This window comes from Mucilaginibacter mallensis (assembly GCF_900105165.1).
Taxonomy (GTDB): Bacteria; Bacteroidota; Bacteroidia; order Sphingobacteriales; family Sphingobacteriaceae; genus Mucilaginibacter; species Mucilaginibacter mallensis.
The window spans coordinates 1730145-1787815 of the sequence record NZ_LT629740.1 but is presented as its reverse complement, the minus strand read 5'-3'; the positions used below and the strand labels follow the sequence as shown (position 1 = coordinate 1787815).

Genomic DNA, 57671 nt, shown 5'->3' with positions numbered 1-57671 from the left:
TTTTAGTATAGGATTTTTACCTTTCGGATATTATCCGTTTTATTGGGGTGACTACCAATACTATTACAGCAATGGCTTCTACTATCAATATAATAACGACCAGTACACTGTAGTTGAGCCACCTGTAGGCGCACAAATAAATACACTGCCATCAAACGCGCAATCAATTGTAATTAACGGGCAACAGTATTATGAAACCAATGGCGTTTATTATGTAGCTATTACTAAAGATGATGGCTCATTAGCTTACGAAATTGCCGGTAAAGACGGAGAGCTGAATACAGATGGACAACAAGGTGTTGGCCAGGATAATGGCACTCCTCCACCAGCTAATGGTGATTATGACCAGGGAAGCAGCGCTGCTCCGGCTCCAACAGGCATTAGCAGGGCAAACGTTCAGATAGGTGATCTTGTACCAAAATTACCACCTGATTCAAGAGGTGTTACGGTTAACGGCACACGCATGTTTGTAACCCCTGATGACATTTATTACCAGGAAACCCGTGATAACAACAATCACAAAGCATATAAAGTAGTTGGCCTACCATCTGATGGGCCTCAATAATAATATCAGCTTAATCAGCTAACAAAAAAGGGTAAGATTTTTCAATCCTACCCTTTTTTGTTGAACAATATTCGGTTTACATTTTTGCCATATCAATCATATTGCTTACCGCGCTAACCACCGCATCGTTTGATCCGTCATAGCCGATGTGTTTAAAGCGGATATTGCCGTTACCATCAATAATAAACTTGGTAGGTATCCCTTCAACCTTAAACTGGCCTATAACCTTTGCCTGCTGCCCTGATTGATCCTTTTCATCAACCAGCACATCAAATGTGTATTTATTATCGCCTATAAACTTTTTAACCTTAGGCAGGTAATCATCTCCATTTTCCCAGGCATCAATAAACAGGAATTTTACATTAGGATCGTTCTTATATTTATTTACCGCTATCTGCATGCCCGGCATTGAAGCTTTGCATGGACCACACCAGGTTGCCCAAAAATCAACTATTACAGTTTTCCCCTTCAGGCTGGCCAATGATACAGGGTTGCCATCCAGATCTTTTAATGTAAAGGCAGGTGCGGGTATGTCAATCATTTCTTTAGCCAATGCCTCTTTAGCTTTTTGGTTTGCCACCGCATTTATTTGCGCCATATAGGTATCAAAGCCTTGGTCGCTGCCGTTTTTATGCAGGTAGCATTTTTTCAACGCATCGTTGAGGCCTGTAGTTGCCTTGCCGTCTTTAATAGTTGCTTCAATTATTGCCGTTGCTTTGGTGTAATCACCGTTAGCCATCAACAGCAGTGCATAATGTTCCGTTATATCAGCATCGAGCGTGCTCCTTTCCCAAACAGGCGCTTCTAATTTTAAGGCCCCGGCATAGTCTTTACCTTCTTTATATAATATAAATGCGTAGGTATCGGTATAAGAATCCAGGCTCTCCTTGTTACGTGCCTTAAGTTCATCCGCCGTCAAAAAGTTTTTTGATACAGGATGATTGATCCGCGCAGTTATGGAATCAATCGTTTCCTTCGATAATTCTTCCGCCTCAGGCAAATGCTTACCAGCTACAGCCCAATCATATGCTACAGAATTGAAACTACCATCTAAATCGCTAGTATTAACTATCTCTTTTTTGTATTGACGATATTTTTCAAGGTTTTCAGCTTTCAAATATCCTAATGTTAGAAAAACTGTCATGTACTGCGTTACTGATTTAATGGCATGGCTATCTTTACTATACAATTGATATATGGAATCTCTTTTAGCCAGGTTGGTTGTTGTAAAAAACTCATTTTCCAAAGCATACCTGGCAATATTGCCATTTGGATATTTCAATTTACCTATAGCAGTAAGAGAATCAGCTGCTTTGCTTTTATACTCTGCTCCCAATAAGGTAATTGCCAAAAACATACTACCTTCAGTACCCGAATTTTCTAATGAATCGATGGCCTTATTAACCAGCGCGCGTTTTGCTGGGTCTGATGACCTGGCCATGAAAGCATAATTGGGCATTTTAGGCGATTTACCTTTTGCCTGCAATTCAGTTTCTTTTTGATAATCAGCCGTGGCCTCAGCCATATCCGGGGTAACATCCAGTTGTTTTCCTATCTGATAAACATACGCCTTTGCATTATAAGCCCCCTTAATAGGTTTTTGATCTTTATAGATCACATATACATAACCTTTGCCGTTGTTGTTATCTATAACCGTATCGCGCAGCACTTTTATAACAAATGCCTTTGCTGAGTCATTTACGGTTACTTCGCCCTGCCATAATTTGCCGCTTTGTTTTAAAGCGATCTCATCAACAGGAAAGTTTTTATTATCGATATAATATACCCTGGCTTTAAGCGAATCTTTATCGTTTAAAGAGGTACCCTCGGCATTATAGTTAATGGTTAGTTTTTTACCGGCTTCGGGATACTGGGTTAATAAGGTAAGTGGTGTTTTATCCTGCGCATTACCGGCATGAGCAAGTAGTAAGGCGGGTAAAAGCGCTAACAACTTTATGGTTTTCATATATTTAAGGTTAGAACCTAAATATATAAGTTATACCTGAGTATATTTTGGAATAACAAAATATTTACACGCAGATTAAAAGGCATAAAAAAAGGGACAGCCCTCTTGTAGCAATCCCCTCTTTATAATTAACTGAACTTTTATTACTTAGTTCTTAACGCTCTTTTTAGCTGGAACTAAAGGTAAAATAATAACAGCTAATAAAATGGCAACTTCTAATACTACTAACATGACTTTAATTTTTTTAATTTTTTAATAAATATGATTTAATATCTCTTTTAGAAAAAATATTACTCTTCCAGTTATACCTTGTCTCAGGTTTAGGATGTAAGAACAATCTTTAATTTTCCTGATGTGGTATTGTCTAATTCTATGCCACTGTGAAATATATTTTTTTCGGGCCTGATAGAGAAAAAACAGAATTTATTAAATTTTATAATTCACCTGAAAAAACGGGATTTAATGAAAAAATATCGCCGATTTTGGATTTGGAGGCTGAAAAAACGACTCAAAAAAAAATATTTTGCCATTTTGGGATCAAAAAGAAATTTTCAGACGCCAAAAGTTGAATTTGAATCGATTTTATCGATTTTAGAAATGAATTAAGATTTTGTTTTTTTGCTAGGGCACATGACCTTTAAAATATCGGAGCATTTTGCAAAACATGATCTGTAAAATACAGGCTACTGCGTTATTTGAAATAAATATTATCCGAAAAGAAATATTTGTCAATTTGGCAGCAAACATGACACCAACCTAACTACTGACAAAATGACCAGAAAAAAGACTGCCAAAACCTGCCAAAATCCCGTCAAACTTCTTAAACAGAATATTATTAGGCAACGACACTCAAAATCACCCTATGCCAAATTGCGATTTCAGCATTAAAGGGGCTTAAATATTGCAATTGTTGTATAAATAAGCGAACATTAAGAATTTGGCCTCTTAGACTATTAATTAACCGGCATTGGTAAGGTAAAACAAGTTTCATCATTGGTTGATGTTACTGAAAGTTTGCCTTTGTGTTCAACAGCTATTTGAGAAGTAATGTATAACCCCAGACCAAGCCCTGCTGCCCTCGTTTAACCTCTCTACGCGAATAGGGCTGGAACAGGCGTGCCATTGCAGATGCCGGAATTACCAGTTAATAGCTATAAAGGCATAACAAACCAAAATGTAGAACCTTTGCCCACTTCACTATCAATATTTATCCGGCTATGGTGCTGCCTGATGATATCTGACGATATATACAAACCTAACCCCAAACCGGCATACCGCTGTGAATTTTCATCAACCCTGTAAAAGCGGTCGAATATTAATGGCACATTATCAGCAGGGATACCTATACCAAAATCGGTAATTGCTATTTTTATACCCTCAGCTACTTTTTCCACATGTATAATTACCTTATCGCTTCCTGGTGAATATTTAATGGCATTAGCAACCAGGTTTATAATAACCTGCTCCAGTCTGTTTTTATCAGCATGCAACCTTATACCTTTTTCGCCCTTAATAATTATCCGGTGTTCCTGTGCGCTACTCTGCAATTCATCGGCACATTCCGCAATCAATTCATCCAATAAAAAATCAGCCTTTCTAAGCACCAATTTTCCTGATTGTATTTTAGTAACATCAAGCAGATCTTTTATTAATTCGGTAAGCTTATCAACCTGCTTAATGGCTTTTTGAATAAATGAATCAACTGTTTTTATGTCACCTCCCCTAAGAGCGGCACGTTCAATTATTTGCAATGCCCCTTTAAGGCTTGTTATGGGTGTTTTTAATTCATGGCTGGCTATACTGATAAATTCGTCCTTTTTTCGTAATAATTCAACTGTAGCCTCATCAGTTAATTTTTGAATGGTGACATCCAATAATGTACCAATGAAACGTATGGCCACACCTTGCTCATTAAAATAAGCCCTGCCTTTTGCTTTCAGCCATTTAGTTTTGTTATCAATAGGCCGTGTTTTATATTCTATATCAAAATCGCCTGAGCTATTATTAAGCAATGTTTCCTTTATCCGTTCTTCCAGGTGAGCACGATCATCCGGATGAGTCATTTCAATAAAAGAAGAAAGATTTATTTGGGCCGTTGCAGGCAATCCAAATATTTCCCTGCAACGTTTATCGCCGATAAATTCTTTTGTTTGCGGGTTATAATCCCAGGTTCCCAAACCAGCGGAATCAACTGCGGCTTTTAATCTATCTTTACTTTCAGCTAATAAACGCCCCGCCTCGGCCAGGCCCTGCTCTACCTTACGTTTATCGGTTATGTCTTCTATTGCGAGTAATATCAACTGCTCGCCATTTATATTATCAATTTGCCGGTCGTTAAGGCACATGATCTTTTTACCGATATGCGGAAACACGTGAGTAACTTCAAAATCTTCTGATCTTTGCTTTTCCGGCAGAACTTTTTCTAACAGCTCCCGTAACCTAGGAATATCCCATTGATGGTTTCCCAAATCATATATATATAATCCTTCGGTTTCCTTTTCTGTAGTTTTAAATTTATTATAAAACCCGCCGGTAGCCCGCTTTATGCGGAGGTCTTTATCAAGTATCAGCAATGGATCACGAATAGTATTAACAATACCTTCGGTATATAAACGGGCATTATTGATCTGATCATTCCTGCTTAATAATTCCTTATTAACGATCATGATCTCCTCGTTGGTGCTTTGCAGCTCCTCTTTGGATGTTTCCAATTCTTCGTTAAGGCTTTGTAATTCTTCACTGCCCGATAACAGTTCCTCATTAGCGCTTTGCAGCTCCTCATTGGCCGTTTCCTGCTCTTCAGTAATAGCACGCATGTCTGCCCTCGCCTGCATCAACTCTTTTTCTAATTGATCAATACGTAGCTCGTTTTCATTATACACCACATTTTCAGGAGGGTATATGTAATCGACCGGCATTTGCTGAATACCTGTTGACGAGGCATTTTGAAAAACTATAAGATAGTAAGGCTCCGGTGTATCCCTTAGCGGAGCCGCTTGTATATTTACATAGTGCTGCAAACCGTTCAGCTTAAAAAATACTGCAAATTTGCGGGCAGCCTGGTTTGTTTTTTTTGCCAGATGCAAAATATTGCGCAGCTCAAACGCCAGCCCTTCGCGGGCCATTTTTATCACATTGTATGATGGCCGGCCCGTTGGGGGCACAAGCCATGTTTCTGTTGAGCCCCTGAACTGAACGATATCAAATTTTTCATTTACCAATACGCCGGGCGGCATAAAATTGGCCAGCATTGCCTCATCGGCAATTTTAAAAACATCCTTATTGGTACTTTCTTTTTGTACGCCTTTATCAATCTCCCTGAAAGATAGCTCTCTCCCGGTGGAGGCTACACTCATGAAACGGCCGACAGGACCTTTTCTACGGTATATTTTTTCAACGCTGTTATAACTGGCAAACAAGTCTGTACTGTGGCCAACGGTTTCAGACTTACCAAGCATCAGGTAACCTTCTTCATTAAGTGAATAATGGAAAGTAGTTAGCGCCCTTTTTTGTAACACAGGTTCAAGATATATCATCACATTCCGGCAACTCACCAAATCTATCTTTGAGAACGGTGGATCTTTAAGCAGGTTATGCTGGGCAAATACACACATATCGCGTACGGCTTTACTCACCTGGTAATTACCATCAACCTTAACAAAAAACTGCTGTAGCCGCGATGAAGAAACATCAATCAGCTCTGTAGGCCGGTAAATTCCTGTACGTGCCTTAGCAATAGCTATTTCTGAAATATCAGTAGCGAAGATCTGGATCTTCATAGCAGTGGCTTTATCGCCAAGTTCCTCCTGCAAACATATTGCTATGGAATAAGCTTCCTCGCCAGTGGCACAACCGGCCACCCAGATCCTCAGCGGTTCATTAATACTCTTTTTATTAACCAATGCCGGCAACAACGTGCTACATAGGATTTCGAAGCTTTGCGTATCACGAAAAAAGTTGGTAACTGAGATCAGCATATCGTTATACAAAGCGTCCTGTTCAGCCTTGTTCTCCCGTAAAAATGCGAGGTAATCATTGGGCCTTTCCGCTTTACTAAGCGCCATGCGGCGGATAATACGGCGTTTTAAGGTACTTTGCTTATAGTAGGTAAAATCAACACCGCGACGAACGCGTAAAACGGTAAGTATCTGTTTAAAGATCTCCTCATCCTGTTGTGGAACTGTATCATCTATTTGCTGCTTTGAATAATCCTCATGAAAAGGGTAATTTATAGCGATCAGGCGTTCAGCAATTTTATTGGGTGGCAAAACAAAATCAACCACACCTGCATTAATAGCACTTTTGGGCATACTATCAAACGCAGCCGAACCTTCATCCTGGGCAAAGGTGAGTCCTCCGTATGATTTAATTACCTGCAAGCCGGCTGTACCGTCATTTAACGCGCCGGATAATACCACGCCTACTGCATAACTTTGGTGTACCACGCCCAACGATGAAAAGAAAAGGTCAATGGTATTACTTTTTTTATTGATCTTATCTAAAGGCGCCAGTTTAAGTACGCCGTCGGTAGCGGTAACTACTTTATTTTGAGGGATGATATATAAATTATCGGGGTCAAGATGAATATTATCTGTGATCTGATGAACCGGAAACGGGGCCACCCGTTGAAGCAACTCTGGCAAAATACTGGTGTGCTCAGGACTTAAATGCTGAACAAAAACGTAAGCCATACCCGATTTTGCAGGGAGCGCCTGTAAAAATGACTTTACTGCATCTAATCCTCCTGCAGAGGCACCAATGCCAACAACAGGAAATTGCAGATTGGGTGGGTCTGCTTGTTTTATTTTAGCCATTATTAACGGGTAGTGAAATAGACGTGAAGTTTCTTGATGTCTATTGGATATAAGCATTATGTAGCAAAAAGGTTTTAATTCACGCTTTATACTAATCCTAATCAATAATAAGCAAATAGTTTTATTAGTTGCGGGTTTATAAAAATTAAAAAAGGACAAACTCCATATGTTTTTTTATCAAAAAATGAACTGTTGCTTATATAACGAAGCATAATGTATATTTATGCTAATTTTACCGGTGTAGTTCGTTATTAGCCTGGCAACTATTGTTTGTGCACTTTATCATAATTTATGAAAACATCTATCAAAAAAGTCCTGTTAAAAACGCTTAAAATAAGCGGCATTGTACTGGGCAGTATTATACTGCTTATGTTTTTGCTGCCATACCTTTTCCCGCAAACGGTAACCAGCAAAATAAAAGGGTGGATAAATGGTAACATAAACGGCAATATCTCCTTTTCGGGCACCAGCCTGTCGTTCTTTAAAAAGTTCCCGGCGTTAACACTTACTTTGTATGATGTTAACCTGGAAGGGAGCGCTCCATTTCAGAAGGATACATTAATAGCAGCCAAGGAATTATCACTGGGGATTGATCTTTCATCACTATTTAGAAGTAAGATCAACATTGATAAAATATTCCTGAACAAAGCCTTTATTAATATACAGGTTGATAGCGCAGGCAGGGCAAACTACAGTATTTATAAACCATCACAACCAAGTACCGCTTCATCAGATACCAGCGGCGCATCATTAGGCATCGACCAGATATTGATTGAGGATAGTCATCTTATATATAATGACCTGTCTATCCCCACAAAGATCAATGCCCGCAATTTCAATTATTCAGGCAGCGGGGATTTGAGTAAGGATGTTTTCACGCTGTATTCACATACGGATATTGGGTCGATAGATTTTTATTATGGCAATGAGCCTTATGTGTTATCGAAAAAAGTAAATGCCGACCTGGTGACTAATATCAACACCAAATCCCTGGCTTTTGAATTTCAAAAAAATGATTTGAAGATAAACCAGTTGCCGGTGCAGTTTAAAGGGCGCTTCGCGTTCATAAAAGATGGTTATGATATGGATTTCAAGATCGATTCGCATGAAACGAACCTGAATGATATTTTCACTGCTATGCCATCAGCTTATCTTAAAATGCTGGATAAAACCGATGTAAATGGCATTGGTGATATAAAGATAGCGTTAACCGGTAAATACATCGCCAAAGACAATATCAAGCCCGATTTCAGCATGAATTTAATGGTGAGGAACGGTTATGTATCCAACAAAAAAACACCATCCCCAGTGCGTAATTTGTATTTGAACATGGAAACCAAACTGCCGCATTTAAATATGGATAGCCTGTATGTTAATGTAGATTCTATCTATTTTAATATTGATAAAGATTACTTCAGCTCGGTAATACGGGTTAAAGGCGTAAAAAGCCCATATGTGTATGCCAAGGTAAATACAGAGATAGACCTCGGCAAATGGAACCGTGCCTTTGGCATAAAAGCTTTTGATGTAAGGGGCCGCTACACTATGCACTTACTAAGCGAAGGGCGTTATACAACAGGTATTGTTGTACGCAAAGGCCTCAGAAAGAAAGTAATTGATACGGTGATCACCAGTGTGCCTAAATTCAGTATGCAATCGTCATTTAAGGATGGTTATTTTAAATATGCATCGCTGCCGGAGGCTATAAATAACATCAGCTTTAACATGAAGGCCGATTGCCCCGATCATAACTATAAGCACCTGAGCATGAGCGTAGACAACCTGTACGCTACAGCCCTAACTAATTATATAAAAGGATATTTTAAATTAGGTAATGCCGGTACCTTCCCGATGGATGCTAAAATAGAGACCAAGTTCCATTTTGCAGACCTGAAAAAGTTTTATCCGGCCACCGACAGTTTAATTGATATTAAAGGCGACCTGGATGCCAATATGCAGATAAAAGGGAACTACATCGCTGCCCAAAAGAAATTCCCGGTTATGGTGGCCAACATCAGCATGAAGAATGGCTCTATAAAAACCAAATACTACCCTCACCCTATCAGCAATATACAGGTTAACACTACTATTATTAACCGTACAGGTACATTAAACGGGATGAAAGTCTTTATTAAGCCGATATCATTTGAGTTTGAGGGTGAGCCATTCTTCCTCAAGGCCAGTCTGAATAATTTTGCAGATGTGGATTATAATATTAACTCGCAGGGCACTATAAATATTGGCAGAATTTACAAAGTATTTGCTATAAAAGGCTATAATGTAAATGGCGCGGTTACCGCTAATGTCTCGCTCAAAGGCAAACAAAGCGACGCGGTGACAGGGCATTATGATAAATTGAGTAATTCAGGGACGCTTAAGGTTAAGGATATATCGCTTACAACGGAAATGTTCCCCAAGCCATTTTATATAACCAAGGGCGTTTTCAGCTTTAACCAGGATAAAATGAACTTTGATGCCTTTACAGCTAAATATGGCAACTCAACGCTTGTACTAAACGGTGCGTTATCAAATGTGATAAACTATGCTATTAAGCCGGGATCAGTATTAAAAGGCGACTTTAACCTGAGTAGTGACCTGATCACGGTTGATGATTTTATGGTTTTCGCGGGCACGCCTGATGCGCCTAAACCTAAGAGTGCGCCGTCGGGCGTAATAATGGTTCCCAAAAACCTGGACCTGAATTTTACCGCGTCTGTAAAGAAGATAAAATACCAAACCCTTACGCTTACTGATGCCAAAGGGCAAATGAGCATCAACAATGGCAATATCGACTTGAAAAGTACCGGGTTTACCATAATCGGCACGCCGGTAACTATGGACGCGACCTATACCAATACCAGTCCGCGGATGGCATTTTTTAATTACCACATAAACGCTAAGGACTTTGATATTAAGAAGGCTTATGACCACATCAAACTTTTCCACGATATGGTTACAACTGCGGCCTACGCGCAGGGCCTTGTTTCACTGGATTATCAAATAAGCGGCAAGCTGAACAACAATATGCAGCCGGTATACCCATCATTAAAAGGCGGTGGTACCTTATCGGCCAAGAAGATACAGCTACATGGCTATAAGCTGTTCGGCGCTATGGGCAAGGCTGCAAGTAAAGACAGTGTAAATAACAATGCCGATGTATCGCAGGTAAATATTAAAAGCACCATTGCCAATAACGTGATCACTATTGAACGCACCAAACTGCGCATGGCGGGCTTCAGGGCAAGGTTTGAGGGACAGGTGAACTTTGATAAGCAAATGGATATCAAATTCAGGCTGGGGCTACCGCCGCTCGGCATAATAGGGATCCCGATGAACATTACCGGAACACAGGATAAACCTATAGTAAAATTGGGCAACGGTAAGAAGGAAGGTACGGTTACTTCTACTACAGATGATTCGGGGGAATAGTAAGAGAATCAAGATATAAGAATCAGGAGTCAAGAAAAAAGATATTTCCCGTTAACATCGTAATATGAAGCTAAAGCTGTTTTATTCTATTTTATATTTTGTGTTAGCAACAAGCGTTGCAAATGCCCAGACAAACCCGGTTGATAAGGTAGTCGATTCCTGTATTAGAAAAAGAAATTTTAATGGCGCTGTTTTAATAGCCCGAAATGGTAAAATAGATTATATAAAATACACCGGTATAGCCAATCGGCATTATAATATCCCATTCTCGGATAAAATCAGATTTCAGATATTTTCCGTAACCAAAACGTTTACGGCTGTACTTATTATGCAACTGTATGAAGAAGGCAGGATCAACCTTGATTCAACCATCTCTGCTTATTATCCGGGATACAAAGGCGAAGCAGCGCACAAAGTTACGATCAGGAACTTGCTAACTTACAGCAGTGGCCGTTATTTAAAAGAAATGGACCTTAAGTTTATTCACGAAGCTTACGACCAAAATTTGTGGCCGGTTGATACCTTCATTACCCGGTATTGCTCTGAGAAATTAATAGACACACCGGGCACCAAATTCAATTATAGCAATGGCGATTATATCATATTGGGCAGAATAATTGAAAAAATTTATAAAGAGCCATTTGATGTGGTCTTGCGTAAAAAAATACTTACGCCTCTTAAAATGCTTAATACCAATTACTGGCACCATCAGGATATTGTGGCGAACCTGGATGAAGGGTATAACAATAAAGACGGCAGCGTAGACTCTTTGATCATGCCGACTTATCATTATATCGATAATCACTTTTCTGCAGGGGCGATGTACTCTACAGCGCAGGACCTTTTGATATTTGATCAGGCTATTTTTAATCATACCCTGCTTAAAAAATCGACCGTGGATGTTATGCTTACCTCCTACCCTAAACTTGGGGATGTGGCATTTGGTTTTTGGGTGTACCCCAAAAAGATAGGCGCCACAAATACCATTTTTGCAGAAAGACAAGGCGGGGGCTACGGTAACGAATCAAACTGGGTACACCTGATGGATAAAGGGGTAACGCTCATATTATTATCAAACACTGAAACTGCTGAGTTAAACAAGATGAGATTTGATGTATTGGGTGCTTATTTAAATGGTACCAAATAATACTATAAGCACACGGGGCACGCGTGCGCCAGCTTAGGGGTTTTAGAAACCGTCAGCCGAATTTAGCACAAATGTTCAATTAACCCCGTCAGCCCCCCATTGCGGCAATACCTAATATGTTTTGGCGATTGCATCGCCAGTCGCGTTACAAACGCTAACCCAGTTTAAGCACTCGTCATAGACGAGCGCAATTCAGTTGTTCCTATTTTTTCATCAATTTGTATCTTAAGTGCGTTGTTAACTCTGATGGTATTACCTCTACAATCTGAAGATCATATTTGTCTTTGTCAATGCCGTCAAACAATCGGATACCACTTCCTAAAAAAACAGGGGCAATGTGAATGAAAAATTCGTCTACAAGCCCTGCATTGAGAAATTGTTGAATAGTATCCGCACCACCTTGTATCCTTATATCCTTTCCTTTGGCTGATTGTCTTGCTTTTTCTAATGCGCTTTGTATTCCGTCATTGATGAAATAAAAAGTTGTTGTCCCTTTTTGAACCCAGGGTTCCCGTTTTTCGTGTGTCAGAACATAAACATCTGTTTTGTATAAATCTTCTTCCCAATGAACTTCGCCTTCTTCAAACATTCGCTTTCCCATAATGTAAGAACCTGTTCTTGCAAACACATCATCAATTAACTTACTATCTGCACCGTATTCTTCACCGCCTTCCATATTGATGTGTTTCCAAAAAGCTTTTTGTTTAAACATCCACATGTGGATTTTTGGTGAAACGCCGCCCATAGGGTTATCCGGACTCCTGTTATCGCCTGCGAAAAAGCCATCAAGTGATATTCCGCTATCAAAGATAATTTTGCTCATAATTTTTATTTATTGTTTCTCAAAGTTAATTTTTGTTAGTTGGTTTGATTGTTAACACCCATACAATTACATATAAATCAATTATTTATCCCTCTTTAAGAATATCTGCCGGATTGTTCCATAACGTCCAAACTTCTTCAATTGGGTCATTTGTTTCCGCCGTAACGGCGATAGTTAAATTAGGCATAATGCAATATATTTGATAAAACAAACATAAACACCGGGTACCAAAATTATCATGGTCAAAAAAGACAATATTTGGGGTGATTGAGGACAAAGTAAGGTTATACGGTCACCAAATTTAATATATAGTTGAGAAAAAGCCATACCCTAATTATGGATAGACATCGTCCATTTTCGACTGATCTCTTTTACGATCAGGTACATCTGTTTTAACAAGACTTGATCGGAGTTAAAAGCACCTTTAAATTTGGTGATTATACGCAACTGCAAATTCCTGACTCTCCTAAAAACCTATTCTTCCGAATCATCAATCACCAGCATGCTCCAGCCCTTGCTACCGGCGTTGCTGAGTTGCTTTTTCTTGTCGTCCATGATTTTTTTAATACGGGTGCTGTAGGCCCAGCAGGTGCTTTGCCTTATGGCTACTATCTCTGATAATTTATGTGATGAGATCTTCCCTTTGGTGGAATACATCAAAAATATCATGTAAAATGCCTTATTGATAGGTATACGGGTGTTCTGTAATATGGTATAAGCAATTACAGATTCCTCGTAACCACATTTGGAGCAGCGGCGACTGTATGGCAAATGCCCGTTACCATAGTGTGTGTTGCCGCATTTACGGCAGGTATAGCCCTTCTCCCACTTAAGGTCGGACAGGAATTTGAAGCAGGTTTCTCGGTCGGGGTAGATCTTGCTGAACTCCTCAAAATCCACCGCTGCCGACATCACACGATCATGCGTAACCTTTTCGATATTGGTGTGCAGGGTAATGTTATCATTCTCCAGCAAAACGTTTATGCGTGAAATTTCTTCGGCCTGCTCCTTGAGCAGTATATTAACAGATTTTAGTTCCTCATTCTGCTCCTCAATAACCTGCGATTTTTCAACCAGCTCATGTGTACGCGCGCGCACCTGTTCTTCCAGGTGTTTGTTCAGGTTATCCTTCAGCTCTTCATTCTGCTTCATCTGCCTGATGATGCGGCGCTGCGCGTAATCCTTTTTCTTTTTCAGGATCCGCACTTTTTCAGCTATCGCGAACGAGATGAAAAGCATCTCCATTATAAAACAAAAACTAAGGCTATAATGTGTTAACGGACCAAAACCCAGCCACGCCCTTGATTCAAGGATCTTGATAATAAAACCCAGGAACAGGAAGCTATAACCCACCACAAAAAAACGGGCAGGCCAGTAACCCTTATTCAGCACATAATAACCCGTGTAACATGCCAGCAACAGCGGTATAAATTCTATTATCCGGTAATTGAACCAGGCGTTATTTACCGTTAAACACAAAATAAAGAATATGGTACGCAGGGCTATAACCACCCATATTAAGCGGTTAAGCGTTGGCGCCTTTGCCTTTACATATAATAAACTTTTGGTAAATAACATCCCAAAAACGCTGGCGAAAAACAAGGCCACACCATAGGCATATTGGTTCCATACGGGTGAGTTTGGCCATAAATACTGGTAGGCAATACCATCGGTACACATTTCATACATCCCTATGCTGAGGTTATATAAAATGTAATACAAGTACTGTATTTGCCTGATGGCAAAAAACATCATCAGGTTATACAGGCCAAATACCAGCAACATGCCATAAAAAACCCCGAAAAAGAAATACTCATCAAGCGCGTAATGGATAAACCAGTTAACCGACTTTAATACTACGATAACATTTGATGGCTGATGCGACCGTATACGGATATAATAAGTATGCACGCCATACAGTTCGTTATCAATGTTTACGCTAAAGTTTTTATGCTGATACAAGCGGTTAGTAAACGGGTGACTGCTGCCAAATCTGGATATGGTAAACCCATTATTCACGTTAGGCGAATAAACCGTTATATCATCAATAGTTTGATCATAAAACTCTAGCAGCCAGTTATTTTGCGTTGCCTTATTGTGATTTATGGTTATCCGGCACCAATAAGTGGTATGCGCATCATGTGTTGTTGGGTATAAACCACTGATAAGAAATTTGGATGCAATTGCAGGGCTGCGGATCTGATCAAAAGTTAATTTGCCGCTGGCATCCTCAAAGTGTAAGATCTCATCGTAGGCAAATGGGTGATGTGTGCTGGTGTCATTAAGTGTAACTGCCTTTTGCGCAAAAGCCCGCATGGCTGTGCCGCACAAAACTATAACACCAACAAATAGTAGTTTCAGTAACCGTTTTATCATACTTAAAAATCACACTATGCCCCTACCCAGATACAAACATTCGCCCGGAAAAATAATTGGTTTATTGCAGTAGCGCAATTATAACTATTAACACTAATATACGTATAGTTATACGTAAATATTACTTATTTGTTACCAAACCCAAAGCCTGTATATAACTATTATTGGGGGTACAATTTTCAAACTTGCAATTCTCCAGCATTTCATATAAAGCCTGTTTAACCTGCGCGCGGTTTGTTGGGGCAGCTTTACGAATATCCTCAAAGCTGATACGCTGTTTCTCGGTATAGTTTATAATGGTATCGTAAGCCATTGGTCTTTTAAAGGTGATAATACCGCTTACATTATCCATCTTTTTGTACGGCCAGTAGGTCCAGCCAATATTATTGGCTTCAAGCAGTTTACGGAAGTCGCCTACCCATGGATCCTTATTTTCACCGGTTTCGCCGCAATAGATCGGCACATTGTATTTATCCCTGAAATCGATATATTCCTGTATTACATCCTGTGTAGTTGGCGTCCAGTATTTGTGGAAAGTATAAACCAGCTTCGAATCAAACGGAGGGCCGAACATATGCATGTTACTGTCCCACTGCGCGCCACCGAGAATGATCAGGTGATTTTTATCTACTGTGCGTACCGCCTTGGTTAACTCTTTGTAAAAAGGTTCCAGGTATGGGTTTAATTCTTCTTTTTTGAAATAGTGCGCGATGGGCTCATTCAGCAGATCATAGCCTAATATTGCGGTTTCATTTTTATAGTGATCGGCTATCCTTGTCCATATTTGGATGGTTTCCTGCCTGCTGCCTTCGTTTTGGAACAAGAATGGGTATCCGTAGCCATCATCAATATTATCGCCTGTCTGGCCTCCCGGCGCGCTGTGCATGTCTAAAATAACATATATGCCTTCGGCTTTACACCAGCCTATCAGTTTATCGAGCAGTTCAAAGCCACGGTTAGGATTATTTTCACCCAGGTAATCCTCATTGGTAAAAAGGCGGTAACTAAAAGGTACGCGCAGGGTATTCATACCGCTGGTTTTCATAAAATGAATATCAGCCTGTGTGATGTACGCGTCCAGATATTTTTTCCAGAATATTTTAGTTTCATCAGGGCCTATCAACTCCATAAAAGCCTGGTTAATGAGCTTTGGTGAGTTGATCTTGGTAAATTTAAACATATAGCCTTCGGGTATAAGCCAGTTACCTACATTGGTGCCCTTCATTAAAAATGGTTGACCATCGGCCCCGATGATCTCTTTACCTTTTACAGAGATGAATTTTGCTGATTGCGCATTTGATATAACCGGAAATACAGCCAGAACGGTCATTAGTATAAACAAACACTTTTTCATGGTCATGTGATATTTAAGGGGATTTAATCTTAAACTTTGTAATTAATTTGCCTGTAACTTATTATATTTTTTCAGATAATTTATAACTACCTGCGTTGCATCACTATAAATACCTATATGGTGTGTACGCACTGTATAAGGTACTGTTCTGCCCTTATCGCCAGCTTGTACAGCAATTACATTTGATGGCCGGGCCGGCATATGGCAATCAATGCAATTGCTTTTTATGATACCGCCGATAGCTGTAGCCATTTTACAAAAATTATGATTCTCGGTTTTATGGCAGTTCATACATTTTTGCGAATACATGGCCAGCTGATCTCTTTCGTTATTATGCACATTGTGGCAGGTTGCGCAATCCATATTACTTTTAATAAAGCATTTACTGCTGGCCAATAACTGGTTCTGGTTACCATGCACATCAAGTTTGGTTGAATCAACCGGGGGCATGTAGTATGACAGCTCTTTAAATCTGGCAAGGTTATCACCGGGCTTAAATGCAAATATGGGCCCTATTATACGGCTCTTGTTACCAGAGTGGCAAACGGCGCACATATCCAGTTTTTGAGCACGTGTTAACGATACATAGGTGGCTATATACTTAGCCTTTTTTTCTTCGGGATAAGCTAAATGATAGTTAACGTGGTTGGCGGCGGGCCCATGGCAACGTTCGCAATCAATACCTAAAACCAGCGAATTTTTATCATAAGCAATAGTGCGGTTAAGGCTTTGATCCTGATCTGGCAATGCTTTAATGTAAGAGCTATGGCACTCAAAACAACGTGTGCCTATCATGCGGGTATAATCAACATTGGTAGTATCAAAACCGGGACTATCTGTCCAACTGTTTAAAGCTTTAAAATACGATATAGGTAACTGGAACATTTCACTGCCATGCCAGTATAAATAGCTTTCGGCCTTTACACTGCCAAAGGTAATATCAAAACGCTCAGATCTTATTTGTTTACCTTTAAAATAGGCAACCTGATACATGCCATCGCTGCGTTTTTCCATAACAACTTTCAGGTCCTTATTAAAAACATACTCGTTGCTGCCGTGATCAAAACTGCCATGTACCGTGCTGTCGGATGACAGACTGGTAGCCGAAAAATGCGCGGTATGCAGATAGTTATCATACACATCCTTATGACATTGTATACAGGTTTTTGAACCAGCGAAAATTTCTCCCCGCGGATCAGGCTTTGTGGTATTTGAAGTAAGACATTGCGAAAAAATAACAACAAGCGGAACAAAAAAAACTAATACTAAAAATAAATTCCTCTTACTTTTCATCAGTATCATTAATAAGCATCAGCAACATATTATCATGAGCAGGCTTTGCGACCTGCTCACGTGTATGTTATTGAACAATAAGCGTTGTAATTGAATGCGGTAAACTGGTTGTATTAGCTGCCATTCCTTTTATCCAAAGGTTATACGGCAGCGTTTCTTCCGTCAAATTTAATACAATTACAACAAGCTTTTTATCTTTATTAACAAAAGCTGTAGTTAATAATTGATCTCTGTTTGATGAACTGATAATACGCTTAGCACCAGGGCGTACAAACTTTGAGAAATGGCCTATGTAATAGTACGAATTCATGTAAGTAAGCTTGCCTGTTTGTACGTTGGCATGTATTGGCGCATAGCAAAAATTACCTACGTGGTTAGGGCCGCCCTGCTCATCAAGCAAAATGTTCCAGTCTGTCCAGCCCACAATGCCGTTGTTAAAGTCATTAACCATTGATTTTCCGTATACCTCGCCCCATCTCCAGTCATCTATCCTGCTCAGGTCGAAGCGTTCACTGCAGCCTTCGGTAAACATCAGATTTTTTGTAGGGAAAGCTTCATTAACCAGTTTCACGTTATCAAACACATCGCGCACATACCAGTGAAAACCAGTACCCCAAACGTATTTTGCTGCTTCCGGATCTTCATATATAGTACTTGCACGTTGATATATCAAATCGCGGTTATGATCCCATATGATCAGTTTTTTATCAGCCATCCCATTGTTATGTAGGGTTGGGCCTAAATAATTTTTTATAAAATCGCGCTCATCTTCGGCAGTATAAATACATGACTCCCATTTTTGGTTAGCCATTGGTTCATTTTGTATCGAAAGGCCCCATACAGGTATCCCTTCCTTTTCATAAGCTTTTATAAACTTAATGTAGAAGTTGGCCCATGCCTGATCAAATTCAGGTTTTAATTTACCGCCATGCATCATGTCGTTATTTGTTTTCATCCATGCCGGTGGGCTCCATGGTGATGCAAACAGGGTTAATTTACCACCTGCTGCGGCAATAGCCGATTTGATAAACGGAATACGGTATTTTTTATCATGACCGATATCGAATGTTTTTAAAGAAGCATCATTATCAGCCACATAGCTGTAGGTATCGCTTGAAAAATCGCAGCTTTGGATATTGGTGCGTGCCAGCGTATAGCCAATACCTGTTTCGGTATTGTAATAGGCATTCAGTATTTCTTTTTGCTTATCGGCAGGCAATTTGTAGAATGTCTCGGCTGAAGCATCAGTTAAAGCACCACCTACACCTAAAACAGTCTGGAATGTTTTCGCAGGATCCACAAAAATACAGGCCTCCGTTTCAACAGGCTGCGGGTGCGATTTAAAAGCTAAGGTTGCCGTACGTGTTATACGGTAATCTGTATTTTCGGCAGTAGTATATACCGCTACCGATTTACCTGTAGCAGCATATGTCTTAACTGTTTTATGAACTGTGCTTTGCGCTTTTAACAAAAAGGGGCACGCACTTAATAGTATTAGTGATAAAGTTTTTTTCATTTCCAATTTATACTGGTTTTGATTGCAATCCTGTGTTTTAGTGTTTGTGCCGATTATAAAGTTCCTGTTCCTGTTAGCCTGATATCTCTTGATGAACTGCCAACAATAAAATCAAATACTCCCGGATCCATTTCCCATTGATTTTTAACATCGTTGAAATATTTAAAAGCATCCTCGTTTAAGGTAAGCGTAACTGTTTTTTCTTCGCCTGCCTGTAGGTACACTTTGTCAAAACCCTTTAATTCCTTTTCAGGCCTTGGCAGATTCAGTTTCTCCTGTTTAACATATAGCTGTGCTACTTCTGCCCCGGCTACTGCTCCTGTATTTTTTATTTTGAAAGTAACTGTAGCCGTTTTATCACCTGTTTGTACATGCAGATCGCTGTACTTAAATGTGGTGTACGATAAGCCATAACCAAAGGCAAACTGCGGCTCAACTTTGTAAGTATCAAAATAGCGGTAGCCTACATAAATATCATCAAAGTAGTTAACGGTAACGCCATCGCCAGGATACTGGCCTAATTTAATTGCAGGCGCATCTTCCAGTTTTTTAGGGAAGCTAACCGGTAATTTACCTGATGGGTTCACCTGGCCAAAAATGATCTTAGCCAATGCGTTGCCACCTTCCATACCCGGGTACCATGCCTGTATAACGCCTTTAGCATCACCAACCCATTGGGTTACATCCATCGGGCCGCCGCCCATCAGCACAACTACTGTACGAGGGTTTGCCGCTAAAACAGCTTTTATCAATTCATTTTGACCAAAAGGCATTTGCATGTCTGTTTTATCAAAACCTTCGGTATCATAAGCATTGTCCGACCATACATTATAATCGTAACCATGTGTCCACCCGCCTACTATTACAGCAACATCAGCCTTTGAAGCAGCTTGCACCGCTTGCTTTATCATATCCGCATCGGCACCTGCGCCCCTTGCAATGTTATAGCCTTTGGTATAAGTGATCTTAACTTTTTTACCTGCGATATTCTGTAAGCCCTGTAATGGAGTTACTTCAAAAAATGCCTTGATCTGCGAGCTTCCACCGCCCATTGCTTGTTTCCGGTCGGCATTATAACCTATTACAGCAATTGATTTAATATCTGATTTTAGCGGTAAAATCTTGTCTTCGTTTTTTAGCAATACGATACCCTCTTCAGCAACTTTTTGCGCGGTTGCCTGGTGAGCGGCAGTATTGTATTCGCCTTTCATGCGTTTGCCGCCGCCAAGCATATTGGTTTTGTACATTACGTATAGCAAGCGCCTAACTTTGTCATCAACAAGGCTTACCGGCATTTTACCTGTTTTAACCAGTGTAACAACAGTATCGCCCAAAAAGAATTTACCATAGTTTGGATGCGGGCCCATGTCCAGATCAGTACCCATTTCAAGGTCGGTACCATTCCACATAGCTTGTGCAGTGCTGTGTACAGCACCCCAGTCGCTGATCACCGCACCTTTAAAACCCCATTCTTTTTTCAGGATCTGGTTTATCAGATAGTTATTTTGTGTAGCCCACTGGCCCCTGAATTTATTGTATGAGCCCATTAAGGTATAAACGCCACCCTCTTGTATAGCAGCTTTAAAACCGGGCAGATAAATCTCCCGCAAGGCACGCTCGCTCATTTGCACATCAATTGAGCCGCGGTTGGTTTCCTGGTTATTACCGGCGAAGTGTTTTACACAGGCCGATATACCCTGAGCCTGTACGCCTTTTATATAACCAACTACCATTTTTGATACCAGGTAAGGGTCTTCGCTCAGGTATTCAAAGTTGCGGCCGTTCAATGGTGAACGCATGATATTTATACCCGGGCCCAGGATCACATCCTTGCCCCTGAAATTTGCTTCGCTGCCTAAAACTGAACCAAAAGCGAAACCTAATGCTGGATTCCATGTTGAAGCCAGGCATATACCTGTTGGCAAATAGGTTCCGGAATCTAATACGCCTTTTTGAGCGTTCCATCCCCTGCCATGCTCAAGGCGCACGCCATGAGGGCCATCAGAAGTTACCATCTCGGGGATACCTAAACGCGGCACACCGCCTGAAGTAAATGATGAACTGGCGTGTATCATGTTCACCTTTTCTTCAAGGGTCATTAATTTAATAAGACTATCACTTTTGAAAGCTATTTGCGCATCAGTATAAGCAGACTGCGCTTTTGCAGAAAAAATTGAAACAGAACAGATTATGTAGCAAAATAAGGGGAATTTCAGTTTAGTATTCATTTAGGATATAGATTTTAAATTACCACACATATGTTGCTACGGCGCCGTAGTTCAAAGTACTGGTTACTGTTTTTGAGTTGAATTTAATGTTGAATGTTTGTGAACCGTTAGTATTGTTTAACACGATAAGCACCTTGGTGCCATCGGTATTTTTAAAAGCTACGTTTGGTAAAGTGGTTGAAGCATCAGATGCTATACGTACTGCACCCGGCCTTACAAATTTTGATGCGTGAGCAACAATGTAATAAGAAACATTACGTGATACCGATGTGTTGTTATTTACTGTTATGGCACCCTGGCAACTGGTACAGCCACCATTGGTATGTGGGCCATAGTTTGGATCGGAAGCCAGGTTCCACTCTATTACGTTGCGGCTCCAGTTACGGATAGCACCAACTATGAGGTTATTTACATGCCATGAAAGATCACCGCTGAATGAGCCTGTGCCAAAGGTGGCTTGCTCGGTAAAGTAAATATTTTTATTAGGAAACGCAGTGTGTACCGGTGTAAGCGCTGAAATATCACCTAAATATAAGTGAAAGGCCGAGCCATCTACATACTTATTTGCAGTTTGATCATTTAAAACGTAAATAGGGTAATCCGGGCGATCACAGTTATGATCGTAGCAGATTATTTTGGTTGTTATACTTGCCGCCTGTAAAGCCGGACCTAAATAGCTGCCGATAAATTTGGCTTCTGCAGTATCCTGCATAACCATAGCCGGATTGTTTGAAGGGTTTAAGGGTTCATTCTGAGGGGTAATGGCATCAATAGTTATTCCCTGGGCAGCCATTGCCTGTATGTATTTCACAAAATAGTTAGCGTAAGTGCTGTAATACTGCGGCAGCAGACTACCACCTGAAAGGCTGTTATTGGTTTTCATCCATGCAGGTGCGCTCCATGGGCATGCAAGGATCTTTATATTAGGATTTATAGCAATTATCTTTTTTAAAGTAGGTATCAGATCGGCTTTTTCCATATCGATACTAAACTGTTGCAGGTTAACATCTGTTGAGCCGCTTGCCACGTCATCATAAGTAAATGGGGAGGCGCTCATGTCTGATGCACCTATGGTTAAGCGTATATAGCTTATGCCGATGCTGGTGCTATCGGTTGAGAAAAGTTCGTTTATTATTGAACTGTTTACTGTTGAGCTTAGGCTGTTTATTACCTGGGCGCTGCCGCCGGTAAGCGCAAAACCAAAACCATCAATAGTTTGATAAGTAGTTGTTGTATCAACATTAATAGTTGTATTTGAATTTGCAACGCTGGTAAATAGCAAACTAATATTTTGCTTATCAAGCAATTGCGTTTTATCCTGAGTGGTTAACCACATTTTAACATCGGTTTTAACCGGTGTTCCCGGGTTTACAGGTGGAGGGGTTACTGTACTACCGCCGCCTGTAACTGTTTTTTTACTACAGCTTTGCAGCGTAAGTGTTAAGCCAACCAGTATTATTGTGGTAACCGGAATTCGTATGATTTTCATGAGTATTATTTTCTTTTTCACTATCTCGTTCACTTAAATTATTTAGCAGGAGCTCCCATGGCGAAAAAATGCACATAGTCAATTTTCATTGAGGTTGGGAAAGCGGTATCATCTACCCCATCAATACCACCCCAGGATCCGCCTACGGCAATATTCATTAAAAGGTGAAATTTTTGATCATATGGCCAGGTGGGTGAACCTTTCCCGTCATTAACATAAGAGAAAACCAATTGATTATCATAATACCCTCTAATGGCATATGGTGTCCAGTCTTCACGATATAAATGGTATGCTGTTGAAGCAGTTGGAATGTTCATGGTACTGGTTTTGGCATTACCAGCGAAATAGGTTTCATTGTGTGCGCTAAAATGCACGTTGTTAGGATCGTACCCAACCATTTCCATAATATCAACCTCGCCGGAGTTTGGCCATGGGCCATATTTATAATCATCAGGCAGCATCCATATAGCGGGCCAGGTGCCTTTTCCTGAAGGAAGCATTGCTTTCACTTCAATACGGCCATAAGTTATTGAGCCTTTTGAAACTATCCTTGTTGATGTATAACTTTCGCCACCCAAATACTGTTTTTTTGCTGTAATGGTTAACACACCATTACCTACACTTACGTTACCTAATGAATCGGTATAGTCTTCAAGCTCGGCATTTCCCCAACCGCCGCCGCCCAGGTCATATTTCCATTTGGTTGTATCGGGGGTACCTGTATTGGTAAATTCATCCGACCATACAGGTGTAGTACCAAATGTCCAGTTACTATCAACCGGTGCCTGGGGTATATAAACATATGGTTTTGCATCGTTACTTTTTCCACCACACGATGCCAGCAAAGCGGCACACATCACTCCCATTAACCATACATTAATATTATATTTCATACGTATTGGTTTCTTATAAAAGCTGCCGGTATTACCCGGCAGCTTTATAAATATTTTACAATAGTTAATTTGCGTAACCTGGGTTCTGAACCAGTTTGGTTGCGCTAAGGTCCGTAAGCGGGATAGGTAAAAGTTCATTTTTACCAGCCTGGAAACCTTTGAATGATAGTACAGTTGGAGCATCACCCCATCTTACAAGGTCAAACCAGCGATGTCCTTCTGTTGCCAGCTCTAAACGGCGCTCATTTTTAATGGTTGTCATACTTACCGGTACTGATGCTAACCCAACCCTTGCACGAACAGCATCAAGCAATGCTTGCGCGCGCGCAGATCCACCACTGCCCATTACCAATGCTTCAGCTTCCATCAGGTAAGTATCAGCCAAACGTATCTCAATATAATCATTAGGATAGTTTAACTCTACCTGGCCCTGAGTTGCCTTGTACTTGGTTAATGGCGCGTATTTTAACAGAAAGTAACCTGTGTTTTGATAGCTTGCCTGGTAAGATGATTTTTCAACAGCTACAAGGCTATCCATATCCAAAACTGTATAACCATATCTCGGGTCACCTTTCAGCGCATCATGTAATAGCTTGGTAACGGGGTTAAAGCCCCATCCGCCTGCATAAGTGGCATCGCCAAAGTTACGTGGGCCTACCATTTGTACATATACATTGCCTTTAAAGGTATTCCAGTTATTCCAGGTGTAAGCCTGTGTAGCTGTACGGGTTATTTCAAATATCGCTTCGCTGTTAAATTTATTATTAGGGCTGAAAATTGAACCGAAATTAGCCACTAAGTGGTAACCATAAACTGGGGTTGTGCCGCCTGGTGTGCCATTAACAATTGCAAATTCAGTTGCTGCCTGAGCCCATTTTTTCTCGTATAAATATACCTTACCTAACAAAGCAATAGCAGCGCCTTGTGTAACACGGCCTTGTTCGCTTGCAACAACAGTTGCAGGCAAGTTAGGGATAGCAGCTGTTAAATCAGCTTCAATTTGCGCATAAACATCAGCTGGTTTGGCTTGTAGCTGATTGTAAATGTCAGCTTGTGCAAGTGGTTTTAATATTAAGGGTACATTTTTAAATAATCTTTCCAGATCAAAGTAATAATGTGCACGTAAGAATTGCGCTTCGGCAGTGTATCTTTTCTTAAGATCATCGCTTAATCCCGGTACACCACCTACTTCAGCCAAAATTGTGTTTGCACGGCTTACGCCCAGGAAGTTAATTGGCCAAAAACCTTGTTGCGGTCCGGCTGCCGAATTCAATTGGTAATTGTTCCATAATTGCCAGTCGTTTGTATCGTTTGGACCACCACCACCTGCATAACAATCATCAGATGCTGAATTTAACGGACCTAGCACATCGGTATACGTTCCATCCAAACCACCTGTTTCAGTAGTTAACGGATCGTAAGCTGCTGCCAAACCGGCGAAGGCCTGGTCAGGTGTTTGGTAATAATTTGACGCCGCGAACTCCCCTTTGGGATTCACCTGCAGGAAGGATTTTTTGCAGGATGCAAATACGCCCATCCCCAGCAAAAAAACCGTTGTATACTTGATATAATTTTTTTTCATAATATAATATTTTTAATGATTCAATAGTTATAAAGTAACATCTACACCAACCCTGAATGTACGGGCAGTTGGATATACACCCTGATCAACCCCTACGGTGTTTTTATCGCCACCTGCAAACTCTGGATCGAAGCCATTATACTTTGTTATAGTGAATAAATTATCGGCAGCAACGTATATACGTAATTTAGTGATATCCAGCTTGCTATTTAACGATTTTGGCAAAGTGTATCCGAATTGCAACGATTTTAAGCGCAGATAAGCACCACTTTGTAAAAAGTAGCTGGACGGACTTGTATGATTACCATTCGGATCGGCATCTGTCAATCTTGGAATGCTGGTATTAGTATTAGTTGGAGTCCAGGCATCTAATGCTGAAATTGGGTAATTAGCAGTGTTTATATCCAAACGACGATATTCCTGGAATACTTTGTTTCCCCAAACACCCTGGCCAAATAAGCTCATGTCAAACTGTTTGTAGTTTGCGCTGAATGAAAAGCCGTATGTCCAGCTTGGTTGCGGGTTACCTAAGTAGGTACGATCTTTGGGACCGATTGTACCCGGGCCACCAAGGTTAGCATATTTTAAATCACCTGGTTTTGCATTAGGCTGGAAAACATTGCCCTGAGAATCTTTATAATTGTTAACATCAGCTTGTGATTGGAATATACCTACCACTTTGTATCCGTAAAACTCATCAAATGGCTGGCCAACTGCTAAACGTTGTATTTGTGATGGGTTACCACCTTGCCAGCTACCTTCATTAATGAATGGAAGAATGCTAATGCTGGTAACTTCATTATGGTTGTATGCTATGTTACCACCAAAAGTCAGGTTAAAATCACCTACTTTTTTATTGTAGCCTAACTGTAACTCAATACCCTTGTTGGTGATACCACCAGCATTTGAAAATGGAGGGTTAGCAACACCCGCATAAGCCGGAAGCGGCACCTGCATTAATAGACCGTCAGATACTTTTTTGTAAACATCAATGGTCACGGTTAAATCATGAAATAATGTCGCATCCAATGCCAGATCTGTAGATTTATCCTTTTCCCATTCAAGGTTAGGATTGGCAAGTGTTTGCGGGCCGTAACCTGTGTATAATACCTGGCCACCATTAGAACCAAATACATAACTGCCAATACCACTTATAATTGGTGAATACTGAAATGTTCCTAAGGCTAATTCGTTACCTAATACACCATAAGATGCACGGAATTTCAACAAATCAACAAATGTATTTTTTGGAAACCAATCTTCTTTAGAAGCTACCCAGCCGATTGATGCTGAAGGGAATGTACCGTAAACATGATTTTCACCAAATTTTGATGAGCCATCACGCCTGATCATACCCTGGAAAAGATATTTTCCATCATAATCATAAGTTACACGACCGAAAAGGGAAGCTAATGTTACAGGCTGATTATCATTAGCGCTGCCTAAACGGTTAGCTTGTGCTAAAGGAAAATTGAAAGAAGCATCCTGGTATGAACTAATAGGCTCGCCCTGGTAAGTTACTGAAGAACCGTAACCGCTTTCTTGCTCTGCACTTGTACCTCCTAAAATTGTAAAGTTGTGCTTACCTATTGAACGAGTATAGGTGGCAGTATTATCCCAGTTCCATTCAAGGCCCTGGTTCATCTGGCGGTTTTGAGAGTTATTTACAAGGCTGCTTGTACTTGAGTTTAAGTAATATAGCGGCGTAAATTGCTCAGTACCATAAAATGCTTGTTTACCGGCAATTTCAGTTTTAATAGAAAGGCCTTTGATTGGCTCAATTGATAAGAACACATCACCAAACAAGTTATGTGACCAGTTATAGTTACCATTTTGCAATTGTGCCTGTGCCAATGGATTAACAATTTCCTGACCTACATAGTTAGAAATACCGTAAGGTAAACCCTGAGCATTTCTTAAAAGAAAAGCCGAGTTAGTATTATAAATGGCGGCATTGGGCTGCGCATTGATATCACTAACCGTTACAGGTGTAATCGGATCAAGGTTTATAGCATCTGCTAACGGACCACCGAATACGCTGTTTGTATTGAAGAAAGTAGTACTGCGGGTATAAGCATAGTTAAAGTTCTCACCGAAAGTAAGATATTTTTTAGGCTTAAAAGTACTATTCAATCTTAAGTTAAATCTTTTGTAATCAGAGTTATTCGGCATTACTATACCTTTTTGATCAAGGTAGCCTAATGAAGCATAGTAAGTTGCTTTATCGGTACCGCCGCTAACCGAAAGGTTATTTTGCATGATAGGGGCATGACCAAAAATCTCATTTTGCCAGTTGGTACCGGTACCAAATTGAGATGGATTAGCAAATGGCGCCGTGCCACCATCATTGGTAACGGCTTCGTTCCTTAACTGCGCATATTGAGTTGCGTTTGGAAGATCAAGTTTTTTAGTAACTGATTGCGTACCATAATAAAAATCATAAGTGATCTTTGGTTCGCCTGCTTTTCCTTTTTTGGTAGTGATCAATATAACACCGTTTGATGAACGTGAACCGTAAATGGCTGCTGACGCATCTTTCAACACTTGTATTGATTCGATATCATTAGGGTTGATAGCGTCATAACCACCATTATCCCAGATCTGACCATCAACAACATACAGCGGGCTGCTATTAGTTAAAGAGTTTTGACCACGAATAATTATATTAGGTGCAGCACCAGGTGAGCCTGAACTTTGCGTAACCAAAACACCTGCCGCGCGGCCTTCAAGGGCATCGTCAACACGTGTAATTTGCTGGTCTTTTAAATCAGCGGCACCAACACTTGAAATTGCACCGGTAACGGTTGCCTTCTTTTGCGTACCGTAACCAATAACCACCACCTCATTAAGGCCGGTTGTGGCATCAGCCAGGCTTGTATTAAGTGTATAACGGCCGTCAATGGCTACATCTTTTGGATCGTAGCCAATAAATGAAAAACTTAATGTGCCATTTGAAGGAGATTTTATTGAGTAACCACCGTTAGCATCAGTAACTGTGCCTTCCTGGGTTCCCTTTAATTTTACTGTAACCCCTGGCAAAGGTGCTCCTGTTTTGTCGCTTACCGTACCTTTTACGGTAATGTTCTGCGCAAAGGCAAATGACATGCCCGATAACAGGAGGATAAATAAAAATGTAATTGTTTTTCTCATGAATAAAAAAATTAATAGTTGGTTTTTGATAAGTGTTTAAAAGTTTAATGTTCCTTTTTAAAGAACTACCGGCAACTAACCGTAGGCAGTTAAGTAGAATGGACAATCCATAGCTATGAGTTTAATTTATGTAAATAATAAGTTACTACAGGGAGTTTTTAGGTTTCCTTGTAATTGGTGCACCAAACATATGAAAGTTTGAAATATAAAAGCAAATTTATTTTTACATAAATGATTGATTTTTAGGCATTTATATCATTTTTGAAACGCTTCAATCACAAGACTATAAATCAAATTAGGCTTGATAATCAGCACAAAAGCTTTATTTGGTCGTTTAATCAAAAAAAATTGATACGGTTCGTTCCAGAATGTCTTTTTTTTCTGTTTTTAGAGGGATATAGCGTAAATGCGGCATTTATAGGGGAAATAGCGCCAAAAACGGCCAAATACCGTCATTTTAACAGTTTTTTGATTGCTTGAATCAGCTAAATTGTTATAGCATTTGACTATTAGCGACTTAAAGTTATTCTGTTTAATAACAAGTTAAAATGCTTCAAAATGAAGCATTTTGGTCAATTTTCAGTGTTTTAGAGTCTATTCGATCATAATTGTACTTTTTGCGGTTCGATTGCATAAGTTATTAGAAATATTTTGCTCATAATTGAGGAGATTTTCAGTGTATAAACAGGTATTATTTGGCAGTATTAAGTGGTTCAAAACATTAACAGTCTAGTCCCCTATTCATCCTGATTCAAACAATTTTGCACTGATGAACGGAGCAATAAAGGGGCTCGTTAAGTCAGTCAAACCAACCATAAACACCACAAAAAAAGCGACCAGTTTTCAACTGATCGCTTTACATTCATTGTCCATAATCAAAACCAAAAGATCATGAACTCTCTATTAACCCTGTTATATATTTGAGACAAAAACAGCGTTCATCATCAATAAGCCTTACAGGCTTTAAACATTTACTTTTTCAGTACCAGGTAGCCATAGGCTGCAAAACTATATTGTGTTGATAAAGTAACACTTGCATTGGTTAAACCATTAGTCCATGTGGTATTTTGCAACCCGGCAGGTATATTAAAGGTTTGTGCGCTGTTTTTGGCGTTCACCAGTATCAGTACATCATCCGTTCCTGATGTTTTCTCAAAAGCGATAATATTAGCATCGTTATACTGTGTTAATGCACCGGTTTTTACAGCTTCATGCGCTGTGCGGAAAGCCAGAATTTGCTTGTAGGCAGTTACCATATCCGGGTTTGCAGTATAATCAACCGGTACATTGGTAAAAATGCTGATCGGATTAGGATAACCTACCTCCTGGCTATCATATATCAGCGGTACACCATTCATATAGGCAGCTAAAACAAACGCTGCTAAAGCGCCTTGTTTGCCGTTATACTCGGTAATAGTACTGCCATCTGATGAAGCATCGTCGTGGTTAGTGATATACCGTAATTTTGTACCTGTTGATGGTATAGAGTTGATCTCAGCGGTATTGGTGGTAAACAATGCACTTGGTGCCTGTGTATTCGCAAATACGCCTTTTAAGGTACTATAATAGCTAAACGCGTAATCCATCTGGAAGCCCGCGCTGATTTCGGCGCTGGTTGTACCTTCGGCTAAATAGATCAATTTGTGGGTTTTTATAGTATTTAAGGTATCAAGCGCCTGAACCCAGAAATCTGATGGAATATTATCGGCAAAATCACAACGGTAACCGTCAATATTAGCGGTAAACACCCAGTATTTCATTGCGCGTATCATAGCGGTACGCATAGCCGTGCTATTAAAATTCAAGGCAGCTACATCGGTATAATTTGTTCCCGGGGGATAAATTATATTGCCGTTAGCATCCTGCTGATACCATGATTTGTTGGAGATCCATACATTATCCCATGAGGTATCATTAGCCACCCAATCCAGTATTACAGCCATGCCCAGGCCATGCGCCGCTGCAACCAGGTTGCGCAGATCGGCCAATGTGCCGAAATTTGAATTAACCCCATTGTAATCTTTAATACAATAAGGCGAATTAATACTTTTAAGCACACCAACCGGATAGGTAGGCATTAACCATATAACATTAACACCAAGCGCCTTAATAGAATCAAGCCTGACCTGCACACCCTGAAAGGTAGCCGGCGTATAGGTTTGGGTATTCACCTCGTACATTACAATGTCCTTGGTAGCGGGTACACCAGCATAAGGCGTACCATATTGTGCCGGATCTTTATAGATACTATCTTTAGTTGTTGTTGTTTTAGTAACTGTTGTTGGGCCGCTGTTTGATTTGCTGCAGGCAAAGCACAATAGCAAAGCAGGTAATATTAAACCGTTCATTTTTAGTTTTTTACTTAATTTCATTTCCACTTCTCCCCTTATATTTTATTTATAATTTATTTGAATAGTTATTGCCGAGTTATCAATTGTAACCCACTTAACTGCACAGCTTTCAGTAGGATAAGCACTCCCCTGCGGATCGCCGCCGGCAGCGGCACCCAAAAACTGGAAGCTTCCGCTCTGCAGTTTTAACTGATCGTTGCCTGTTTGTATGGTATTTGCCTGATCAAAACCATGCAGTATAAGTTTAATGTGCTTAAAGTGCGTTTTGTAGCTCCCTTCGGCAGCATTAAAAATGATGGTGTGATTTGCAGGATTAAAAGTAATCAGCCTTTTATAAAAATCGCCTTTTTGGTAAGCAAAGCTTTTACCATCGTCCTCATAATAAACAAAATGGTTTGCTGTAGTGCCTTTATAAACATGTACAAACAACGTATCTACAGGCTGCTCTGCGGTTGATTGTACCAGCGACTGCATTGGTATTATGCTGCCGCCTTTTACGTACACAGGGAGCTTATTAAGGCTTAAAGGGACAATTTTCTCCTGTTTGCCAGCCTCCTGCAATCCGTTATACAGGTCGTACCAGATACCTTCGGGGAAATAGATCTTTCCGTACTCCTTGGTGCTTTCAAATGGTGCTACCATAATACCATTGCCAAATTCAAATTGATTTTGATAATCGGCCCATAAAACTTTAGGATCAAAAGTATAATCAATAGCCAGCGAGCGCATAACAGGCAAGCCATTTTGGGTTGATTCATAAAAGCCTGAATAGATATATGGCAATAACTGGTAACGCAGGCTGATGTAGTTACGGGTGATATCAAGCACATCCTCACCAAATGTCCATGGCTCGGCTGCTTTGCTGTTAAAGGCTGTATGATTACGATAGTATGGTATAAAAGCCCCGAGTTCCATCCAACGGGCGTATAATGATGTTGTTGGGTTACCGGTGAAACCACCAATATCCATACCGGTAAATGAAACACCGCTTAAGCCTAAGCTATTCATTAAGCGTACACCTTGCAGCATGTGATCTTCTTCGGCGCGGTTATCGCCTGTCCATATAGCGGTATAACGCTGCAGACCGGCAAAACCTGAGCGCGTTAAAATAAACGGACGTTCCTTAAACTGCATTAAAGCACCCTCATAGCTGGAGCGGGCCATTTGCATACCATAAATATTGTGCGCCTGTAGATGACTTGTTTGGTGGCCATCATAATCAAACAAAACATTATCGGGCATTTTTGATCCCCAGGTTGCAATTTCGTTCATATCATTCCAGATACCGCTAACGCCTGATTCGGCAAAGAATTTAACCTGGCTATGCCACCAGTCACGGCCCTTTTGGCTCGTGAAATCGTTAAAATTACACCAGCCCGGCCAAACAGCGCCTACATAAGGCTGCCCATCCGGATATTTGATGTAAACATCGTTTTTTAAACCGCTCTCATAAGCCGGTGCTCCCGGGGCTATTTTAATACCCGGATCAACGATCACGGTTGTTTTAAAACCCAGTTTGTTCAATTCGGCATTCATGCCTGCCGGATCAGGGAAACGGTTCTTGTTCCAGGTGAAAAGCTGGTATTTATCCATATAATGAATATCCAGGGTAATGCCGTCAGCCGGGATATGTTTTTCGCGCAGCGTATGTGCTATACGCATTACTTCCGCCTCGGGATAATAGCTGTAGCGGTTTTGCTGATAGCCCAGCGACCACATAGGCGGCAACGGCATACGACCTGTTAAATAAGTATAGGAGGTGATTATATCGGCAAGGTGCTTGTGATAAATGAAGTAATAATTCATTTCGCCGCCACGCGCTCCGAACGAGGAGAAACGGTTGGTACTCGCGCCAAAGTTGAAGTCGGTTTGATAGGTATTATCCAGGAAAATACCATAGCTTAAGCCATGGTGAATACCTATATAAAAAGGTATGCTTGAGTAAAGCGGATCCTGGGTTATGCTGTAACCATAAACATCAGAGTTCCAGTTGGTGTACCCGCTGCCGGTTCTGTCGAGGTTCCCGGTTTTTTCGCCCAGACCTATGAAATGCTCATCTGGCTGCAACGTTTTATAATCGGTTACAGATTCATTTACCCACGAAGTTGATAAACCTTTATCATCTTCATTTATAACCTGACCATCGGGGGTATAATAGGCTATTGAAAATGGTTGTTTTTGAATTACCGCTTTTAATGAATCGGTGATGATATCAATTTCGGTATCTGTTTGTTTAATATTAGCCTTAACAGCTATTGGTTTGCCAACAACGGCATACGAAAAATCGGGTACCAAAACTTTTCTATCCATACGCACCCTTATAACCGATGGTGTGTAAACAGTTACCTCGGCATTAGCGTTGGTGATGGTTATACTAACCTTTTGATCTTCGATCTTAACCGCAGTTACATTTCCAACGTTTATCACCGGGCTTTGCTGGCAATAACCAACGCTCATCATAAATAAAGAAAGGACGGGAACAATAACAGAATATTTTTTTTTCATTGCAGAAATTATAAAGAGCAGCAAACAATTCACTGCCTGCTGCTCTCTTTAGATTAATTTGGAACTACCGAATATAGATAGCCTACTTGTTTTGATTGGGTCATGTCAATGGTGATGGTATAAGTACCGGCATTAACAATGTTGATAGAACTTGAATCATTAAAAATCATTGGTCCTGTAAGGTTATTTGAATTTGACGGACCATAGTTAATGTCCCATCCATCGTTCGCCCTGAATTTTAAGGCACCCGCGGTAAGCGCGGTTGTAATTGTCCATAAACCTGTTGACTGGTTATAGGTCATCGGGGTTGATGTATTCCACTGCCCAACAGTTGCTGTGCCTATAATACCGAAGGTGCTTATATAAGTTGCACTATAAGTTAAGGCTGATGTATTGGCATCAAGCAAATAAACACCTGCCGAGTTATACCCTATACCACCAGCGCTACCATTAGTTGTTAACGTGCCATTGCCGCCATCGCCATAGTTAATATGGTTGTAATCAGGCGCTGAGGTAAATTTGAAGTTACCGGCGGCACTGAAATAAGCATATCCTTCAAACATATTAGGCGATTGCTTTGGAATAGTAGGCGCACTTGCAGGTGCATAACCCTCATAAGAGCCGGGTAACCATAACCTATCAACACCCTTAAATGTGGTAAGCGCTATCTTAACAATTTTAGAGTAAACGGTATCCTTGCCATATATGGCTGATCCTACACGCAGTTCAACAGATGTTGGGGCATTTGGCGCCAGGTTTAAACCATTTGTTAATAAAGTATTTAATGTACCGTAAGATAGTGACACACTATTGCCGGATGTTACATTACCAAGGTTAACCAATGCAGAGAAGTTTTTTCCGGCGGAATCAACCTGCACAAAATAACTTACTACTGCTGATACGCCGTAGGTGGCGCTTTTCCAGTTAATTTTTAGTATTTGTGATGAATCTGCTTGTGTTACAATAATTGCGGTATCAGCTGAAGGGCTCGTTATAACCGGAGCCTGTATATTACCTACATTAGCCAGCTTATCCTTTTTGCATGCCTGCAGCAAGGCAAAGCTTAAAACAGCTGCTATAATGAATATTTTTTTCATGATGATGATTTTTAATTTCCGTATCCTGGATTTTGTTTTAAGTTGCTATTCAACTGAAGATCAGATGCTGGCAATGGAAATATATTTAAGTGAGCATCAGTGCCTGTTCCAGCCATTACATTTCCCTTCCAATCCCACAGGTAAGAGCTTCCTGTAAATAATCCGAAACGGATCAGGTCAGTTCTTCTGAACATTTCCCAATACAGCTCACGGCCGCGCTCATCGATCATGAAACTTAAGGTAAGCTGTGCCGCAGTTATAGTACCCGCACCGGTATTACCATAGGCCCTTGTTCTTAAGGCATTTATATAAGTAAGCGCGGTACCTGCATCACCACCTGAGCCACCGCGTAATACAGCTTCAGCATAGTTTAAATAAACTTCGCCTAACCTGAATAGAGGGAAATCGGTATCAACGAAAGTGTTGTTTGAGCCCGGTACACCGGCAGAGGTTACATTTTTCCATTTTGCTGATAAATACCCCTCGCTAAATATAGTTGGATCAGCTATAGGGCCCAGTTTTTGGCCTGCGGTATAAAAAATCGCTCTTTTATCTGTATTTCCTGATGCATCAGGGAACACCTTAGTAACAAACGTATTGGTCATGCGGTTGCCTGCCCAGCCACCACTGGCTATACCAAACTCATTAGTAGCATCTTCAGAGCCACCTACACCGGCATGGATAATGAAGGTTACATCACCATAGCTTTCTGTACTAACACCATCTTCTGCAAGCGGCAGGATTATTTCATCACGATCAAGATTATTATCAGCCAAAAACAATTGCTGGTAATTAGAATGCAATGAATATTTACCTGATTGAATGATCTTATTGGCATAGGTAATACAATCGGTATAGCGTTGTGTACCTGTGTATACCTGCGCGTTCAAGTACATTCTGCTTAATAAAGCCCAATCAGCGGCCTGATCAATACGGGCATATTCGTTTGTGCCCGGAGCTGCAAGCATAGGCTGTATAGCTATTAATTCTGATTCAATATATTTAAACAGATCGCCTCTTGAGATTTGTTTTGGAAGAAATGTACCCGGAAGTTCAGCTTCAGTTGCGAAGGGCACGTTACCATACATATCCATGGCACACTCATAAAAATAGGCCCTTAAAAACCGGGCTTCTGCCAAATATTGTTGTACAGTGGCTACTGATAAGCCTGAAGGAAGCGATCCAAGCTTTGCACTTACATCTCTTACATATTCATTACAATAAGCAATGTTCACGAATATTCTTTCGTACATTAATTGCACATACAGGTTTTGGTCAGACCATAAGCCACCGTGGTACTCAACCAGGCCACCATCACCCCATGCATTAATACATTCGTCAGTAGTAACCTCTTCAGCAGCCCAAAACTCGCGCAGGAAACAAGCGGTACCCTGATCAGATGCCTGGATATCAGGTTGAGAAAAGTCTATTTTCTGGCCTGATACGGCCATTGATGCATATAGCTTTGCCAGGGCTTGCTTATAAGCCGCAGCGTTATTGAATACAGTAGCCGATGTAGTAACCAAAGGGTCAATTGGCGCAGTATTCAAATCCTTTGTACAGGATACGGTGAACATGACCATCATGGCCACCAGAATCGTAAATATTTTATATGATTTCATAATATTTTATCTTAAAAACTTGCGTTTACACCCAGTTGATAAATACGTGCCCTTGGGAAGAAGTTATTATCTAACCCACCTTGAATCTCAGGATCTAAACCCTTGTATGGGGTAATTGTAAATACATTCTGAACACCTGCACTAACCCTTAGCTTCAATTTATTTTTAATATAAGTTGGGAATGTATAGCCCAGGTTCATATTATCCATTTTGAAGAATGACGCATTTTGGATATAGTAATCAGACTGGTTGGTCGTTAAAGCAGTTGTAAATTGCGTTACGCTCGCATTGGTGGTTTGGTTTGATAAGTAACCAAGTGATGAATACAAGCCTCGGTAAGTGCTACCAGCAGCCACATTATTGTAATCATAGTTACCTAAGCTTACCCTGCCTGAAAAGCTAAAGTCGAAGCGTTTGTAAGCAAGATCGGAGTTTATACCCATTAATACGGTTGGGTTAGGGCTGTGATCTAAGTACAGATCAGAACTGTTGATCTGGCCGTCACCGTTGCGGTCAACATAACCATCTTCAATAGGCTTGCCGTTCTTGTCATAGATCTGCTGGTATACATAAAATGAGTTTATAGGGTAGCCTACTTCATTAGCCTGTATAGTGCCGGATGTTGTTCCGGATATACCTGAATTTGGATTTACCTGTACAAAGCCCGGGTTAGTTGAACCAACTAAATTCAAGATTTTGTTTTTGTTGAAGCTCACATTGTAGCCCATTTGCCAATGCCAGTCTTTCTGATCAATTATCACCGCGTTTAATGATAACTCCGCTCCTTTATTTTGCATACTACCAACGTTTTCAAGCAGTGTGGCCGCAAAATTTGTTAGCACCGGAACGTTTACTACGTTAAGTAAGTTCTTGGTTTTTTTGTAATAAGCATCAATACTACCTGTTAACCTGCCGTTTAGAAAACCAAAATCAAGGCCGATATTGCTTGTAGTTGTCGACTCCCATTTTATACCCGCATCATACGGACCCGGGCGCAGTGTATTGTAAAAGGTATTGCCAAACTGGTATCGTGAAGCATTATCGCTTATAGTATACTGTGGCAAATAAGGATAGTTATTGTTGTTAGTTAAATCCTGCTGACCTGTAGTACCATAACCCAAACGTAATTTCAGATCAGAGAACAATGTATTATCCTTCATGAAATCCTCGTCCTTAATTCTCCAGGCAAATGCTCCTGCAGGGAATACCCCCCAGCGGTTTGCAGGAGCGAATTTAGAGGTACCGTCATCCCTGATGGTGAAAGTAAGGATGTATTTACTATCGAAGGTATAATTCAACCTGCCAAAGAACGAAGCCAGATAGTACTCTGTTTTGTATGGCGATGATGGATTAAAAGTTGTTTCGTTATAATCAGACGACATGGTGTTGCCCTCTGTGTAAAAATGTGAGAAAGAGTAACCACCTGTTACATCGATAACACTTTTTATTGATTTAAGGTCTTTTTTATAGTTCAGATAGAACTCAGCCAGCTGGTTACGGTTAACGGTGTTGTAGCTTATCTTTTGACCACCTGAAGCAACCGGCAGGTAGATCCATTGTGTACTGTCGAGCACGTTGTTTTTACCGAATGCATCAGCATAATCATAACCCAAATTCACATTGGCGCGAAGACCGTCAATACCCGGAATTTTATAATCGGCCTGAATGTTACCAATACTTCTTCTGTTGGTTGAGGTATTATCGGTTTCATTTAAACGGGCAACAGGGTTGGCTGTTGCTAAGGTAACCGGAGCGCCGTTTATGTTGGTATTACCATTGGTTGTCCACGTAGTATAACCTCTCCAGCGGGTGTTACCATTGTAAACCGATTGTGTAGGATCATAATTAACTGCACTGCCAATAGCTGCCTGGTCGGCAAAGTTATTGGTATTGTATAAACCCTTTAAATTAATGTGGAGGTTTAAAGTATGGTTAAAAAAGCTGGGATCTAAACCTACAGCAACCGTAGTACGCTGAAAATTATAGGTTTTTAATACACCATCGGCATCATCATAACCAACTGATACGCGGTAAGGCATATTTTTGGTTGAACCAGAAATACTTAAGTTATGATCATCACCAAAAGCTTTTTGGTAGATCTGATTTTGCCAGTTAGTGTTGGCAGTGCCAAGCAATGCCTGGGCGGCCGCCTGGGCTCCAGGGGTTGAGAAAGTTGAGGGGGTGTTAATTAAATCACGAAACTGTGAAGCTGTATAAACAGGTACTTCTTTTGGTATTACCGATAATGAGAAAGTACCGTTATAATTAATTGAAAAATCTTTTGTACCACGTTTGGTAGTAATCAAAATTACACCGCTTGAACCTCTTGAACCATAAATTGCAGTTGCAGAGGCATCTTTTAGCACGGTAATGTTTTCAACATCATTAGGGTTAATACTGGTTAAGATATTAGCTGTACCGCCGGCAACTACGTTACTCAATGGCACACCGTCAATTACGATGAGCGGATCGCTGCTCGCGTTGATTGAAGTGGTACCCCTGATGCGGATGGTTGATGTGTTGCCTGGCGCACCGCTGTTTGATGTAATAACAACACCCGGCAGCTTGCCTGAAACAGCGTCCTGTATGGAGTTTACGGCTCCTTTATTAAAATCTTTAGCAGTAACCACATCAACAGAACCGGTTGCATCAGCTTTTTTAATGGTACCGTATCCAATTACGGCCACCTGGTTAAGCAATACTGATGATGATTTGAGTTGAAGGTTTACCACAAGTCCGTTAGCTGTTGTAATGGGCTTCTCCAATGATTCGTAACCCACATAGCGTACAACAAGTGTTTGCTGGCCGCCCGGGGCGTTTGTTAATTTGAAATAGCCATTTACATCAGTACCGGCACTAATACTTGTGCCCTTTATAATTACTGTTGCACCTGGCAGAGGCTGGTTATCCTCGTCAATAATCCGGCCTGTTATTGTGCTTGATTGAGCCATTACCCAATTGGACAAGCAAATAAAAAGTAACAGAAAACTGTACCTTAAAAAGTAAATCTTTTTCATTCATTTATTGGTTTAAAATTGGTTTAACTGGAATTGGTTCTTCTGGCGAATTCCGAATCAAAGAAAGGGGGATGAAAATTCAAAGACAACAGCGACAGGGCCCAATATAGAAAATATCAGATCTATACTTACACAAGAAACTGAATATGAATTAGTTAAAAGCAGGCAAACCCAGGCCAATATAGATTTAAATTTCTTGAAAAAGGCCGTTTATACAGCTTCTATCTGCATAATGTGCTGCTCAAAATCATCATTGGCGATGAAGGATCTGTTTTTTATGCGGTTTTTGTAGGAGTAAATGGTGTTAACGGAATAGCCAAGCAGTTTAGCTATACGGTCGTTATCATGAATGCCCATACGGATAAGGGCGAAGATCCGGTGCTCGGTGCTGAGCAATTGCCCTTCGGGGATATGTATCTCTTCCCCATCATTAAACAACGCATTAAACTTTTTAATAAAATCAGGGAATAAACGGAGGAAAACCTTATCAAACGTATAGAAAAGTTCGTGGCGTTCGTTCTCAAGGTTAAGGCTTTTAACAGCATGCTGCGCATCTTCATAACGCTTGCTGCTTAATTTTTTATCGATCGACTTTTGGAAACTTTCCAGCTTCTCAATATATATGGAGTTGATGTTAAAGTAATAGCCTATATATTCATTCTTTATTTTATTGGCCGTGCTTAAGTTCCTGTTCAGCTCTTCGAGCGCGAGGTTGTTTTCCTGTAAAGATGCATTGGCTTCTTTAATGAGATTGTCGGCTATCCGTAGTTTTTTTAGCTGGCGGAATATGATAACCGCGAAGATCACCACAAATAAAACCAGCAGCGTAATAATAAAGGAGTACATATAGAGCAGCTTTTTTTGATGCTCTATCTGATTTATCCATTGTGCTTCTATAATGGGCAATATGCTGCTGATCTTTACCTGGCGGTGTAGAGCGCCATAAAAGGTAGCATCGTCCATGGCCTGTTTAATATATACGTAGGCATTTTTTATATCGCCTTTTTTATACAGATAATCGGCGAGCTGGTAGCTGGCTACGGTTTCTTTAGTTGCCGATTGGATATCAGAGATGGATGCCTTTATCAGCAGTTCCAATGATTTTTCGTGATCACCTTTCACACTATATATAAAGCTCAGGCAACAGGCGTTAACAGCAAAATCATGCGGCGTAATTTCAGGCATTTGCAAAAGAGAGATATATACCTCCTTACCATCGTCATAATTACCGGTCCGCAGGTCCTTTAAACCTTTTAATTCCAAATAATTAAACGTACCCGGCTCGCATATTAACAATGCGGAATCGATACAGCCGATGCCTTTGGGGTTATATATGGCTGTATAATCCGGACTGCGGTTGTAATCCGAGAGATCAAAATAACTGCGGGCTTTTAAGAAATAGTAATCAACTTTATCTTTTACAGGCAAAGGCTTTAGGTTGATGCTGTTCAGCTGTTCCAGCGTTTCCTTAAACAGGCCCGATGATAACAAGGTAAAGGCCAGCTTCATTTTTGCCGAAGCGATCAATACCGGATCTTTTAATGCTGATGCGCCTTCCTGGAGCTTTTTGGCATAGGTATATGCCGAATCATAACTGAATGATTTATATTGTTCATACAGCAGATCACAGGCAGTGTATTTTTCCTTTTGAGTTTTAGCGGTGCTTAAAACTGCATTTAATTTAGTTATAGCCTGCTGTTTTCTGGCTACATATACATCCTTATTGGCTAACGCGGTATTTAATTCATTTAATAAACTATCAACAGTTGATTGAGCACTGCATTCAAAAGCAGTAAATACCAGCACGTTAATAACGAGTAACAGTCGTATAAATTTCTTCATATCTTCCTTTGAAAAGGAATGGGTTTACAAAGTATAAAAATAGGAATCTTTTTAATTTATAGGCTGTGCTATATAAATATCCCCTGGGCTCCTAAACCTGGCATCAAAGCGCTTTAATAATTGACTCATCGGTCTTTGCTTCGCTTGACCGCCCTCTCTACCACAAGCGGTAAAGAGGGTAACTCATTTCTTTATTGTCGATAAAATATCCCGTATTTGAATTTCGCAAACATTGGATTGATGTTTGCAAACAGCCTGTTATTAATGTGCCTACCTTTACATCAACAAAATAAAAAACAAACACCATGACAAATAACAATAAGATTGCACTTGTTACCGGCGGTAGCCGCGGATTGGGTAAAAACATGGCTTTAAGCCTTGCTGCAAAAGGCATTAACGTAATACTTACCTACAACAGTAAAAAAGATGAAGCCCTTGCCGTAGTAGCCGAAATTGAAAAAACCGGACAGAAAGCCGCAGCTTTACAACTGGATACAGCCAGCGTTAAAGGCTTTGATGCATTTTTTACCGCCGTAAGCGAAGTGCTGAAGAGTACTTTTAATACTGACCATTTCGACTTTTTGATCAACAACGCAGGTATTGGCATAACCGCCCCCTTTGCCGAAACGACAGAGGATGATTTTGATTTGCTGATGAACATACATTTTAAAGGTGTATTTTTCCTTACCCAAAAAGCATTACCATTAATAAATGATGGCGGTAGGATAATAAACCTGTCGACTGGTTTGGCCCGCTTTAGCATGCCGGGTTATAGCGCTTATGCTGCAATGAAAGGCGCTATAGAAACGTTAACAAAGTACCAGGCTAAAGAACTTGGCGCACGCGGCATAGCTGTAAACATTGTTGCACCGGGCGCTATTGAAACAGATTTTGGCGGTGGCGCTGTGCGCGATAACTCCCATATAAATGACCATATAGCAGGCATAACCGCATTGGGCCGCGTTGGTTTGCCTGATGATATTGGTGGTGTTGTAGCCTTTTTATGTACCGAAGACGCGAGATGGATTAATGCACAGCGTATTGAGGTTTCAGGCGGCATGAACCTGTAATATTTTCATTACATAAAACTCACCTTCTTTTCTGCATTTTTCAGGCAGAATAATAAAAAACGGCCCTGGTATATCAGCAGGGCCATTTTTTATTATTCCTGTTTTTTTAACAGTTTATAAAAGTTAAATGCATTTAGCAAAAATAAAATAACGTAAAACTCTGATTTTTTGATCATAACGAATTATTTCAGTTGTTTTTTATTATAAATCAGCTAAATTACGATCACCAAAACATTACCTGAATGTTAAAAACCTATACTGCATCACTTCTGTGTGTAATTGCCGTGCTTTTCGCTGAAAACGCCGCATTAGCACAAACAATTGCTGCCGATAGTTTAAATCGTAAACAAGCCTTGTACGCAAATATCACCGATAATTTTTACCGTACTATTGGGTCACAATCCATGCTGTATAATGGCAAGGCCTATGAATTTTATGATCCTGCGCTCAAAGGGAATGCCTATGTATTTGATAATGCATCGTTTAGCCCGGGTACAGTGGTGTATGATGGTGTTCTGTATAAGGACGTAAACATGCTTTATGACCTTTTTAAAGATGAATTAGTTATTAAGCTATATAACAGCGCATTAAAAATAACCTTACTAAAAGAAAGGGTAAGCAGCTTTGATATGCTTGACCATCACTTTGTTAATATTAAAACGGACTCTACAAGCACCAATTCAGTCAGATCCGGTTATTACGACCAGTTATATGGCGGTAAAATACAGGTTTTGGCCCGGAGGGAAAAAAGTATACAAACAGCCCAGGGCTTTGCAGGGTCGCTCGACTCTTATTTTTTATCCAGCCTGAATTATTACCTGTATAAAAACGGCAGATATTATAGTGTGAGCAGCGAGGGCTCATTTCTTGATGTATTAAAGGATAAAAAGAAAGAACTGCAACAGTTTATAAAAGCAAACAAGCTAAAGTTCAAGAAATACCAGCGCGAAGACGCGATGGCTAAGGTAGCAGCATATTATGACCAATTAACCGATTAATATGAAGAGAGCCTACTTATTTATCGTATTTCTGTTCATTGTAAAACTGCTTTCGGCACAAAACGCGCCTGAAAAAAACATCAGTGTAAACTTTCAGCAAACTAAAATAGAAGCTTTTGTTGATGAGCTTGAAGCAAAAAGCGGCTATCATTTTTATGTAGATACAGCACAGTTCGATAGCCTGAAAATAACCCTGCAGGTAAACGATAAACCGTTAGCAACCATACTGGGGATGGCTTTTAACAATACAGTTTATCATTACACCATTATCCCCGAAGCGGCACAGGTATTTTTAACAAAAGGCAAACAGATAAAAACCGGGCTGGCATCCGGCTATTTTAATAATACCAGGCCCGGGCATAACAATCAGGTACTACCTGGGGTTGCAGCAGCAACCGCTGTAACAGCTACTGAATTTAGCGGCGATAAAGAAGCACCGGCCACAGAAGCAACTATTGAGAACAAAACTTATGAAATTGGTTTAAAAACTAATAACATACAACCCGGTAATTCCATACTATCAGGTTATGTAAAGGATATTAAATCGGGCGAATCCGTTGTGGGGGCCAGCATTGTTGTTGCCGATACCAAAACCGGTGTGGTAACCGACCAGTTTGGCTATTATACCATTACACTGCCGCGTGGCAGGCAAACGCTTATTATACATGGCATTGGCATGCGCGATACAAAGCGGCAGATTATTTTATACAGCGAAGGCCGTTTAAATATTGAGATGCAGGAACAGGTATTCGCCTTAAAGGAAGTAAAAATATCTGCCGATAAAGTTGCCAATGTGCGGAGCACAGAGATGGGCACTAACAAGCTGGATATAAAGAGTATTAAACAGGTGCCGGCAGTATTTGGCGAGGCCGATATATTGCGGGTTGTTTTAACCTTACCGGGTGTGCAGTCTGTTGGTGAAGCAACAACCGGGTTTAATGTGCGTGGCGGATCTGCCGATCAGAACCTGATATTACTGAATGATGCTACCATTTATAACCCTTCGCATTTCTTCGGGTTCTTCTCTGCATTTGACCCTGATATTGTAAAAGATGTTGAATTATACAAAAGTAGTATCCCCGAAAAATATGGAGGCCGTTTAGCATCGGTACTTGATGTAACTGACCGTGAGGGAAACAAAAAACTCTTCACCGGAACTGCAGGCATTGGTCTTTTAACCAGCCGCATAAATATTGAAGGGCCAATAATAAAGGATAAAACATCATTTATTTTAGGCGCGCGTACCTCCTACTCTGATTGGCTACTCAGTATGCTACCCGAAGAGTATAAACACAGTGAGGCATCATTTTATGATGTTAACCTGGGCATAAGTCATCAGATAAATGATAAGAACAATATTTATGTGAACGGTTACTTAAGTCATGACCAGTTTAAGCTGAATAGCGATACTGCTTACAGTTATGGTAATAAAAATGCAAACATCAAATGGAAACACAATTTTAACGACAAGCTTTTCAGTGTGTTCCTTGTGGGTTATGACCGTTACCAGTACTCAGTATCAAGCGATGCAAACCCTGTAAATGGATATAACCTGAATTATAACATCAACCAATCAAACCTTAAGGCCGATTTCACCTATTATGTAACACGCAAAAATACCATCGATTTTGGGCTGAGCTCGATACATTATAAGCTGCATTCAGGAGATGAAGAACCGTACAATAACAAATCATTAGTTGTACCCGATGTTGTACCTGCTGAACAGGCCCTGGAAAGCGCTCTATATTTTGGTGATAAATATGATATAACACCAAACTTCACCGTAAATCTGGGTGTACGGTATTCCATATATAATTACCTGGGCGCCCAAACGGTTGATTATTACGCGCCAAACCTGCCTAAGCAAAGCTCAAATGTGCTGGATAGTGTTACCTATGGCAAAAACAAGATAATTAAAACCTATAGCAGGCCCGAGATAAGGGCATCGGCAAGGTATAACCTTAATGATAATACGTCGCTTAAGGCCAGTTACAATACGTTAACGCAATATATCCACCTGCTATCAAACACTACGGCTATATCCCCTACCGATGTTTATAAGCTGAGCGACCCTAATATCAAGCCCCAAACCGGCGACCAGGTATCCTTAGGTGTCTATAAAAACATGCAATCGAACACTATTGAAACTTCGGTTGAAGTGTACTATAAACGGATAAGGAATTACCTGGATTATAAGAGCGGCGCTAGCCTATTATTGAACGATCATATTGAACAGGATGTGATAAACACACAGGGCAAAGCATATGGCGTGGAATTTTTGGTTAAAAAAACCGAGGGTAAGCTAAACGGATGGGTAAGTTATACCTACTCACGCACTTTTTTAAGGCAGGACGACCCTTACGCAGGCGAATTGATCAACAATGGCAATTACTATCCGGCAAATTACGATAAGCCGAATGATTTTAATTTTACAGGCAATTACCGCTTTACCCACAGGTACAGCGTATCATTAAACGTGGTATACAGCACCGGCCGCCCTATTACATTGCCGGTAGCTAAATATTATTATGATAATGCCGAGCGTGTATATTACTCCGACAGGAATGCTTACCGTATACCAGATTATTTCCGGTCGGATTTTTCGGTGAATATTGAGGGGAACCATAAAGTTCACCAGCGTTTTCATAACTCGTGGACGTTTGGCGTTTATAACTTAACCGGCCGTGCCAATGCTTACTCTACCTATTTTACAGAACAAGGCGGTTCAATAAATGGTTACCAGCTATCAATTTTTGCTAAACCAATACCTTTTATTAACTATAATATACGCTTTTAGGCAATGAAAAAGAACGGGAAATATATTATTTGGTGTGGTATAATAGCCATATGGGCATTGGGGTGCAAAAAACCATATACCCCTAACGTTATCAGCAGTAATAATAATTATTTGGTTGTTGAAGGGGTTATAAATACCGGTAGCGATTCAACGGTCATCAGGCTGAGCCGCACGGTTAATCTTTCATCTGGCGTAACCATAAATCCGGAGTTAAATGCAACTGTGGCTATACAAAGCGATCAAAATCAAACCTACAATTTACACAGCATTGGCAACGGGCAGTATGCAAGCGCGCCGCTAACTTTAGATAATACCCACAAATACAGGCTAAGTATTGGCACGTCAGATGGTAAAGCGTTTCTATCAGACTATGTGCCGGCCATCGCGACCCCTCCTATTGACAGCATTGGTTTTACCATACTGAATAATGGCATACAAATATATATAAATACGCACGACCCAAAAAACAATACACATTATTACCGCTGGGATTATAATGAAACATGGATCTTCCATGCAAAATATGATTCGGAATGGATATCAAATGATAGTACGGATGTGGTTCCGCGTACACCAGACAAGAAAATTTACCAGTGCTGGGGCAGCAGTATATCAACAGTTATAACTTTAGGATCATCGGCTAAGCTTTCAAAGGATGTGATCTATCAAAACCCTATTATTTTTATACCAGCAACATCAGAAAAAATAGAATCGAGATACAGCATACTGCTTAAACAATATGCCATGACCAGCGATGGGTATAATTATTACACCATACTGAAAAAAAATACGGAACAATTGGGTAGTATTTTTGATGCCCAGCCCTCGCAGCTTACCGGGAACATTCATTGCACAACCGATGCTACATTACCGGTGATTGGGTATATTTCAGCAGGAACAGTTCAGCAAAAAAGAGTATATATAAACAATTCGCAGCTCCCTACCTGGCCACCCACCTACCCTTATAGTTGCGGACTGGATACTGCCTTGTATCTGAGTAAGGGGTCAGATCCCGTAAATCAGGTTTTACAGAATTTGGTGCCGTACCCCACTACTAATATAGCTGTATATGCGGTATTCGGATTGGGCCCAAACCCTATTGGTTATACTTACTCCGATGCTGCCTGTGCTGATTGCAGTATACGCGGGTCTTTAACTAAACCAAGTTTCTGGCAATAATAAACAAGATAATATCGTGCAAAAATATGATCGCAATTATTGAGTTGAACAAACGATGAGAAAACATATAAGAAATATCATTTGCTTATTTTCATTACTGTTATTATCCATAACGGCAGGCTATTCCCAGGCCCCTGCCGCATTGCCCGATGTGCAAAATAATTTCAATCAATATAACTCCAATACCCTACAGGAAAAGCTGTATGTGCATACCGATAAAAACGCCTACACTGCCGGTGAGCTGATATGGTTTAAACTATATTATGTTGATGGCATAAACCACAAGCCTGTAGATTTAAGTAAGGTAGCGTATGTTGAAGTTTTAGACAACAACCAAAACGCGGTTATGCAGGCAAAAATAGCCCTGGATAATGGCGCAGGCAGCGGCTCGCTTTTTATACCTGTAACACTGGCAACAGGTAATTTTACACTAAGGGCTTATACCAACTGGATGAAAAATTTTAGCCCGGATTATTACTTTTATAAAAGGCTGCTCATTATAAATCCACTAAAATCCCCTGATGTTGAAGCTAAAGCTACTCCCGACTATGATGCACAATTCTTCCCCGAAGGCGGTAATCTGCTTAACGGTATTGCCAGTGTAGTAGGTTTTAAGGTAAGCGACCAATGGGGCAAAGGCGTAAATTTTACCGGCGCCATACTTGATAAAAACAATGATACTGTAGTCCGCTTTACGCCATACAAGTTTGGCATGGGTCATTTTACCTTAAAGCCTGATAACCACACCACCTACCATGCCATTATAAAAATAGCAGGCAAAACCATTCAAAAAGACCTGCCGGCTATAAATGAGAATGGCTATGTAATGAGCGTAAAGGATAATGGTAGCGGATCGTTAGCGGTTGCTGTTAATACAACCCTAACCACCCCAACTGTTTACCTTTTTGCGCATACCCGTGGCTCGGTTAAGGTGATTGAGTCTGCAACGGTTAGTAATGGCAGTGCTGCATTTAATGTCGATAAAAGTAAATTGGGTGATGGCATATCACAGCTAACCGTTTTTAATAATGAACGGCAGCCGGTATGTGAAAGGTTATACTTTAAACGCCCGGCTAAAAAGCTAATGATTAGCGCCGCAGCCGATCAGCAGGAATACAATACACGAAAAAAGGTAAATATTGCCATTGACGCTAAGAATGGCAACAGTAACCCGGTAGTTGCCGGCCTGTCGTTAGCTGTTTACCGGCTTGATTCATTACAACATCCCGATCAGGAAAACATACAGAATTATTTATGGTTGAGCTCCGATCTGAAAGGAAATATAGAATCGCCGGATTATTATTTTAAGAGTGCTGAAACAGATGAGGCAATTGATAACCTGATGCTTACACAGGGCTGGAGAAGATTTGACTGGAAAGACATTTTAAATAGCAAACAACCTGAATTCAGCTTTCTGCCTGAATTTAACGGACCAATTATCCTGGCGAAAATAACCAGCACGCTAACTAATACTCCCGCAAAAAGCATCATGACCTACCTGGCTATTCCGGGTAAAAAGGTGCAAATGTATACCTCCTACAGTGATTCGCTTGGGCATTTGCTATTCAACATGAAGAATTTCTATGGCCCGGGCGAAATAGTGGTTCAAACCAATACGCGGGTTGATACCAATTACCGTATTGACATAGCCAATCCGTTTTCGGAACAATATGCTAAAACAGCGTTACCGCATCTAAACATCAGCGCCGGTATGCAAACTGCTATTGAAGATCAAAGCCTGGGCATGCAGGTGCAAAACATTTATAGCAGCACCAAATTAAGGCAATTTTATGACCCGCATATTGATAGCAGCGCGTTTTTCGGCATACCTTACAAAACCTATCTTTTAGATAACTATACCCGCTTTACAACAATGGAAGAGGTAATGCGCGAGTATGTAAGCGAAGGGAATATAATCCACCCTAAAAATCATTTCCACATAAAGGTTCTAAATGCTAATAACCCCTCTTATTTAAGTGATACCGACCCAATGATACTGATAGATGGGATACCATTTTTTGATGTCGATAAGTTATTCGCAGCCGATCCGCTTAAAATACGCAAGCTGGAAGATATGCCATTTACTTATTATTGGGGGCCATCAGTTGAGGAAGGGATATTTAGTTTTACAACCTATAAAGGCGACCTTGGCGGTGTAGAGATTGACCCGCACGCGGTGGTGCTTGATTATGAAGGCCTTGAACTACAGCGTGAGTTTTACGCACCGGCATATGATACCGAAAAAGCTTATGCCAGCCGCATACCCGATTTCAGGAATGTACTTTACTGGGCACCTTATATAACCACGGGCTTGAAAGGTAAAAACAGCCTCAGTTTTTATACCTCTGATAAAACAGGTCAGTATATCGGCGTAATACAGGGTTTAACAGCCAATGGTGAGGCAGGTAGCAGCATCTTTACATTTAGCGTTGTAAAATAGCAACTGTATACTTTATCTTTGCCTATCAACCTGATTTTTTGTTATTTGCCCAGGCTATAATACGAACCAGCAATTTTTTACGTTGTAAGTAATGATTAACCTGGCTGTAAGTATAGCTAAGGAGCATCCAATTTAAATTAAATACTATGCAAAATAATTTACAAAATTCAAAAAGGTGGTATGTTACTTTAGGGCTGGTGATGATATTGGCTGTAACATTTTCATCATGTACAAAAACTCCAAATAATAGCCAAACAAATACCCCCGTGGCTGTATTGGCGGTTATTGACGCATCGCCGGATGCACCCTTGCTTGATTTTTATGAAAACAGCACCGTGCTGAACACAACCGCCATTAATTATGGCAGTGGACTAGCCTATTTTAATTCATATGCTGGCAACGTAGCTTTTAGTTTCAATTCAAACGGTACAAGTACCAAACTTGCTACTGATAATGTAACCTTAACTGCAAACCATTATTATACATTGTTACTTGCCAATTCTATAAAAACGCCTGATTTTATTTTACTGGCTGATACCTTAAATCCACCCGGATCAAATAACTCATCTATCCGTTTTGTAAATGCAAGCGCAAATGCGCCAGCGGTTGATGTGGTTGTTAAAAAAGGAACGGTACTGATAAGCAATGTAAGTTACAAAGGCTATACAAAATTCGTTCCTGCCCCGGTTATGACAAATGATACTTTACAGGTGCTCCAGGCAGGTACAAGTACTGTGCTGGCTACCCTGCCTAATATTACGCTTGCAGCAGATGCTGCTTATACCATCTGGCTTTATGGTGTTCCAGGTGCGACCGGCACTACCCCGCTTAGCGTTGGTGCTATGCAAAATGCTGCTTTCTAAATTAAGCTGATACTCAAAAAAGAATTGATAGCCTGCTATTTACGGAACTAATAGTTTGGTAAATGCCAGGCTATCACCTTTAAATGCGTCAAAATCAACAGCGTGGTAAATGCCGTTGATGCTGGCTTTATCGGAGTGTTGCCAAAACAGCCAGTTAGCCGGGCCTACGGTAAGGTCCTGCTGGTTATAATGGGCTATCCACAAGTGATAATTATCAAAATATCCCGCCATATAATCAGCATAAAAACTTAAGGTGGTATATATGAGTGGTTTTACCTTTGCATGTACCTCAACATAAGTTAAAAACGCCTGCAGCTCCTTTCGCATGGCTTCGGGCTTAACGCCGTCAAGGGTTTCAATATCAACAACAGGTGGCAGATCGCCGGCCTCAAGGGTAAAATTTTGCAGAAAGAAACGCGCCTGCCATAATCCGTTTTTGTTTGAGCGAAAAAAATGATACGGGCCACAAGTAATCCCAGCTTTTGGCGCTTCGCGCCAGTTACGCTTAAAATAGGGATCAACCTTGAGTAAACCCTCGCTTGCTTTAATAAACGCGAAGCTTACGTGTACGCTATCCTCTTCCATGGCCTTAACCTTTGGCCAGTTTATCTTTCCCTGTGCGTAGGAGACATCAATGCCATGCACCTGGTACTTATTAGGGATTCGGATATTAAAGCTCTTATAAACACGGTAATACGGATTCTCGCCGGTATCCATGAACCATTGCCAGGTTGATGAGAACATTTTGAGCACATACCCATAATAAAACGGCGATAACAGGATGATTAACAGGCCTGCTATTGCAATTTTCCATGTTGTATTAGAATTACCGGCCTTCTTTTTGGCAGCAGGTTTCCTTGTAACAGTTTTTTTCGGAACAGATCTTCCTGTAATCAGTTTTTCAGCAACAGGCTTTTTTGATACAGGTTTTTTAGGGGTCGCCACGCAGCAAAGGTAATGAAAGTTCTATTTGGGTTAGGGTTTCAGATTAATTTTAGCGCAAATACTCCTCCCTGCCATTGCACAGGATACCACACTCCCCTTTTAGCGCAAGTCTTGTGTTGGGGAACAAACGCTGGCTGACTTGTGCTTTCTGGCATATTGGAAAGCACAAGTCAGCCACTTCATAGCCGATTGCACAAGACTTGCGCTAAAAATGGGTGGCGCGAAAGAGAAATCTTCTGCACCTTGCATAACCGCTTTGCAAACCGAAGAAGATTTCTCTCTATCGTTCGAAATGACAGCGCTTTTTATATGATTTAACTATAAAAGATGTGTACTCACAGTAGCCCCATGGGGAGGGAATTTAAGAAGAAATTCTTTGTAATGCTTTTACTCCAATACCTGGTAAATGGTAACCGGCTTGGATTTGTTTTTCAGGGTAACCTCACCAATTTTTTCACAGCTGAATGATTCTTTGGCTTTGTGATAGGTTTCCTCTGTGATAATGATCTGCCCGGCTTTTGCAACTGATTGCAGGCGCTGGGCCAGGTTAACGGCATCACCTATTACCGTATAATCCAAACGTTTTAAGGAGGCGGAACCGATATTACCTGATACCATCTCACCCGAGTTTATACCTACGGATACTTCTGGTTTATAAGTTTTGTCGCCCGCTTTTATTTCATCAATATTTTTTAACTGCTCCCGTACAGCCAGAGCTGCGTCAATAGCCCTGTCGAGGTGAAAATCACCCCTAAAAACGGCCATTACCGCATCGCCCATAAACTTATCCACATGACCGCCCTGGGTAATTATCTCTTTAACTATTTTATCAAACAAACCATTAAGTAAGGTTACTACGGCATTTGCGGCAACCTGCTCAGTAATAGCAGTAAAGCCGCAGATATCAATAAACATTACGGTGGCTTCAACTACCTCATTATTCAGCAGGCTGGTTTCAAACTCACGGTGGGTCATAAAGTTGAGCACATTTTCATCTACATACATTTTTAGTATGTTGTTCTCCTTAATGGCCTTTATAGTTTCCTGTAATTGTTTTACATGCAGTATAGTTTTCTCCATAGTGAGGTCAAGATCTTCAAAATCAACAGGTTTTACTACAAAATCAAATGCCCCCCTGTTCATGGCTGTGCGGATGTTTTGCATATCACCATAGGCCGATACTACCACAGCTTTAATCATGGGGTTAGCTTCGGGCAAACGGCTTAACAGCGTAAGGCCATCCATAACCGGCATATTTATATCGCTCAGTATAATATCCAGGTCGGGGTGTTCCTTTACTTTTACCAGTGCTTCCTCGCCGTTTTGGGCGAAAACAAATTCATATATATTTTCCCTGATCTTGCGGCGGAACTTTTGTTTTACTAATAATTCAAGATCAGCTTCATCATCAACTACCAATATCTTGGCCATTATCGGTAAGGGTTTTAAGTTTTTCTTTTAAAAGATTAAAATCAAGCGGCTTGGTTAAAAAATCATTGGCACCATTTTGCATAGCCTGCCTGTGATTCTCCTCATCGCCGTAAGCGGTTATCATCATTACAACCGGCGGTGGCGGCGAATTATAGTCATGGCGTATCCTTGTCAGCAGATCAATACCGCTCATGCCGGGCATATTTATATCCGACAGGATGAGCACTACTTCGGAATGCTTTTCCCGCAGGTAATCCAAAGCGGCCTCGCCTGAGAGCGCAAAATCAAATTCGAGCTCGTGGTTCCGTATCTCCTTGCGGAAACGTTGTAAAAAAAGTGGCTGAACATCGGCCTCATCATCTACTACTAATATCTTCATATGAATGGCTAATATAACTAATTAAACCTATACAGGAATTGAAATTGTGAACAACGTATAGTCATTTTCATTAGCGTTCACATCAATACAGAAGAGTTACAGCGAGCTGAAACAAACACTTTCAGCTAATTGGCAAGATAACTATGAACTTTGTATACTCTCCCTCTTTGGAGTCGATATCAATTTTACCGCCATGCCCTTTTGCCACAATATCATAACTGAGCGACAGGCCTAACCCTGTTCCCTCGCCGGTAGGCTTGGTGGTAAAGAATGGCTGCAGAATTTTATCTTTAACCGCATCAGGAATACCTATACCGTTATCTTCAACCTTTATTTGCAGTGATTTATTCACGACTGCCGTACTCACCTTTACTATAGGCTTGTAATCACTCGTGGCTGTTTTTTGCTTTTGCTGCACCGCATAAAAGGCATTATTATACAGGTTGAGCAATACACGGCCCAGATCCTGCTGTAACACATTTACCTTAGGCAGAGTGGCATCAAAATCTGTTACCAGCTCGGCATTAAATGATTTATCCTTTGCCCTTAGGCCGTGGTACGACAGGCGGAAATACTCATCGGCCAGCGCATTAATGTCTGTAGGCTCCTTTTGCCCTGTACTGGCGCGGCTATGCTGTAGCATGCTCTTCACAATATTATCGGCACGCTGCCCGTGATGGCGTATCTTCTCCAGGTTTTGTTTAATGTCATTGGCAATGGCAATAACTTCTTCCATATTGCCATCATTTAGCTCCTGCTCCATTTCATCAAGCAGTTCAACACTTACCTCTGAGAAATTATTTACAAAGTTTAGCGGGTTTTGTATTTCATGGGCTATGCCGGCAGTAAGCTCACCCAATGAGGCTAATTTTTCGGACTGGATCAGTTGCTCCTGTGTAGTTTGCAGCAGGCTAACCGTTTTCTCCAATTCATTTTTTTGATTGGTGAGCTCCTGGGTACGCTGAGCTACCAGCATATCCAGTTCAGCGTTGCGGGCGCCTACTATTCTTATTTCTTCCTGTTGCTTTTTAGATGTTGCCCATCTGCCAAAGATCCATATAAAAGCAGCTACGGTGGCAACTACAAAGTATTCGTCATGTTTCTCATAAAAATCCTCTGCAATCAGTTCAGTTAGTCCAGTTATAAAACCTACCGCAATTAAGGGGTAATGTGCAAACGAATACGACTTAAAATGCTTAAAATCAGCCTCTCTATCAATGAATAAAACTATACCCAATAATACGCCGCTCCCTAATATGTCTTTAGCCCAATCCCAATCGCCCACATAAACAGAACACATTATACCAACAATGAGCACTCCCCATTGCCCGTAGGAAATCATGGTCTTCCATTTAAGAGCCAGAGGTGTGTATTTAAGCGATTTACCTAAACGGTTGACGAGTAAAAAAGCGGCGAGGTAGTAAAAGAATTGCATGCCTTAATATTTTTAGCTAATATAATGTATTTGTAATGATCCTGCTATTTGGCTTAAACAGGGATAGTAAGCAACAGTGACTTTTCATGAAGGATGTTCTGTTTGCAATATTTGTTTAAGTAACCAATTTTAACATTAATAAACAAATCTGTGGTGCTGCAAAGCACTGTAAAACAAAACGTACCTTAAAATTTCCAAAAAACAGCCACTTGCGCCACGCATCAGTATAAAACATTTAATATATTAGCGAAAAATAGTGTTGCCCGCATCTGGCCTGCACCTATTTAAAACATCTAACGATCCTTTATCCTACAAATGAAAAGGTTACAACTGCCGCATTGGCTAACCGATACCATTTATACCATTACAGGTATCCTGTTCAGCGGGTTTGCCCTAAAGAGCTTTTTAGTGCCTAACAACTTTTTTGATGGCGGTGTTACCGGTATATCTCTGCTGGTACACGAATTGTACCACATAAATATTGCTTATGTAATTATTATAGCCAATATCCCATTTATTGTGATGGGGGCTTTTCAGATCAATAAAACCTTTGCCTTTAAAACCGTTGCGGCGGTTATTGGATTGGGCTTATGCCTGCTTTATATGCCTTATCCCGCAATGACATCGGATAAACTGTTGGTATCCATCTTCGGCGGGGTGTTTATGGGTATAGGCGTTGGGCTGGCCATAAGGGGTGGCTGCGCACTTGATGGTATTGAGGTTTTGGCCCTGTACACAGGTAAACGCATCAGCTTTACTATAAGTGAGATTATATTAGGCATAAACATTATCATATTTTTAATAGCTGCTATAAAACTTGGTCTGCCTACAGCATTATACTCTATACTTACTTATTACACAGCATCGCGCACCATAAACTTTGTAATAGAGGGCTTGGAGGAATATACCGGTGTAACGATTATATCGGGCGAGAATGCTGCTATAAAGGAGCAACTCGTACTTACCATGGGCAAAGGCATAACTGTTTACAAAGGCGAGCGCGGCTTTTTAAAGGATAGCTTTGATGTTAGTCAGCCTGTAGATATTATTTTTACTGTAGTAACCCGTTTAGAGGTTAGGCGCCTGCGCAACCTGGTGCATGACATTGACCCTAAGGCCTTTGTTTTCACAAGTACCATTAAAGAGGCCGCAGGCGGCGTGTTGAAGAAAAGAGCAAGACATTAATAAAAATTATGATAAGGATAGGTCGGCCAAATTCAGACGATGCTCCCGCCTGGTATGGCTATTTCTTTGATCTGGCACCCGGCGATGACCTGTTGGAAGCCCTGGAAAACAGCAAACAATATACCTTGGAATTGATAAGCACTATACCTGCTGAAAAGGAGGATTTTGCCTATGCTGAAGGTAAGTGGACTATAAAACAGGCTTTTATCCATTTGGCTGATGAGGAACGCTATTATGCTTACAAAGCTTTTTGCTATTCGCGGCAAACCAATGTTCATCTGGAAATACCCATGGGAGAAAACTATGCCAAAGATTTTAATGTAAGCAAGCGCTCTTTTACGAATATAACCGATGATTATTTAGCCGTAAGGAACGCCACAATAACTCTTTTTAAAGGCATGAGCAATGAAATGCTGGATTTTAAGAATTTCCCGGTCACGCCCACCTATACCGCGCGAAGTTTGGGCTGGTTTACAGTTGGGCATAACCTGCATCATTGCAAGTTGATAAAGGAAAAATATCTTGGACAATAAGCGACCACTCCCGTCCCTTATTTGCATTATGACCAAATTTACACCAACAATAAAGGCTAAAAAATTATTTTTGCGGCAAAAAAAGCTATATGACTATTCCCAAAGCACTCATTTTCGATCTGAATGGCACCATGATAAACGATATGGAATTTCATACCCGTGCATGGCAGCAATTGTTTAATAATGATTTAGGCGCAAACCTGAGCTGGGCCGATGTAAAGAAGGAAATGTATGGCAAAAACCAGGAAGTGCTGGTAAGGGTATTCGGACCAGACAGGTTTACGCAGGCTGAAATGGATGAGTTATCTATTGAAAAGGAAAGGGGTTATCAAAAGGAATTTTCACCTCATTTGGCGCTCCTGCCGGGATTGAAGGAACTGTTAGATGCCGCATATGAGCGGAATATCCCAATGGCGATAGGTTCGGCGGCGATACCGTTCAACATAAATTTTGTGCTTGATAATTTAAACCTACAGCATTATTTTAAGGCGATAGTTAGCGCGGATGATGTTAAGCTGAGCAAACCAAACCCCGAAACTTTTTTGAATGCGGCTAACCTTTTACAGGTAAACCCAACTGACTGCCTTGTTTTTGAGGATACACCCAAAGGCGCAGAAACAGCCATGAACGCTAATATGAAATGCGTGGTATTGACCACCACCCACCAAGCCGATGAGTTTAGCTATTTAGATAACATTGTACATTACGCGGCGGATTATACCGGTGATTTTTTTAAGACATTGTTAGGATAACTTCTAATATCCTACCATAGCACAAGTCTTGTGCAGAGGGATTAGCGCGGATGACTTGTGCTTTAACTGTTCAAGCACAAGTCATCAACCCCCAATAGCGCAAGTCTTGTGCAAAGGGAATTAGCGCGGATGACTTGTGCTTTAGTTGTTAAAGCACAAGTCATCAACCCACAGCCAAACCCACAAGACTTGCGCTAAAATGTGATAATAGCAGATTATACCTTCCCCCCAATGTCATTTCGACCGGAGAGAGAAAACTTCTTCGCATTGCATAGCCGCCATTGATACCGCAGAAGATTTCTCCCTCCGGTCGAAATGACAAATTGCTAATGACAGCGTAGCGAAATGACGCACAGCAAAATGACCAGCAAACAAAAAAGCCACGATATCGTGGCTTTTTTGTTTGCAATATTATGGGCGCGGCGGCCGTGGTGGAGGCGGCGGCAAATGAATATGAATTCTGTGACGGTGATGATAGCGGTGATGATAATGGCGAAAATGCGGCGGACCCGGCGGGCGTGGACCCGGAGGACGTGGCGGTGGCGGCGGCAACTGTATAGCTGCTGTGGCCTTTGCATGCGCAAACTGCAAACCTGCGGTCGACA

34 protein-coding genes (1 of these 34 only partly in view) are annotated in these 57671 nt (G+C 40.7%); 12 read left to right on the top strand and 22 right to left on the bottom strand.

The genetic code is table 11. The features are described from left to right. Positions 1-565 carry the 3' portion of a DUF6515 family protein gene (locus tag BLU33_RS07225; RefSeq protein ID WP_091370768.1) on the top strand. It extends 518 nt beyond the left edge of the window, so 565 of the gene's 1083 nt are visible here — the last part of the coding sequence; the start codon falls outside the window, past its left edge; it ends in the stop codon at positions 563-565. A 76-nt stretch (positions 566-641) separates the two neighbouring features. On the opposite strand, the gene BLU33_RS07220 is transcribed toward BLU33_RS07225, so the two are convergent. Together BLU33_RS07220 and BLU33_RS07210 are read right to left on the bottom strand one after the other, a co-directional pair. Further along, positions 642-2531, bottom strand: a complete 1890-nt coding sequence (locus tag BLU33_RS07220; RefSeq protein WP_091370766.1) for a TlpA family protein disulfide reductase — start codon at positions 2529-2531, stop codon at positions 642-644. Between the two features lie 1151 nt (positions 2532-3682). Then, positions 3683-7345, bottom strand: a complete 3663-nt coding sequence (locus BLU33_RS07210) for a CheR family methyltransferase (RefSeq protein WP_091370762.1) — start codon at positions 7343-7345, stop codon at positions 3683-3685. Between the two features lie 291 nt (positions 7346-7636). On the opposite strand from BLU33_RS07210, the gene BLU33_RS07205 reads away from it, so the two are divergent. Together BLU33_RS07205 and BLU33_RS07200 are read left to right on the top strand one after the other, a co-directional pair. Beyond that, positions 7637-10774, top strand: coding sequence for an AsmA family protein (locus BLU33_RS07205; RefSeq protein ID WP_091370760.1), 3138 nt, complete (start codon positions 7637-7639; stop codon positions 10772-10774). Between the two features lie 64 nt (positions 10775-10838). After that, the gene (locus BLU33_RS07200) at positions 10839-11921 is read left to right on the top strand and encodes a serine hydrolase domain-containing protein (RefSeq protein WP_091370758.1); all 1083 of its coding nucleotides are present in this window, start codon (positions 10839-10841) and stop codon (positions 11919-11921) included. A 202-nt stretch (positions 11922-12123) separates the two neighbouring features. On the opposite strand, the gene BLU33_RS07195 is transcribed toward BLU33_RS07200, so the two are convergent. From BLU33_RS07195 to BLU33_RS07115, 16 genes are all read right to left on the bottom strand, one after another. Next, the gene (locus BLU33_RS07195; protein WP_091370757.1) at positions 12124-12744 is read right to left on the bottom strand and encodes a dihydrofolate reductase family protein; all 621 of its coding nucleotides are present in this window, start codon (positions 12742-12744) and stop codon (positions 12124-12126) included. 474 nt (positions 12745-13218) lie between these two features. Beyond that, the gene (locus tag BLU33_RS07190) at positions 13219-15120 is read right to left on the bottom strand and encodes a 7TMR-DISM family protein (RefSeq protein ID WP_091370755.1); all 1902 of its coding nucleotides are present in this window, start codon (positions 15118-15120) and stop codon (positions 13219-13221) included. A gap of 121 nt (positions 15121-15241) precedes the next feature. Then, a complete protein-coding gene (locus tag BLU33_RS07185) occupies positions 15242-16474 on the bottom strand; it encodes a glycoside hydrolase family 5 protein (RefSeq protein ID WP_091380287.1) in 1233 nt (410 codons plus the stop codon). Positions 16475-16516: 42 nt separating this feature from the next. After that, on the bottom strand, positions 16517-17767 hold the full coding sequence (locus tag BLU33_RS07180) for a multiheme c-type cytochrome (protein ID WP_091370753.1): 1251 nt from the start codon (positions 17765-17767) through the stop codon (positions 16517-16519). A 67-nt stretch (positions 17768-17834) separates the two neighbouring features. Then, positions 17835-19283, bottom strand: coding sequence for a glycoside hydrolase family 30 protein (locus BLU33_RS07175; protein ID WP_091370751.1), 1449 nt, complete (start codon positions 19281-19283; stop codon positions 17835-17837). A 53-nt stretch (positions 19284-19336) separates the two neighbouring features. Beyond that, positions 19337-21382, bottom strand: a complete 2046-nt coding sequence (locus BLU33_RS07170; protein ID WP_232009412.1) for a glycoside hydrolase family 3 C-terminal domain-containing protein — start codon at positions 21380-21382, stop codon at positions 19337-19339. A gap of 148 nt (positions 21383-21530) precedes the next feature. After that, positions 21531-23000, bottom strand: a complete 1470-nt coding sequence (locus tag BLU33_RS07165) for a glycoside hydrolase family 30 protein (RefSeq protein ID WP_091370747.1) — start codon at positions 22998-23000, stop codon at positions 21531-21533. A 38-nt stretch (positions 23001-23038) separates the two neighbouring features. Beyond that, the gene (locus tag BLU33_RS07160) at positions 23039-23893 is read right to left on the bottom strand and encodes a glycoside hydrolase family 16 protein (RefSeq protein ID WP_232009411.1); all 855 of its coding nucleotides are present in this window, start codon (positions 23891-23893) and stop codon (positions 23039-23041) included. Positions 23894-23957: 64 nt separating this feature from the next. Then, complete coding sequence (locus BLU33_RS07155; RefSeq protein WP_091370745.1) at positions 23958-25475, bottom strand: RagB/SusD family nutrient uptake outer membrane protein; 1518 nt, start codon at positions 25473-25475, stop codon at positions 23958-23960. A gap of 27 nt (positions 25476-25502) precedes the next feature. After that, positions 25503-28625 carry a SusC/RagA family TonB-linked outer membrane protein gene (locus BLU33_RS07150; protein ID WP_091370744.1) on the bottom strand — a complete coding sequence of 1041 codons (3123 nt, stop codon included), beginning with the start codon at positions 28623-28625 and terminating at the stop codon, positions 25503-25505. Between the two features lie 971 nt (positions 28626-29596). Continuing rightward, positions 29597-30997, bottom strand: coding sequence for an alpha-amylase family glycosyl hydrolase (locus BLU33_RS07140; RefSeq protein WP_091370739.1), 1401 nt, complete (start codon positions 30995-30997; stop codon positions 29597-29599). 21 nt (positions 30998-31018) lie between these two features. Further along, the gene (locus tag BLU33_RS07135; protein WP_091370736.1) at positions 31019-33481 is read right to left on the bottom strand and encodes a glycoside hydrolase family 31 protein; all 2463 of its coding nucleotides are present in this window, start codon (positions 33479-33481) and stop codon (positions 31019-31021) included. Positions 33482-33534: 53 nt separating this feature from the next. Next, the gene (locus tag BLU33_RS07130) at positions 33535-34578 is read right to left on the bottom strand and encodes a SusE domain-containing protein (protein ID WP_091370734.1); all 1044 of its coding nucleotides are present in this window, start codon (positions 34576-34578) and stop codon (positions 33535-33537) included. Between the two features lie 11 nt (positions 34579-34589). Beyond that, entirely contained in the window at positions 34590-36200 is a 1611-nt protein-coding gene (locus BLU33_RS07125; RefSeq protein WP_091370732.1) for a RagB/SusD family nutrient uptake outer membrane protein, read from the bottom strand. 11 nt (positions 36201-36211) lie between these two features. Then, entirely contained in the window at positions 36212-39217 is a 3006-nt protein-coding gene (locus BLU33_RS07120) for a SusC/RagA family TonB-linked outer membrane protein (protein ID WP_091370729.1), read from the bottom strand. A 210-nt stretch (positions 39218-39427) separates the two neighbouring features. Beyond that, entirely contained in the window at positions 39428-41059 is a 1632-nt protein-coding gene (locus tag BLU33_RS07115) for a DUF6377 domain-containing protein (RefSeq protein WP_091370727.1), read from the bottom strand. Between the two features lie 305 nt (positions 41060-41364). On the opposite strand from BLU33_RS07115, the gene BLU33_RS07110 reads away from it, so the two are divergent. From BLU33_RS07110 to BLU33_RS07085, 6 genes are all read left to right on the top strand, one after another. Continuing rightward, positions 41365-42129 (top strand): SDR family oxidoreductase, encoded by a 765-nt coding sequence (locus BLU33_RS07110; RefSeq protein WP_091370725.1) that lies wholly within the window; start codon positions 41365-41367, stop codon positions 42127-42129. A gap of 242 nt (positions 42130-42371) precedes the next feature. Continuing rightward, the gene (locus BLU33_RS07105) at positions 42372-43127 is read left to right on the top strand and encodes a hypothetical protein (RefSeq protein ID WP_091370722.1); all 756 of its coding nucleotides are present in this window, start codon (positions 42372-42374) and stop codon (positions 43125-43127) included. A 1-nt stretch (position 43128) separates the two neighbouring features. Further along, the gene (locus BLU33_RS07100; protein ID WP_091370720.1) at positions 43129-45924 is read left to right on the top strand and encodes a TonB-dependent receptor; all 2796 of its coding nucleotides are present in this window, start codon (positions 43129-43131) and stop codon (positions 45922-45924) included. Positions 45925-45927: 3 nt separating this feature from the next. Beyond that, on the top strand, positions 45928-47103 hold the full coding sequence (locus BLU33_RS07095; protein WP_091370718.1) for a DUF4249 domain-containing protein: 1176 nt from the start codon (positions 45928-45930) through the stop codon (positions 47101-47103). Between the two features lie 55 nt (positions 47104-47158). Continuing rightward, positions 47159-49543, top strand: coding sequence for a hypothetical protein (locus BLU33_RS07090; RefSeq protein ID WP_091370716.1), 2385 nt, complete (start codon positions 47159-47161; stop codon positions 49541-49543). Positions 49544-49689: 146 nt separating this feature from the next. Then, positions 49690-50406, top strand: coding sequence for a DUF4397 domain-containing protein (locus BLU33_RS07085; protein ID WP_091370714.1), 717 nt, complete (start codon positions 49690-49692; stop codon positions 50404-50406). A gap of 39 nt (positions 50407-50445) precedes the next feature. Here BLU33_RS07085 and BLU33_RS07080 read toward each other — a convergent pair whose 3' ends face one another. From BLU33_RS07080 to BLU33_RS07065, 4 genes are all read right to left on the bottom strand, one after another. Further along, a complete protein-coding gene (locus BLU33_RS07080; RefSeq protein WP_232009410.1) occupies positions 50446-51351 on the bottom strand; it encodes a GH25 family lysozyme in 906 nt (301 codons plus the stop codon). 387 nt (positions 51352-51738) lie between these two features. After that, positions 51739-52782 (bottom strand): adenylate/guanylate cyclase domain-containing protein, encoded by a 1044-nt coding sequence (locus BLU33_RS07075; RefSeq protein WP_197684576.1) that lies wholly within the window; start codon positions 52780-52782, stop codon positions 51739-51741. Next, positions 52760-53161: a response regulator gene (locus tag BLU33_RS07070; RefSeq protein ID WP_091370710.1), complete on the bottom strand. Its 402-nt coding sequence runs from the start codon at positions 53159-53161 to the stop codon at positions 52760-52762. Before BLU33_RS07070 ends, BLU33_RS07075 begins: the two co-directional genes overlap by 23 nt. 121 nt (positions 53162-53282) lie before the next feature. Then, positions 53283-54596 carry a sensor histidine kinase gene (locus BLU33_RS07065; RefSeq protein WP_091370708.1) on the bottom strand — a complete coding sequence of 438 codons (1314 nt, stop codon included), beginning with the start codon at positions 54594-54596 and terminating at the stop codon, positions 53283-53285. 315 nt (positions 54597-54911) lie between these two features. On the opposite strand from BLU33_RS07065, the gene BLU33_RS07060 reads away from it, so the two are divergent. The 3 genes from BLU33_RS07060 (at position 54912) to BLU33_RS07050 (ending at position 57066) form a co-directional block, all read left to right on the top strand. After that, positions 54912-55781: a YitT family protein gene (locus tag BLU33_RS07060; RefSeq protein ID WP_091370706.1), complete on the top strand. Its 870-nt coding sequence runs from the start codon at positions 54912-54914 to the stop codon at positions 55779-55781. Between the two features lie 8 nt (positions 55782-55789). Then, the gene (locus BLU33_RS07055; protein ID WP_091370704.1) at positions 55790-56314 is read left to right on the top strand and encodes a DinB family protein; all 525 of its coding nucleotides are present in this window, start codon (positions 55790-55792) and stop codon (positions 56312-56314) included. Positions 56315-56403: 89 nt separating this feature from the next. Beyond that, positions 56404-57066, top strand: a complete 663-nt coding sequence (locus BLU33_RS07050) for an HAD family hydrolase (RefSeq protein ID WP_091370702.1) — start codon at positions 56404-56406, stop codon at positions 57064-57066. Positions 57067-57671 lie beyond the last annotated feature (605 nt).

Excerpts from the sequence above, each read along its gene's own strand:
- BLU33_RS07070 (WP_091370710.1), bottom strand. The coding sequence starts at position 53,161 with ATGAAGATATTAGTAGTAGATGATGAGGCCGATGTTCAGCCACTTTTT.
- BLU33_RS07100 (WP_091370720.1), top strand. The coding sequence starts at position 43,129 with ATGAAGAGAGCCTACTTATTTATCGTATTTCTGTTCATTGTAAAACTG.
- BLU33_RS07185 (WP_091380287.1), bottom strand. The coding sequence starts at position 16,474 with ATGAAAAAGTGTTTGTTTATACTAATGACCGTTCTGGCTGTATTTCCG.
- BLU33_RS07105 (WP_091370722.1), top strand. The coding sequence starts at position 42,372 with ATGTTAAAAACCTATACTGCATCACTTCTGTGTGTAATTGCCGTGCTT.
- BLU33_RS07195 (WP_091370757.1), bottom strand. The coding sequence starts at position 12,744 with ATGAGCAAAATTATCTTTGATAGCGGAATATCACTTGATGGCTTTTTC.
- BLU33_RS07130 (WP_091370734.1), bottom strand. The coding sequence starts at position 34,578 with ATGAAAAAAATATTCATTATAGCAGCTGTTTTAAGCTTTGCCTTGCTG.
- BLU33_RS07115 (WP_091370727.1), bottom strand. The coding sequence starts at position 41,059 with ATGAAGAAATTTATACGACTGTTACTCGTTATTAACGTGCTGGTATTT.
- BLU33_RS07220 (WP_091370766.1), bottom strand. The coding sequence starts at position 2,531 with ATGAAAACCATAAAGTTGTTAGCGCTTTTACCCGCCTTACTACTTGCT.
- BLU33_RS07090 (WP_091370716.1), top strand. The coding sequence starts at position 47,159 with ATGAGAAAACATATAAGAAATATCATTTGCTTATTTTCATTACTGTTA.
- BLU33_RS07095 (WP_091370718.1), top strand. The coding sequence starts at position 45,928 with ATGAAAAAGAACGGGAAATATATTATTTGGTGTGGTATAATAGCCATA.
- BLU33_RS07170 (WP_232009412.1), bottom strand. The coding sequence starts at position 21,382 with ATGACCCTTGAAGAAAAGGTGAACATGATACACGCCAGTTCATCATTT.
- BLU33_RS07050 (WP_091370702.1), top strand. The coding sequence starts at position 56,404 with ATGACTATTCCCAAAGCACTCATTTTCGATCTGAATGGCACCATGATA.
- BLU33_RS07210 (WP_091370762.1), bottom strand. The coding sequence starts at position 7,345 with ATGGCTAAAATAAAACAAGCAGACCCACCCAATCTGCAATTTCCTGTT.
- BLU33_RS07075 (WP_197684576.1), bottom strand. The coding sequence starts at position 52,782 with ATGGCCAAGATATTGGTAGTTGATGATGAAGCTGATCTTGAATTATTA.
- BLU33_RS07125 (WP_091370732.1), bottom strand. The coding sequence starts at position 36,200 with ATGAAATCATATAAAATATTTACGATTCTGGTGGCCATGATGGTCATG.
- BLU33_RS07190 (WP_091370755.1), bottom strand. The coding sequence starts at position 15,120 with ATGATAAAACGGTTACTGAAACTACTATTTGTTGGTGTTATAGTTTTG.
- BLU33_RS07160 (WP_232009411.1), bottom strand. The coding sequence starts at position 23,893 with ATGAAATATAATATTAATGTATGGTTAATGGGAGTGATGTGTGCCGCT.
- BLU33_RS07175 (WP_091370751.1), bottom strand. The coding sequence starts at position 19,283 with ATGAAAAAAACTTTATCACTAATACTATTAAGTGCGTGCCCCTTTTTG.
- BLU33_RS07135 (WP_091370736.1), bottom strand. The coding sequence starts at position 33,481 with ATGAAAAAAAAATATTCTGTTATTGTTCCCGTCCTTTCTTTATTTATG.
- BLU33_RS07140 (WP_091370739.1), bottom strand. The coding sequence starts at position 30,997 with ATGAAATTAAGTAAAAAACTAAAAATGAACGGTTTAATATTACCTGCT.
- BLU33_RS07065 (WP_091370708.1), bottom strand. The coding sequence starts at position 54,596 with ATGCAATTCTTTTACTACCTCGCCGCTTTTTTACTCGTCAACCGTTTA.
- BLU33_RS07155 (WP_091370745.1), bottom strand. The coding sequence starts at position 25,475 with ATGAAAAAAAATTATATCAAGTATACAACGGTTTTTTTGCTGGGGATG.
- BLU33_RS07120 (WP_091370729.1), bottom strand. The coding sequence starts at position 39,217 with ATGAAAAAGATTTACTTTTTAAGGTACAGTTTTCTGTTACTTTTTATT.
- BLU33_RS07180 (WP_091370753.1), bottom strand. The coding sequence starts at position 17,767 with ATGAAAAGTAAGAGGAATTTATTTTTAGTATTAGTTTTTTTTGTTCCG.
- BLU33_RS07055 (WP_091370704.1), top strand. The coding sequence starts at position 55,790 with ATGATAAGGATAGGTCGGCCAAATTCAGACGATGCTCCCGCCTGGTAT.
- BLU33_RS07110 (WP_091370725.1), top strand. The coding sequence starts at position 41,365 with ATGACAAATAACAATAAGATTGCACTTGTTACCGGCGGTAGCCGCGGA.
- BLU33_RS07165 (WP_091370747.1), bottom strand. The coding sequence starts at position 23,000 with ATGAAAATCATACGAATTCCGGTTACCACAATAATACTGGTTGGCTTA.
- BLU33_RS07205 (WP_091370760.1), top strand. The coding sequence starts at position 7,637 with ATGAAAACATCTATCAAAAAAGTCCTGTTAAAAACGCTTAAAATAAGC.
- BLU33_RS07150 (WP_091370744.1), bottom strand. The coding sequence starts at position 28,625 with ATGAGAAAAACAATTACATTTTTATTTATCCTCCTGTTATCGGGCATG.
- BLU33_RS07085 (WP_091370714.1), top strand. The coding sequence starts at position 49,690 with ATGCAAAATAATTTACAAAATTCAAAAAGGTGGTATGTTACTTTAGGG.
- BLU33_RS07200 (WP_091370758.1), top strand. The coding sequence starts at position 10,839 with ATGAAGCTAAAGCTGTTTTATTCTATTTTATATTTTGTGTTAGCAACA.
- BLU33_RS07060 (WP_091370706.1), top strand. The coding sequence starts at position 54,912 with ATGAAAAGGTTACAACTGCCGCATTGGCTAACCGATACCATTTATACC.